General features: G+C 73.7%; 54 protein-coding genes (2 of these 54 only partly in view). 36 read left to right on the top strand and 18 right to left on the bottom strand.

The window, feature by feature from the left end; genetic code table 11:
* On the bottom strand, positions 1-1,141 hold the start of the coding sequence (locus DNK53_RS06550) for a DNA gyrase/topoisomerase IV subunit A (RefSeq protein ID WP_110181527.1). Its footprint begins 1,331 nt before the window's first position; only the first 1,141 of its 2,472 coding nucleotides appear in the window; its start codon is at positions 1,139-1,141; its stop codon lies off the left edge, out of view.
* Positions 1,142-1,219: 78 nt separating this feature from the next.
* Here DNK53_RS06550 and DNK53_RS06545 point away from each other — a divergent pair, with 78 nt between their 5' ends.
* The 4 genes from DNK53_RS06545 to DNK53_RS06530 are packed head-to-tail and all read left to right on the top strand — an operon-like array spanning position 1,220 to position 6,370.
* Entirely contained in the window at positions 1,220-3,928 is a 2,709-nt protein-coding gene (locus DNK53_RS06545; RefSeq protein ID WP_110181526.1) for a bifunctional acetate--CoA ligase family protein/GNAT family N-acetyltransferase, read from the top strand.
* Between the two features lie 49 nt (positions 3,929-3,977).
* Positions 3,978-4,601, top strand: a complete 624-nt coding sequence (locus DNK53_RS06540; RefSeq protein WP_162599820.1) for a sulfotransferase family 2 domain-containing protein — start codon at positions 3,978-3,980, stop codon at positions 4,599-4,601.
* A gap of 34 nt (positions 4,602-4,635) precedes the next feature.
* Positions 4,636-5,235: a DUF5998 family protein gene (locus DNK53_RS06535; RefSeq protein ID WP_110181524.1), complete on the top strand. Its 600-nt coding sequence runs from the start codon at positions 4,636-4,638 to the stop codon at positions 5,233-5,235.
* A gap of 7 nt (positions 5,236-5,242) precedes the next feature.
* Positions 5,243-6,370, top strand: coding sequence for an alkaline phosphatase family protein (locus DNK53_RS06530; protein WP_110181523.1), 1,128 nt, complete (start codon positions 5,243-5,245; stop codon positions 6,368-6,370).
* Between the two features lie 3 nt (positions 6,371-6,373).
* Here DNK53_RS06530 and DNK53_RS06525 read toward each other — a convergent pair whose 3' ends face one another.
* Positions 6,374-7,027, bottom strand: coding sequence for a thymidine kinase (locus DNK53_RS06525; RefSeq protein WP_110181522.1), 654 nt, complete (start codon positions 7,025-7,027; stop codon positions 6,374-6,376).
* A gap of 70 nt (positions 7,028-7,097) precedes the next feature.
* Between DNK53_RS06525 and DNK53_RS06520 the strand changes: the two genes are divergently transcribed.
* Both DNK53_RS06520 and DNK53_RS06515 read left to right on the top strand, forming a co-directional pair.
* Positions 7,098-8,108: an aldo/keto reductase family protein gene (locus DNK53_RS06520; protein ID WP_110181521.1), complete on the top strand. Its 1,011-nt coding sequence runs from the start codon at positions 7,098-7,100 to the stop codon at positions 8,106-8,108.
* Positions 8,105-8,974 carry a sulfurtransferase gene (locus DNK53_RS06515; protein ID WP_204163799.1) on the top strand — a complete coding sequence of 290 codons (870 nt, stop codon included), beginning with the start codon at positions 8,105-8,107 and terminating at the stop codon, positions 8,972-8,974. The genes DNK53_RS06520 and DNK53_RS06515 overlap by 4 nt, the downstream gene beginning before the upstream one ends.
* A gap of 6 nt (positions 8,975-8,980) precedes the next feature.
* Here the strand turns inward: DNK53_RS06515 and DNK53_RS06510 are convergent, their stop codons facing one another.
* From DNK53_RS06510 to DNK53_RS06495, 4 genes are all read right to left on the bottom strand, one after another.
* Positions 8,981-9,880 (bottom strand): MOSC domain-containing protein, encoded by a 900-nt coding sequence (locus tag DNK53_RS06510; protein WP_110181520.1) that lies wholly within the window; start codon positions 9,878-9,880, stop codon positions 8,981-8,983.
* On the bottom strand, positions 9,864-10,862 hold the full coding sequence (gene sepH / locus DNK53_RS06505; RefSeq protein ID WP_162599819.1) for a septation protein SepH: 999 nt from the start codon (positions 10,860-10,862) through the stop codon (positions 9,864-9,866). The genes DNK53_RS06510 and sepH overlap by 17 nt, the downstream gene beginning before the upstream one ends.
* 119 nt (positions 10,863-10,981) lie before the next feature.
* Positions 10,982-12,367, bottom strand: a complete 1,386-nt coding sequence (locus tag DNK53_RS06500) for a D-arabinono-1,4-lactone oxidase (protein ID WP_110181518.1) — start codon at positions 12,365-12,367, stop codon at positions 10,982-10,984.
* A 9-nt stretch (positions 12,368-12,376) separates the two neighbouring features.
* A complete protein-coding gene (locus DNK53_RS06495; RefSeq protein WP_110181517.1) occupies positions 12,377-13,597 on the bottom strand; it encodes an MFS transporter in 1,221 nt (406 codons plus the stop codon).
* 60 nt (positions 13,598-13,657) lie between these two features.
* On the opposite strand from DNK53_RS06495, the gene DNK53_RS06490 reads away from it, so the two are divergent.
* From DNK53_RS06490 to DNK53_RS06480, 3 genes are all read left to right on the top strand, one after another.
* Positions 13,658-14,758: a ferrochelatase gene (locus DNK53_RS06490; protein WP_110182349.1), complete on the top strand. Its 1,101-nt coding sequence runs from the start codon at positions 13,658-13,660 to the stop codon at positions 14,756-14,758.
* A gap of 8 nt (positions 14,759-14,766) precedes the next feature.
* Positions 14,767-15,621, top strand: a complete 855-nt coding sequence (locus DNK53_RS06485) for an inositol monophosphatase family protein (protein ID WP_204163798.1) — start codon at positions 14,767-14,769, stop codon at positions 15,619-15,621.
* A 174-nt stretch (positions 15,622-15,795) separates the two neighbouring features.
* Positions 15,796-16,086, top strand: coding sequence for a DUF4193 domain-containing protein (locus DNK53_RS06480; protein ID WP_110181516.1), 291 nt, complete (start codon positions 15,796-15,798; stop codon positions 16,084-16,086).
* A gap of 128 nt (positions 16,087-16,214) precedes the next feature.
* Here the strand turns inward: DNK53_RS06480 and DNK53_RS06475 are convergent, their stop codons facing one another.
* The gene (locus tag DNK53_RS06475) at positions 16,215-16,520 is read right to left on the bottom strand and encodes a DUF4235 domain-containing protein (RefSeq protein ID WP_110181515.1); all 306 of its coding nucleotides are present in this window, start codon (positions 16,518-16,520) and stop codon (positions 16,215-16,217) included.
* 27 nt (positions 16,521-16,547) lie between these two features.
* The gene (locus DNK53_RS06470; RefSeq protein ID WP_110181514.1) at positions 16,548-17,030 is read right to left on the bottom strand and encodes a DUF3093 domain-containing protein; all 483 of its coding nucleotides are present in this window, start codon (positions 17,028-17,030) and stop codon (positions 16,548-16,550) included.
* A 126-nt stretch (positions 17,031-17,156) separates the two neighbouring features.
* Between DNK53_RS06470 and dut the strand changes: the two genes are divergently transcribed.
* The 4 genes from dut to DNK53_RS06450 are packed head-to-tail and all read left to right on the top strand — an operon-like array spanning position 17,157 to position 19,527.
* Positions 17,157-17,663 carry a dUTP diphosphatase gene (dut, locus tag DNK53_RS06465; RefSeq protein ID WP_110182347.1) on the top strand — a complete coding sequence of 169 codons (507 nt, stop codon included), beginning with the start codon at positions 17,157-17,159 and terminating at the stop codon, positions 17,661-17,663.
* Positions 17,660-18,289: a DUF3710 domain-containing protein gene (locus tag DNK53_RS06460; RefSeq protein ID WP_162599818.1), complete on the top strand. Its 630-nt coding sequence runs from the start codon at positions 17,660-17,662 to the stop codon at positions 18,287-18,289. The genes dut and DNK53_RS06460 overlap by 4 nt, the downstream gene beginning before the upstream one ends.
* Before the next feature lie 48 nt (positions 18,290-18,337).
* Positions 18,338-18,733 (top strand): OB-fold nucleic acid binding domain-containing protein, encoded by a 396-nt coding sequence (locus tag DNK53_RS06455; RefSeq protein WP_239456395.1) that lies wholly within the window; start codon positions 18,338-18,340, stop codon positions 18,731-18,733.
* The gene (locus tag DNK53_RS06450) at positions 18,730-19,527 is read left to right on the top strand and encodes a DUF3159 domain-containing protein (RefSeq protein WP_239456394.1); all 798 of its coding nucleotides are present in this window, start codon (positions 18,730-18,732) and stop codon (positions 19,525-19,527) included. Before DNK53_RS06455 ends, DNK53_RS06450 begins: the two co-directional genes overlap by 4 nt.
* Positions 19,528-19,533: 6 nt before the next feature.
* On the opposite strand, the gene DNK53_RS06445 is transcribed toward DNK53_RS06450, so the two are convergent.
* Positions 19,534-20,199, bottom strand: coding sequence for a potassium channel family protein (locus tag DNK53_RS06445; RefSeq protein WP_110181513.1), 666 nt, complete (start codon positions 20,197-20,199; stop codon positions 19,534-19,536).
* 1 nt (position 20,200) lies between these two features.
* Entirely contained in the window at positions 20,201-20,848 is a 648-nt protein-coding gene (locus DNK53_RS06440) for a potassium channel family protein (protein ID WP_420846497.1), read from the bottom strand.
* Positions 20,849-20,946: 98 nt separating this feature from the next.
* Between DNK53_RS06440 and DNK53_RS06435 the strand changes: the two genes are divergently transcribed.
* From DNK53_RS06435 to DNK53_RS06420, 4 genes are all read left to right on the top strand, one after another.
* Positions 20,947-23,004 (top strand): APC family permease, encoded by a 2,058-nt coding sequence (locus DNK53_RS06435; RefSeq protein ID WP_110181511.1) that lies wholly within the window; start codon positions 20,947-20,949, stop codon positions 23,002-23,004.
* Positions 23,001-24,185 (top strand): class I SAM-dependent RNA methyltransferase, encoded by a 1,185-nt coding sequence (locus DNK53_RS06430; protein WP_110181510.1) that lies wholly within the window; start codon positions 23,001-23,003, stop codon positions 24,183-24,185. Before DNK53_RS06435 ends, DNK53_RS06430 begins: the two co-directional genes overlap by 4 nt.
* A gap of 9 nt (positions 24,186-24,194) precedes the next feature.
* Positions 24,195-24,818 carry a hypothetical protein gene (locus tag DNK53_RS06425; RefSeq protein ID WP_110181509.1) on the top strand — a complete coding sequence of 208 codons (624 nt, stop codon included), beginning with the start codon at positions 24,195-24,197 and terminating at the stop codon, positions 24,816-24,818.
* Between the two features lie 124 nt (positions 24,819-24,942).
* Positions 24,943-27,816: an aconitate hydratase gene (locus tag DNK53_RS06420; RefSeq protein WP_110181508.1), complete on the top strand. Its 2,874-nt coding sequence runs from the start codon at positions 24,943-24,945 to the stop codon at positions 27,814-27,816.
* 56 nt (positions 27,817-27,872) lie between these two features.
* On the opposite strand, the gene DNK53_RS06415 is transcribed toward DNK53_RS06420, so the two are convergent.
* A complete protein-coding gene (locus DNK53_RS06415; protein ID WP_110181507.1) occupies positions 27,873-29,159 on the bottom strand; it encodes an FAD/NAD(P)-binding protein in 1,287 nt (428 codons plus the stop codon).
* Between the two features lie 102 nt (positions 29,160-29,261).
* Here DNK53_RS06415 and DNK53_RS06410 point away from each other — a divergent pair, with 102 nt between their 5' ends.
* The 8 genes from DNK53_RS06410 (at position 29,262) to DNK53_RS06375 (ending at position 35,981) form a co-directional block, all read left to right on the top strand.
* Positions 29,262-29,567 carry a thiamine-binding protein gene (locus DNK53_RS06410; RefSeq protein WP_110181506.1) on the top strand — a complete coding sequence of 102 codons (306 nt, stop codon included), beginning with the start codon at positions 29,262-29,264 and terminating at the stop codon, positions 29,565-29,567.
* A gap of 2 nt (positions 29,568-29,569) precedes the next feature.
* A complete protein-coding gene (locus DNK53_RS06405; protein ID WP_110181505.1) occupies positions 29,570-29,971 on the top strand; it encodes a YjbQ family protein in 402 nt (133 codons plus the stop codon).
* A gap of 59 nt (positions 29,972-30,030) precedes the next feature.
* On the top strand, positions 30,031-30,402 hold the full coding sequence (locus DNK53_RS06400) for a hypothetical protein (protein ID WP_110181504.1): 372 nt from the start codon (positions 30,031-30,033) through the stop codon (positions 30,400-30,402).
* A 23-nt stretch (positions 30,403-30,425) separates the two neighbouring features.
* Entirely contained in the window at positions 30,426-30,866 is a 441-nt protein-coding gene (locus DNK53_RS06395; protein WP_110181503.1) for an NUDIX domain-containing protein, read from the top strand.
* Positions 30,863-31,795 (top strand): SMP-30/gluconolactonase/LRE family protein, encoded by a 933-nt coding sequence (locus DNK53_RS06390; RefSeq protein WP_110181502.1) that lies wholly within the window; start codon positions 30,863-30,865, stop codon positions 31,793-31,795. Before DNK53_RS06395 ends, DNK53_RS06390 begins: the two co-directional genes overlap by 4 nt.
* A 3-nt stretch (positions 31,796-31,798) precedes the next feature.
* The gene (locus tag DNK53_RS06385) at positions 31,799-32,455 is read left to right on the top strand and encodes a 4a-hydroxytetrahydrobiopterin dehydratase (RefSeq protein ID WP_110181501.1); all 657 of its coding nucleotides are present in this window, start codon (positions 31,799-31,801) and stop codon (positions 32,453-32,455) included.
* 118 nt (positions 32,456-32,573) lie between these two features.
* The gene (gene dxs / locus DNK53_RS06380) at positions 32,574-34,484 is read left to right on the top strand and encodes a 1-deoxy-D-xylulose-5-phosphate synthase (protein ID WP_110181500.1); all 1,911 of its coding nucleotides are present in this window, start codon (positions 32,574-32,576) and stop codon (positions 34,482-34,484) included.
* Between the two features lie 18 nt (positions 34,485-34,502).
* Positions 34,503-35,981 carry an amino acid permease gene (locus DNK53_RS06375; RefSeq protein WP_110182343.1) on the top strand — a complete coding sequence of 493 codons (1,479 nt, stop codon included), beginning with the start codon at positions 34,503-34,505 and terminating at the stop codon, positions 35,979-35,981.
* Positions 35,982-36,030: 49 nt separating this feature from the next.
* On the opposite strand, the gene DNK53_RS17420 is transcribed toward DNK53_RS06375, so the two are convergent.
* From DNK53_RS17420 to DNK53_RS06355, 4 genes are all read right to left on the bottom strand, one after another.
* Positions 36,031-37,164, bottom strand: a complete 1,134-nt coding sequence (locus DNK53_RS17420) for a hypothetical protein (protein WP_162599817.1) — start codon at positions 37,162-37,164, stop codon at positions 36,031-36,033.
* Positions 37,161-37,700: a SigE family RNA polymerase sigma factor gene (locus tag DNK53_RS06365; RefSeq protein ID WP_110181499.1), complete on the bottom strand. Its 540-nt coding sequence runs from the start codon at positions 37,698-37,700 to the stop codon at positions 37,161-37,163. Before DNK53_RS06365 ends, DNK53_RS17420 begins: the two co-directional genes overlap by 4 nt.
* Before the next feature lie 162 nt (positions 37,701-37,862).
* Positions 37,863-39,950 (bottom strand): 3-hydroxyacyl-CoA dehydrogenase NAD-binding domain-containing protein, encoded by a 2,088-nt coding sequence (locus tag DNK53_RS06360; protein ID WP_110181498.1) that lies wholly within the window; start codon positions 39,948-39,950, stop codon positions 37,863-37,865.
* Positions 39,950-41,149: a thiolase family protein gene (locus DNK53_RS06355; RefSeq protein ID WP_110181497.1), complete on the bottom strand. Its 1,200-nt coding sequence runs from the start codon at positions 41,147-41,149 to the stop codon at positions 39,950-39,952. Before DNK53_RS06355 ends, DNK53_RS06360 begins: the two co-directional genes overlap by 1 nt.
* 134 nt (positions 41,150-41,283) lie before the next feature.
* On the opposite strand from DNK53_RS06355, the gene DNK53_RS06350 reads away from it, so the two are divergent.
* From DNK53_RS06350 to DNK53_RS06340, 3 genes are all read left to right on the top strand, one after another.
* Positions 41,284-42,219 carry a proteasome assembly chaperone family protein gene (locus tag DNK53_RS06350; protein ID WP_110181496.1) on the top strand — a complete coding sequence of 312 codons (936 nt, stop codon included), beginning with the start codon at positions 41,284-41,286 and terminating at the stop codon, positions 42,217-42,219.
* Entirely contained in the window at positions 42,219-43,076 is an 858-nt protein-coding gene (locus tag DNK53_RS06345) for an acyl-CoA thioesterase (RefSeq protein ID WP_110181495.1), read from the top strand. Before DNK53_RS06350 ends, DNK53_RS06345 begins: the two co-directional genes overlap by 1 nt.
* A gap of 192 nt (positions 43,077-43,268) precedes the next feature.
* Positions 43,269-44,519 (top strand): M23 family metallopeptidase, encoded by a 1,251-nt coding sequence (locus DNK53_RS06340; RefSeq protein ID WP_110181494.1) that lies wholly within the window; start codon positions 43,269-43,271, stop codon positions 44,517-44,519.
* A gap of 69 nt (positions 44,520-44,588) precedes the next feature.
* Here DNK53_RS06340 and DNK53_RS06335 read toward each other — a convergent pair whose 3' ends face one another.
* Positions 44,589-45,446, bottom strand: coding sequence for a MaoC/PaaZ C-terminal domain-containing protein (locus DNK53_RS06335; protein ID WP_110181493.1), 858 nt, complete (start codon positions 45,444-45,446; stop codon positions 44,589-44,591).
* Positions 45,439-46,773: a 3-oxoacyl-ACP reductase gene (locus DNK53_RS06330; protein WP_110181492.1), complete on the bottom strand. Its 1,335-nt coding sequence runs from the start codon at positions 46,771-46,773 to the stop codon at positions 45,439-45,441. The genes DNK53_RS06335 and DNK53_RS06330 overlap by 8 nt, the downstream gene beginning before the upstream one ends.
* Positions 46,774-47,015: 242 nt before the next feature.
* Here DNK53_RS06330 and DNK53_RS06325 point away from each other — a divergent pair, with 242 nt between their 5' ends.
* The 5 genes from DNK53_RS06325 (at position 47,016) to DNK53_RS06305 (ending at position 52,033) form a co-directional block, all read left to right on the top strand.
* Positions 47,016-48,296, top strand: coding sequence for an acetyl-CoA C-acetyltransferase (locus DNK53_RS06325; RefSeq protein WP_110181491.1), 1,281 nt, complete (start codon positions 47,016-47,018; stop codon positions 48,294-48,296).
* 52 nt (positions 48,297-48,348) lie between these two features.
* The gene (locus DNK53_RS06320) at positions 48,349-49,164 is read left to right on the top strand and encodes a DUF1206 domain-containing protein (RefSeq protein ID WP_162599816.1); all 816 of its coding nucleotides are present in this window, start codon (positions 48,349-48,351) and stop codon (positions 49,162-49,164) included.
* A gap of 123 nt (positions 49,165-49,287) precedes the next feature.
* Positions 49,288-49,827: a bifunctional pyr operon transcriptional regulator/uracil phosphoribosyltransferase PyrR gene (gene pyrR / locus DNK53_RS06315; RefSeq protein WP_110181489.1), complete on the top strand. Its 540-nt coding sequence runs from the start codon at positions 49,288-49,290 to the stop codon at positions 49,825-49,827.
* Positions 49,824-50,750, top strand: a complete 927-nt coding sequence (locus DNK53_RS06310; protein WP_110181488.1) for an aspartate carbamoyltransferase catalytic subunit — start codon at positions 49,824-49,826, stop codon at positions 50,748-50,750. The genes pyrR and DNK53_RS06310 overlap by 4 nt, the downstream gene beginning before the upstream one ends.
* On the top strand, positions 50,750-52,033 hold the full coding sequence (locus DNK53_RS06305) for a dihydroorotase (RefSeq protein ID WP_110181487.1): 1,284 nt from the start codon (positions 50,750-50,752) through the stop codon (positions 52,031-52,033). Before DNK53_RS06310 ends, DNK53_RS06305 begins: the two co-directional genes overlap by 1 nt.
* 24 nt (positions 52,034-52,057) lie before the next feature.
* Here DNK53_RS06305 and DNK53_RS06300 read toward each other — a convergent pair whose 3' ends face one another.
* Complete coding sequence (locus DNK53_RS06300) at positions 52,058-53,140, bottom strand: hypothetical protein (RefSeq protein ID WP_110181486.1); 1,083 nt, start codon at positions 53,138-53,140, stop codon at positions 52,058-52,060.
* Between the two features lie 253 nt (positions 53,141-53,393).
* On the opposite strand from DNK53_RS06300, the gene DNK53_RS18310 reads away from it, so the two are divergent.
* The 3 genes from DNK53_RS18310 to carB all read left to right on the top strand — a co-directional run.
* Positions 53,394-55,094, top strand: coding sequence for an ABC-F family ATP-binding cassette domain-containing protein (locus DNK53_RS18310; RefSeq protein ID WP_110181485.1), 1,701 nt, complete (start codon positions 53,394-53,396; stop codon positions 55,092-55,094).
* Between the two features lie 108 nt (positions 55,095-55,202).
* On the top strand, positions 55,203-56,330 hold the full coding sequence (gene carA / locus DNK53_RS06290) for a glutamine-hydrolyzing carbamoyl-phosphate synthase small subunit (RefSeq protein WP_110181484.1): 1,128 nt from the start codon (positions 55,203-55,205) through the stop codon (positions 56,328-56,330).
* Positions 56,330-56,390 carry the start of a carbamoyl-phosphate synthase large subunit gene (gene carB, locus DNK53_RS06285; RefSeq protein ID WP_110181483.1) on the top strand. It continues 3,245 nt past the right edge of the window, so the window shows 61 of its 3,306 coding nt (coding positions 1-61); the start codon lies at positions 56,330-56,332; its stop codon lies off the right edge, out of view. The genes carA and carB overlap by 1 nt, the downstream gene beginning before the upstream one ends.

Raw genomic sequence — 56,390 nt, 5'->3', positions numbered from 1 at the left:
TGCCGCGCCGGAAGGTGGAGCGGCGCCGCACGACGTCGACCCGGTGGCCCAGGAAGACCTCGAGCATCTCCTTCAGGCCCAGGGTGCGGGGCTGGCCGTCGACGAGGGCGACCGCGTTGATGCCGAAGGACTCCTCGAGCGGGGTGAGCTTGTAGAGCTGCTCGAGCAGCGCCTCGGGCACGAAGCCGTTCTTGACCTCGATCACCAGTCGCAGTCCGTTGGTGCGGTCGGTGAGGTCCTTGATGTCGGAGATGCCCTGCACCTTCTTGGACTGGACCAGGACCTTGATCCGCTCCACCACCCGCTCCGTGCCCACGCCGTAGGGCAGCTCGGTGATGACGATCCCCTTCTTGCGGGGGGTCACGGACTCGATCCGCGCGGTGGCCCGCATCTTGAAGCTGCCGCGCCCCGAGGCGTAGGCGTCGCGCACGCCCTCGAGCCCGACGATCTTGCCGCCCGTCGGCAGGTCGGGGCCGGGGACGAACCGCATGAGGTCCTCGAGCGACGCCTTCGGGTGCTTGAGCAGGTGGCGCAGGGCCTGGACGACCTCGACGAGGTTGTGCGGGGGGATGTTGGTCGCCATGCCGACCGCGATCCCGGTGGCGCCGTTCACGAGGAGGTGGGGGATGGCCGCGGGCAGCACCGACGGCTCGAGCTCGCGGGAGTCGTAGTTGGCCTTGAAGTCGACCGTGTCCTCGTCGAGCGACTGCGTCATCGCGACGGCGGCGGGAGCCATCCGGCACTCGGTGTAGCGCATCGCGGCGGGGGAGTCGTCGGGGGAGCCGAAGTTGCCGTGGCCGTCGACCATCGGCAACCGCATCGACCAGGGCTGGGCCATCCGCACCAGGGCGTCGTAGATCGCGCTGTCGCCGTGCGGGTGCAGCTTGCCCATCACCTCGCCGACGACGCGGGCGCTCTTCACGTGGCCCCGGTCGGGGCGCAGGGACATGTCGTCCATCGTGTAGAGGATCCGCCGCTGCACCGGCTTGAGACCGTCGCGGGCGTCGGGCAGGGCCCGGGAGTAGATGACGGAGTACGCGTACTCCAGGAAGGAGCTCTTGATCTCGTCGCCCACGTCGATGTCGAGGATGTGCTCCTCGAAGTCGTCGGGGAGCGGGGGCTTGGTGCCACGTCGTGCCATGGCCCGCATTCTCCCGGTGCGGCCCCTGGTTGCCGACGCAGGGCACGCCGGGCGGGGCGGACCGGTTAGATTCAGCACGTGACCGACGCGGACACCGCCCCCTCCAGCCACGAGCCCCCCAGGCACTGGGAGGCCGACGTCCTGCTGCGGGACGGCCGGACCGCCCACATCAGGCCGATCCGGCCCGCCGACGCCGACCTGCTCGTCGAGTTCTACAGCCGGGTCTCCGACGAGTCGAAGTACTACCGCTTCTTCGCGCCGATGCCGAAGCTCTCGGACCGCGACGTCGCCCGGTTCACCCAGGTCGACTACCGCGACCGCGTCGCCTTCGTGCTCCTCGTGGGCGGGAAGATGATCGCGGTGGGCCGCTACGACACGGTCGCCCCGGCCGAGGCCGAGGTCGCGTTCCTGGTCGAGGACGCCCACCAGGGACGGGGCATCGGCCAGCTCCTGCTGGAGCACCTGGCCCAGGCGGGCCGGGAGTGCGGCATCGAGCGGTTCGTCGCCGAGGTGCTCCCCGACAACCACCCGATGATCCGCACCTTCAAGGACGCGGGCTACCAGGTGGCCAGCCAGTACGACGACGGCGTCGTCAGCCTCGAGTTCTCCATCGACCCGACCGACACGGCGCTCGGGGTGATGGAGCAGCGGGAGCACCGGGCCGAGGCCGCCTCCATCGAGAAGTTCTTCAACCCGCGCTCCGTCGCCGTGATCGGCGCCAGCCGTCGCCAGGACACGATCGGCCAGGCGCTGGTGCGCAACCTGGTGCTGGGCGACTTCACGGGTCGGGTCTACGCGGTCAACCCGACCGCCGAGGCCGTCTCGGGCCTGCCCACGTACGCCTCGGTCACCGACATCCCCGACGAGGTCGACGTGGCGGTCGTCGCCGTCCCGGCCGACGCGGTCCAGGACGTGGTCCTGGACTGCGCCGCCAAGGGGGTGCACGGCCTCGTGGTGATCTCGTCGGGCTTCGCCGAGACCGGCGAGGAGGGGCGGATGCGGCAGCGCCAGCTGGTCGGCCTGTCGCGCTCCTACGGGCTGCGCCTGATCGGCCCGAACTGCCTCGGGGTGATCAACACCGCCCCCGAGGTCTCGCTCAACGCCTCGCTGTCCTCGCTGATGCCGCCGCGCGGTCGCGCCGGCTTCTTCTGCCAGTCCGGCGCCCTGGGGTCCGCGATCCTCGAGAAGGTCAACAACCGCGGCCTGGGCCTCACGACCTTCGTCAGCGCCGGCAACCGCGCCGACGTCTCCGGCAACGACCTCCTGCAGTACTGGGAGGAGGACGACTCCACCGAGGTGGTCCTGCTCTACCTCGAGTCCATCGGCAACCCGCGCAAGTTCTCCCGGATCGCCCGCCGGGTCTCCCGGCGCAAGCCCATCATCGCCGTCCGCTCGGGCCGCACCACCCAGGGCGTCCCGATGGGCCACGCGGTCCGCAAGATCGCGGCGCCCTCGCAGTCGGTCGACGCGATGTTCCGGCAGGCCGGGGTGGTCCAGGTCGACACGCTCGAGGAGATGTTCGACGTCGCCCAGCTGCTCGCGCACCAGCCGCTCCCGCGCGGCCGGCGGGTCGCCGTGGTGGGCAACTCCGACGCGCTGGGCCTGCTCGCCGCCGACGCCGCGGCCGGAGCCGGCCTCGTCGTCAACAAGCAGGTGGCCCTCGGCGCCGACGCCGGCGCGGAGGACTTCGAGGACGCCCTCGACGCGGCGATCGACGACCCCGAGGTGGACGCGGTGGCCGCCATCTACATCCCGCCGCTCAACATCTCCGGCGAGGACGTCGCCAACGTGCTCGCCGCGATCGGCGAGCAGTCGGACAAGCCGCTGGTCACGACGTTCCTCGGCGCCGAGGGCGTCCCCGAGCTGCTGCGGGTGCCCGACGTCGCGGGCTCCACCGCGGGTCGCGGCTCGGTGCCGTCCTACCCCGCCGTGGAGTCCGCCGTCCGGGCCCTGGCCCGGGTGGTCGAGTACGCGATGTGGCTGCGCAGCCCCGACAAGCCCCCGGCCGACGCCGAGCTGGTCGACCGGGCCGCGGCCAAGAAGCTGGTGGGCGAGCTGCTGGTCGGCCACCCCGACGGCCACGACCTCGACGACGAGTCGCTGTCGCGGCTGCTGGCGGCCTACGGCATCGAGATGTGGCGCAGCATCCCCGTGGCCGACCTCCCGGCGGCGCTCGCCGCGGCGGAGGAGCTGGGCTGGGACGTCGTGCTCAAGGCGACCGCCCTGCACCTGCGCGACCGGCCCGACCTGGCCCACGTCTGGCGCAACATCGACTCCGCGGCCGAGATGGAGGACGCCTGGCTCACCCTGCACCAGGTGATCACCGACCCGAGCGCGGCCGGCTTCGTGGTGCAGCGCAACGCGCCGCCCGGCGTCCCGGTCGCGGTCGCCAGCATCGAGGACCCGCTCTTCGGCCCCGTGGTCTCCTTCGGCGTGGGCGGCCCGATGACCGAGCTGCTGCAGGACCGCTCCTTCCGGATCCCGCCGCTGGCCGAGCACGACGCCCAGGACATGGTGCGCGAGATCAAGGCCTCCCCGCTGCTCTTCGGCTACCGGGGCAGCGAGATCGTCGACGTGGAGGAGGTCGAGCGGATCGTGCGCCGGGTGGCCCAGCTCCAGAACGACCTGCCGCAGGTCCGCTCGCTCTCCCTGCCGCTCGTCCTCGCCGGGCGCGACGGCTGCGCGGTGCTCGGGGGCTCCTGCCGGATCGAGCCGGTGCTTGACCCGCGCTCCGACTGGTTCGTCCGACGGCTCAGCATGATGCCGGGGGACACGCTGCCCGACTGAGCCGCGCCGCCTCACCGCTCGGCCCCGCCGGCGCACTAGGATCGCCGCCGTGCTGGTCTCCGACTCCCACCGCTTCCTCTTCGTCCACGTGCAGAAGACGGGCGGGGTCAGCGTGGAGCACCTGCTGCGGCCGCTGATCCCCGACGTCCGCGGGCTGGAGGGCCTGACCCGGCACGCCAGGCTGCGCCAGGTGCTCAAGGCGGAGCCGGCCCTGGCGTCGTACTGGACCGTCGGCTTCGTCCGCAACCCGTGGGCCCGGCTGCTCTCCTGGTACGGCATGGTCCAGCGGTTCCGGGAGCTGGCCGAGAAGGGCTCCCCGAAGGCCCAGCGCTTCCTCGGGGGCGGCGGCTTCATGGCCGGGGTCGCGCGCGACTACCCCGACTTCGAGCAGTTCGTGCTGCGGGGCCCCGACGACTGGCCCCGGCTGCGCACGCCCCAGGTGGCCTACCTGCGCGCGCCCGGGCGGGAGGCCGACTTCGTCGGCCGCACCGAGTCCTTCGAGGCCGACGTGCGACGGGTGATGCTCCACCTCGGGCTGCCGACGCCCGACAGCGTCCCGCGCGACAACGCGGCGCCGCCGCGCGACTACCGCACCGAGTACACCCCCGCGATGCGGGACCGGGTGGCCGAGGTCTTCGCCCCCGACCTCGAGGCGTTCGGCTACTCCTTCTGAGGGACGGCCCCGGCCTGCATGACAGACTGCCCCCATGCGGAGCAGGACCCCCGGCCACCCGACCGACTCGAAGGACCACTCCCGGCGGCTGCGGGGGGCGATCGAGCGCACCGGCTACTACCCCGAGGTGGTCATCGACGGGGTCTTCGCCGCGCTCGGGGGCGAGCAGGTGGTGGCCTTCTACGTGCACCACGAGCCCACCTTCGAGCGGGACGAGGTCCGCCGGCACCTCACCGTCGCGGTGCTCACCCCCTCCCGGCTCGTGCTGGCGCACACCGACGAGCACCCCGGGGACGACCTGCTCCCCGAGCCGCACACGTCGACCTCGACGGAGGCGGTCACGCTCTCCTCGGTGCGGTCGGTGGTCGTCACCCGGATGGTCACCAACCCGACCTCCGGGCCGGCCCCCGCGGCGGAGGCCGTGCTGACCATCGGCTGGGGCGGCGTCTCCAGGATCGACCTCGAGCCCGCTTCGTGCGCCGACCCGGAGTGCGACGCCGACCACGGCTACACCGGCGTGCTCGCGGGCGACGACTTCTCGCTGCGCGTCTCGGCGGCCGCCGAGGGGCGCGAGGCCGTCACGGGCCTGCTGGAGTTCGCCGAGGCGCTCTCGGCCCGGACCCGCGGGGACTGAGGGACCCGTGACGGGGACGCAGGGCTTCGTCGAGCCGGCGTACGGCGCCCGCGCGCTGACCGACGTGCTGCCGGCGGTGGCGGCGTCCCTGGGCGTCCCGCTGCCCGGGAGCAGCACGACGCTCGAGCTCCCCGACGCCCCGGCGTGGGTGGTCCTGCTGGTCGACGGCCTCGGGGCCGAGCTGCTGCGGCGCTACGCGCACGCCGCGCCGTTCCTCGCCTCGTCGCTGCGCGACTCGACGACCGGGACCGCCGGGGTCCCGTCCACCACCGCGACCAGCCTGACCTCCCTCGGCACGGCGCTGCCGCCCGGCGCCCACGGACTGGTGGGGTTCACCTCGCGCATCCCCGGCACCGACCGGCTGCTCAACGCCCTGGCCTGGGACAAGGAGGTCGACCCGCTCGAGTGGCAGCCGCACCCCACGGCGTTCGCCCGGCTGGCCGCGGCGGGCGTCCCCGCGACGGTGGTCAACAAGCGGGACTTCGCGGGCAGCGGCCTCACCCTCGTGGGCCAGCGGGGCGCGGAGTACGTGGGCGCCGACCGCGTGGGCGAGCGGATCGCCGCGGTCCTCGCCGCGTCCGTCCCGCGGCCCTCGCTGACCTACGTCTACGACGCCGACCTCGACTGGACGGGCCACAAGTTCGGGGTCGCCTCGACCCAGTGGCTGCAGCAGCTCTCGATGGTCGACGCCGAGGCCGAGCAGCTGCGCGACGCGCTGCCGCCGGCGACGAGACTGCTCGTCGTGGCCGACCACGGCATGGTGGACAGCCCCCCGGAGGCGCGGGTCGACGTCGACGAGCACCTCCACCTGCGCGACGGGGTGACCCTGCTGGGTGGCGAGGCGAGGTTCCGCCACCTCTACTGCGCGCGCGGCGCCGTCGCCGACGTGGCCGCGACCTGGCGCGAGACGCTGGGCGACCGGGCCGAGGTGCTGCTGCGCGAGGAGGCGGTGCGGCGCGGGTGGTTCGGCGGGGTGGACGCCGCCGTGCTGCCGCGGCTCGGCGACGTCGTCGTCGCCTGCACGGGGGAGACGGCGGTCGTCTCGACGCACGACTTCCCCTACGAGAACACCCTGGTGGGGCTGCACGGCTCGCTCACGCCGGCCGAGATGCTGATCCCGATGCTGGTGGTCTGAGCCTCACCCGAAGGGCAGCGGCTCGGGGGCGAGGCTGACCGCCTTGGCCCGGGCCGCGGTCAGCCGGCGGCGGTGGTGCTGGCGGCAGAGCACCTCGTAGGCGACGTCGGCCGGCGGCTCGTCGGGGGCCTCCACGTCGCCGACCACCACGACCTCTCCCTCCACCACCATGGCGCCGTTCTCTGTGCGCGCGTTGTGGGTGGCGCGCTTGCCGCACCAGCACAGCGCCTCCACCTGCAGCACGTTCATCCGGTCCGCCAGCTCGACGAGGCGGGCGGAGCCCGGGAACAGCACGGTCCGGAAGTCGGTGAGGATGCCGAAGGCGAAGACGTCGACCTGGAGCTCGTCGACCACCTTGGCCAGCTGGTCGACCTGCGCGGGGGAGTAGAACTGGGCCTCGTCGCAGATCAGGTAGTCGATCCGGCCGCCGCGGGTCAGGGTCTCCACGACGTAGCGCCAGAAGTCGAAGTCGGGGGTGACCTCGAGCGCCTCGTGGGTCAGGCCGAGCCGGCTCGACAGCACCGCCTGGCCGCCGCGGTCGTGGGCGGTGAAGATCCGGCCGACGCGGCCCCGCGCCGCGTGGTTGTGGTTGGTCTGGAGCGCCAGGGTGCTCTTGCCCGAGTCCATCGTCCCGGTGAAGAAGTGCAGTTCGGCCACGGTCGACGATCCTTCCACGGGTGCGCGGGGACCCGCCATCCGGGTTGGCGCCGGGCGATAGCGTCGCGGCATGGAATTCCGACACCTCGGCAACAGCGGTCTCAAGATCTCCGAGATCACCTACGGCAACTGGCTCACCCACGGCTCCCAGGTCGAGAACGACGTCGCGACGCAGTGCGTCCGGGCCGCGCTCGACGCCGGGATCTCCACCTTCGACACCGCCGACGTGTACGCCAACACGGCGGCCGAGACGGTGCTCGGCGAGGTGCTCAAGGGGGAGCGCCGCGAGTCGCTCGAGATCTTCACCAAGGTCTACTGGCCCACCGGCCCCAAGGGGCACAACGACTCGGGCCTCTCCCGCAAGCACGTGATGGAGTCCATCGACGGCTCGCTGCGCCGGCTCCAGACCGACTACGTCGACCTCTACCAGGCCCACCGGTTCGACACCGCCACCCCGCTGGAGGAGACGATGCAGGCGTTCGCCGACATCGTCCGGGCCGGCAAGGCGCTCTACATCGGGGTCAGCGAGTGGACGGCCGAGCAGCTGCGCGACGGCGTCGCCCTGGCCCGCGAGCTCGGCTTCCAGCTCATCTCGAGCCAGCCCCAGTACTCGATGCTGTGGCGCGTCATCGAGGACGAGGTCGTCCCGGCCTCCCGCGAGCTGGGCGTCTCGCAGATCGTCTGGTCGCCGATCGCCCAGGGCGTGCTGACCGGGAAGTACCAGCCCGGCCAGGCCCCGCCGCCCGGCTCCCGTGCCACCGACGAGAAGGGCGGCGCGCAGATGATCGGTCGTTTCATGGACGAGCGCACGCTCGAGGCGGTCCAGGGTCTTCGGCCCGTCGCCGAGTCGGTCGACCTCACCATGTCCCAGCTGGCCGTGGCGTGGGTGCTGCAGAACGACAACGTCGCCTCCGCCCTCGTGGGGGCCTCCCGGCCCGAGCAGGTGCACGAGAACGTCGCCGCGGCCGGCGTCCGCCTCCCCGACGAGGTGATGACCCGGATCGACGAGGTGCTGGGCGACGTCGTGGTCCGGGATCCCGCGATGACGGCGAAGAACGCCCCGGCGCAGCGTCCGTCGTGACTCGGGGCGTCGGCGGTCCGCTGGTCGCCCCCGAGGAGCTCGTCGGGCTGCTCGGTGCGGTGACGGTGCTGGACGTCCGCTACCGCACGGGCGCCACCGACGGACAGACCGGGCGGCCGGCCTGGCTGGCGGGGCACGTGCCGGGGTCGGCGTACGTCGACCTCGACACCGCCCTCGCCGGCCCGGCCGGGGCCAGTGGTCGGCACCCCCTGCCCGATCCGGAGGTCTTCGCGGCCGCCATGCGCGCGGCCGGCGTGCACGCCGAGCGGCCGGTCGTGGTGCTCGACGACTGGCAGGGCCGGGCCGCGGCACGCGCGTGGTGGCTGCTCCGCCTGCACGGCCACCGTGACGTCCAGGTGCTGGACGGCGGCCTCGCCGCGTGGCGCCGGGCCGGCGGCCCGCTGGTGGCGGGCGAGACCGACCCCGAGGACCTGGCCGCACGCCCGCCGCTCCCGGGCGACTTCACCCCGGGGCCCGGCGACGGCATGCCGTGGGTCGAGGCCGGGGAGGTGCCGGGGGTCGGCGTCCTGGTCGACGCCCGGGCGCCCGAGCGCTACCGGGGCGACGTGGAGCCGATCGACCCGGTCGCCGGCCACGTCCCGGGGGCGCGGAACGTCCCCACGGACGCGAACCTCGGTCCGGACGGGCGGTTCCGTCCTGGCGAGGAGCTGGCGGCGCTCTACGCGGACATCGGCGCCGTGCCGGGCGCCGACGTCGCCGCCTACTGTGGCAGCGGGGTCACCGCGACGCACGACGTGCTGGCGATGGAGCTGGCGGGAGTGCGGGCCGCGCTCTACCCCGGCAGCTGGAGCGGGTGGGTCAGCGACCCCTCGCGCCCCGTGGAGCGCTCCGTCCCGTCGGCCTGAGCCCGGTCACGCCCGGCCGGCGTCGCCGGCCCGGACGGTGACCTCGTCGCCGACCCGGAGGGTGCCGGGGTTCTCGGGCACGAGGTTGACCGCGAAACGGGCCTTGCCGTCGATCCGGTGGTGCCGCGCCAGGCTGCGCAGCGGCTCCTTGCCACCCTGCAGGGTGGTCGGGTCGAGCGTGGTGATGACACAGCGGCCCACCGGCTTGGTGACCCGGAACAGCACCTCGCCGACCTGGACGTGGGTCCACCGGTCCTCGGCGAACGGCTCGGTCCCCTCGACCAGGAGGTTGGGCCGGAACCGCTCGATCCGCAGCGGCTCCGCGAAGGGCTCGCCACGGGCCGCCCGCTCGGCGCGGACCCACGCGTCCACCTGCTCGAGCGAGGAGCGTGAGGCCAGGGTCACCGGGAAGTCGTCGGCGAAGGCCGTGTGGTCCCCCGCGAGCGAGTGGTCGGGGTCGAGCCGGCGGCGGGTGGGGTCGTCGCACCAGACGAGGTGGAGGTCCGGACGCCCGAGGGCCCGGGCCAGCCAGGCGTCGGCGTCGGCGCCCACGGGGACCCCGCGCAGCTCGTGGCCGAAGAGGCGGACGCGGGTGGTCGGCCCCGACGGCGTCGGCAGCAGCAGGTCGGGGACGTCCGCGTGGCGCAGCCGCAGGGCGGCGCCGAGCCCGGGGTCCGTGGCGGGCGTGTCGGTGACGACGTGCAGCAGGCCGGGCAGCTCGCGGGCGGAGACCAGGACGCCTGCGTCGTCGACCACCACCCAGGAGCGGTCGTCGACGAGCCCGCGGGGCAGCACCTCGGCCTGCTCGACCGGGCGCACGGCGGTGCTCTTGACCGGGTGGACGTGCAGGTGGGTGAGCCGGAGGAGGTCCCCCGGCCCCGGTCCCGCCTCAGTCGCCGGACCCACCGCCGAACATGATCTCGTCCCAGCTGGGCACGGACGCGCGGCCGCGGCTCTTGCGCACGGGTCGGCGCGGGGTCGGCCGCTCGTCCGCCTGCTCCCGGGCCGCCGGCTCCTCGGCAGGCGCCTCCTCGGCGGCCGCGGTGGACCGCGCGGGCTCGTCGGTGAGGAAGGCCTCGACCGGGAGGCTCTCGGAGAGGTCCGCGGTCTCGTCGTGCGGCCCGGCGGGCGCCGTGGCGGCGGGCGAGCCCTGGCCGCCGGCCAGCATCTCGATCGCGTCGTCGCCGAGCGGCAGCTCCTCGGCCGGCACGGCCGAGAGCCGGCGGCGCGGGGTCCCGGTGGGCGCCTCGTGCGCCTCGGGCTCGGGGGCCGGCGGGGCCTCGGGAGCCGCGGGACGGGCTGGGGTCTCGCCGACCAGCCAGCGGGCGTCGTCGTCCTCGACGGTCACGTAGTTGCCCGGCACGTCGAAGGTGAACGTGGCGGTGCCGCGGCGGGCGGGGGAGGCGAACGCGCCGGTGAGGGTCCAGCGGCCGTCCTCACGCCGGAAGGCGTCCCACTCCACCGAGCCGGGGTCCACGTTCTCGCTGCGCAGGTGCGCCGAGACGGTCTCCTCCAGGGTCCGACCCCCTCCCAACGACCCGGACCCCTCCGAGGAGCGGCGACGGACCGAGGAGCGCTGCGCCCGCTCGGCGACGTGCGCGCGCTCGGCGAGCACCGGCGTGGCGTACGGCATGATCTTCTCGACGGTGGATCCTGCGGCGTCGGCCACGGCCTCGGGCGTCTCGCCGGCCCGGATGCGGGCCTGGATGTCGCGGGGGCGGAGTGCGCTGTCCATTCGGTTCTCCAAGTGGCCGGGGCGGGGGTCCTCACCGCGCAGGGCGGCGCGGAGCGTGGCGTCGGCAGCGAGGGTGTGCTCCACACCTGCGTCGTCGACCAGGCGCAACCGCGTACGGTCCTCGCTCAGTCCCACGAGCGTGAGGTGTGCCATCGCGTGCACTGCTCCTGCCCCTGTCGGGCCCCGGCGGTGACCGAGGCATGTCATGCGGTGGGGCGAGCCTACGCCAGTGGTCCCGCCGTGCGGGCGGTCACACGCGCAGCCGACGCCGATCAGGGACCCAGCACGTGGCGCAGGTGGGCGTTGACCAGCACGCGGTCGGGGTCGAGCCGGTCCCGCAGGGCCCGGAACTCCTCGAACCGCGGGTGCACCCGGGCCAGGTCGGGCGCACCCAGGCCGTGCAGCTTGCCCCAGTGCGGGCGCCCGTCGTGGGCCCTCAGCACCCGTTCGACGGCGTCGAAGTAGGGGCGGTGGTCGACGGTGTGCGGCACGTGGAAGGCGAGGTAGCACACGTCGCGCCCGTACGCCGTGGAGAGCGGCACGTCGTCGGCCGGGGCCGTGCGGACCTCCACCGGGAAGCCGATCCGCCAGTCGTGGGCGTCGATCACCCGGCGCGCCTCCCGCAGGACGGCGAGCCCGGCCTCGCGCGGGACGGCGTACTCCATCTCGCGGAAGCGGACCTGGCGGCTGGAGACGAAGACGCGGTGGGCCACGTCGGAGTAGCTGCGCGCCGAGAGCGCGCGGGAGGCGACCCGGTTGACCGTCGGCACGACCGCGGGCACCCGGCTGCCCAGGGCGGTGAGGACGCCGAAGAGCCGGTTGGAGAGCAGGTCGTCGTCCAGGCGGCGCTGCCACGCCGCGAGCGGCCGGCGCTCGGCGACGTCGTCGGCCAGCCGGGTGTTGGCCTTGAGCAGGGCTCCGTCGGTGTGGGGGAACCAGTGCACGTCGACGTGGTGGTGGGTGGCCACGAGCTCGTCGTGGGTGGCCAGCAGCTCGTCCCAGCCGATCGGCCGCTCCTCGGCCTGGAGGAGGAAGAGCGGCTCCACCCGGAACGTCACCGTGGTGAGGACGCCGAGGGCGCCGAGGCCGATCCGGCCGAGGTCGAGGAGGTCGGGGTGCGAGGTCCGGTCGGCGACGAGCACCTCGCCCGTGCCGGCCACCATCTCGAACCCCTCCAGCTGGGCCGCCAGGCCCGCGGCGAGGCCGCCGCTGCCGTGGGTGCCGGTGGAGACGGCACCGGCCAGCGTCTGCTCGGCGATGTCGCCCATGTTGTGCAGCGAGAGCCCCAGCCGCTCCAGCTCGAGGTTGAGGTCGGCGAGCCGGGTCCCGGCGTACGCCGTCACGGTCATCGCGTCGCGGTCGACCGACAGGACGCCGCGGAGCCGGTCGGGACGCAGCATCGTGCGGCCGGGCACGCCGATCCCGGTGAAGCTGTGGCCGGTGCCCACCATCTTGACGGTGCTGCCGGCCTCGCGCGCCGCGAGCACCGCCGCCACCACGTCCTCGGTGCTCTCCGGGGCCAGGACCCGGTCGGGGCGGGCCGCCTCGAGGCCGGACCAGCTGGTCCAGGTCGCGGGCGCGTTGTCCGACCCGCTGCCCCCCGTGCTGCCGGTGCTGCCCGTGCTGCCGGTCCCGGTGTCGCTCCTCGCCGCTGGCATGGCTGCAGGCTAGTGCCCCCCGCCCGCGACGGCGCCCGTGCGCGGGGTGGGCCGCTCCGCCGTGTCGTGCCGGACCAGCAGCGAGGCGACCATCCCCACCGCCCCGGCGGCCACGGCGACCCAGAACGCGGGGGACGCGGAGTGGTGGTCGACGACGAAGCCGGCGGCGGCCGCACCCGGCGCCACCCCCGCGACGAGCCCGGTGTGCAGGACGGCCATCCCCTCGGTGAGCCGGCCCGGGGGCACGGCCCGCTCCACGGCGGTGAGGGTCGCGATCAGGGTGGGGGCGATGGCCAGGCCGCCCACCACCATCACCACGGTCATCGACGGCACCGAGGTGACGAGGACGGGCGGCACCATCGCGCAGGCCAGGGCCGCCATCCCCACCCGTACCCGGAACGCGGGGGACCTGCGCCAGACCACCGCGCCCGTGGCGAGGCCCGCCACCAGGCTGCCCAGCGCCCAGCAGGCCAGCAGCACCCCGGCGGCACCGGGGGAGCCCTGCTCGTCGGCGAAGGCGATCACCACCACCTCGGCCGCCCCGAAGAGCGCGCCCTGGGCGAGGCTGACGACGGCCAGCGGCCCGACGACGGCCCAGGGCATGGGGGGTCGGGGCCCCTTCGTGCGTCGACCCCGAGGCGGGGGCTGGGTGGTCCGCTGGGCGGCGTAGAGCAGCGTGCCCAGCAGCCCCGTCGCGACGGCGACGGCGAGACCGGCCACGGGGTGCCAGGTGGTCGCCAGGGCCGTGACCAGCACCGGTCCGGCCATGAAGACCACCTCGTCGAGCACCGACTCGAGCGCGAAGGCGGTCTGCACCTCGCGGGGGTCCGCGAGCAGGTGGGCCCACCGGGTCCGCACGCTCGCCCCCACCTGGGGGAGGCTGGCCCCGGCCAGCGCGGCCAGGAGGTAGGCCGCGGCCAGCGACCAGTCGAGCTGGAGCGAGAGCATCATCAGCGACAGCGACGCGGAGAAGGCCGAGATCGCCGCGGGCAGCACGACGTCCTGCCCCAGGGTGTCGAGCAGCCGGCCGTGGAGCAGGGCCGCGGCCGCCTGGGCCAGGACGTAGGCCGCGGAGACCGTGCCGGCCAGGCCGTAGGAGCCCGTCCGGGCCTCCACGAGCAGCACGATGCCGAGGCTGACCATGGAGATGGGCAGGCGGGCGACCACGGCGGCCGAGCTGAAGCGCACCGCGCCGGGCCGCCGCAGCACGCGGCGGTAGGAGTCCAACATCGTGGGCGCAGCCTAGGTCTCCGGGTCCCGGGGTGGGACATCCTGCCTACGATGACCGGCATGACCCAGGCTGCCGGTCCCGACGTCACCCCCTACGACGCCTTGCTGCTGCTCTCCTTCGGGGGACCCGAGAAGCCCGAGGACGTGGTGCCGTTCCTGGAGAACGTCACGCGCGGGCGGGGGATCCCCCGGGAGCGGCTCGAGGAGGTCGGCGAGCACTACTTCCTCTTCGGGGGCCGCTCGCCGATCAACGACCAGAACAGGGCCCTCCTCGCGGCCCTCCGCGAGGACCTCGCCGGGGCGGGGATCGACCTTCCCGTCTACTGGGGGAACCGGAACTGGGACCCCTACCTGGCCGACACGCTGCGCCAGATGGCCGACGACGGCGTGACCCGCGCCGCGGTGCTGCCCACCTCGGCGTACTCCTCCTACTCCTCCTGCCGGCAGTACCGGGAGAACCTCGCCGACGCCGTGGCGGAGGTCGAGGGCGCGCCGCGGCTGGACCGGCTGCGGCAGTACTTCAACCATCCCGGCTTCGTCGAGCCCGTCGTGGACGCCACGCTCGCCGCGCTCGCCGAGCTGGGGGAGTCCGCGCGGGAGGACGCCGAGCTGGTCTTCGTCACGCACTCGATCCCGACCGAGATGGCGCGCACCAGCGGGCCCGAGGGCGACGCCTACGTCGCGCAGCACCGCAGCGTGATGGCCGAGGTCGTCGAGCGGGTCCGGCTGGAGACCGGCCGGCGGCCCGCCCACGAGCTCGTCTACTGCTCCCGGTCGGGCTCCCCGCACGTGCCGTGGCTGGAGCCCGACGTCAACGACCACCTGGAGACGCTCGCCGGCCGGGGCGTGGGCTCGGTCGTGATGGTGCCGATCGGCTTCGTCTCCGACCACATGGAGGTGATCTACGACCTCGACACCGAGGCGATGGCGACGGCCGAGCGCCTGGGGATCCGCGCGGCCCGGGCCGCGACCCCCGGCGTCGACCCGCGGTTCGTGGCGATGGTCCGCGACCTGCTGGTGGAGCGGGCGGCCGCCGAGCGCGGCGAGGACCCGGAGCAGGCGGCCGTGGGCTCGATCGGTCCGTGGCGGGCGCTCTGCGCGCCCGGGTGCTGCCCCAACCCCCGCGGGCCGCGCCCGGCGCTCTGCGGCATGCCGGAGTGAGGCCGGGGGTGACCGGGGAGGCGGGGACGGACGCCCCGACCCGCCTGGCGGCGTCGCTGCGCGACGTCGCCGTGACGGTCGCCCGGGAGGCCGCGGAGCTGGTCCGGACGACGACCGCGACCCGCGGCGTCGAGGTGGCGGCGACCAAGTCCAGCGCCGTCGACGTGGTGACCGAGGCCGACCGGGCCAGCGAGCGGCTGCTGCGCCGCCGCCTCGCCGAGCTGCGCCCGGGCGACGGGGTGCTCGGCGAGGAGGAGGGCGACGTCGCGGGCACCACCGGCGTGCGCTGGGTGGTCGACCCCGTCGACGGCACGGTGAACCTGCTCTACGGGATCCCGGAGTACGCCGTCTCCGTGGCCGCCGAGGTCGACGGCGTCGTGGTCGCGGGAGCGGTCGTGGACGTCCCGCACGGGCACACCCACGCCGCGGCCAGGGGCCTGGGCGCCACCCGCGACGGCGTCCCGCTCCGGGTGCGGCCGACCGTGCCGGTCCCGCAGCGGCTGGTCCTCACCGGCTTCGGCTACCTGGCCGAGGTGCGCGCCCACCAGGGCGCGTGCGTGGCGCGGCTGCTGCCCCGGGTGCGCGACGTCCGTCGCCTGGGCTCCTGCGCCCTCGACCTCTGCCACGTGGCGGCGGGGCTCGCCGACGCGTACGTGGAGCAGGGGCCCCGGCCCTGGGACTGGGCGGCGGGCTCGCTGGTGGTCGAGGAGGCGGGCGGCCGGTTCGCGAGGCTGCCCGGGCTAGGTCCGGAGGAGCCCGGGACGGGTGCGCCCTCCCCGGTCCTGGTGGCCGGGCCCGCCGACGGTTTCGACGAGCTGGTCGGACTGCTGGCCGAGACGGGGTTCCTCGCTGTTGTCGAGTGATCCACGACGCGGGAATACCCGCGTGCAGGGCGTGGTTGGGCCGGTCGCGTGGTCGATTCTCCGACACCCGGACGGGGCACTGGTGCTCCGGACGGGTCCATGGTGCACAATCGGCCCGCGCACGAGGACTAGGCCGGCGGCACGGCCAGCGGACCGGTAACTGGAAGAGGGCACATGGCGACCGACTACGACGCACCACGCAAGACCGAGGAAGACCAGAGCGAAGAGAGCATCGAAGAGCTCAAGGCGCGGCGTCACGACAAGAACTCCGGCAAGGTCGACGAGGACGAGACGGAGGCCGCGGAGTCCTTCGAGCTCCCGGGCGCCGACCTGTCCCACGAGGAGCTGGCGGTCGAGGTGAAGCCCAAGCAGGAGGACGAGTTCACCTGCATGAGCTGCTTCCTCGTGCACCACCGCAGCCAGCTCGCGGACGAGAAGACGATGACCTGCCGCGACTGCGTCTGAGCGCCTCCGGCTCCCCGCGAGCCGCGCCGGCACGACGAAAGGCCGCGACCCCCTCGGGGGGTCGCGGCCTTCGTGCGTCCGGTCCCGGCCACGGGTGGGACGGGCGACGCGTGGGTCGGGCGGGCGGCTCAGCCGGTGGCGTCCGCCCGCTGGTCGTCCTTCTGCAGGTCGGGCGGCAGGTGCCCGGTGGACTTCGCGTAGTAGTTCGCGGCCTTGCGGGTGGCCAGCATCCGGGCCACCTGCATCGCGATGCCGCTCACCGCGGCCCACGCGACCGCCTCCCAGATGTCGACGTCGGGGTCGGCCGGGTTCTCCGGGGGGTTCTTGCCCGTGGCCGCGCGCCACGACGTGGTCAGGGTCTTCCTCGCCACGGCCGCGGCGGTGAGCGCCGAGCCGAGGGAGAAGACGGTCCAGAACTTGGAGCTCGATGCCATGTGTCCTCCTGGGGTGTCTGGGTGACCCTACCCAGCGGCGCGGTCGGTCATGCGGCGGGCGACGGCCTGCTCGAGGGCGGCCGCCAGGCGCCCGGGGTGCCGGCTGTGCAGCAACCAGTAGGGGGCTGGGTCGCGGGGGTCGGTGATCTCCACGCGGACCGACCGCTTGAGGTAGGGACGGATGAGCAGGAACGCCCGGGCGTCCGCCTCCACGCCGGTCACGGCGCGGGTGCGCGCGGCGTCCAGGACCTCCACGGCTCCGAGGTGGTGGACCTCGATGTGGGCGCGTCCGGCTCGCAGCACCCCGTCGGCGACGACGACGCGCGCCGCCAGGGAGAGGAAGAGGCACGCCATCAGGGCCGTCGCGACCCCTGCCACGGCGAGCGAGGCGAGGAGGCCGCCGGTGGTCTCGGGCACCGCCACCAGGACGGCCAGCCACAGGCTGGCGACCAGCATGGTCCCCTGCACCCACCAGCGCAGCGGGACGTGCAGGCGTTCGGCGTACTCCACGGACCAAGGATAGGCGGGGGAGTCCGCGGCCGCCCGGCGGGGCGGGCCGGGCCGGGCCCGCCGGTAGGCTGCTCGGTCGTGACCGACCCCGCCCCGACCCCGCCCGTCGCCGCGCCGCCAGGCGGTCTGCTCGACGTCCCGGTGGTCCGGATCGACCCCGGGCTGCCGCTGCCCTCCTACGCCCACCCGGGCGACGCGGGGGCCGACCTGTGCTCGACCGTCGACCTCCTGCTGGCCCCCGGGGAACGGGCGCTGGTCCCCACCGGGATCGCCCTCGCGCTGCCCGAGGGGTACGTCGCGCTCGTCCACCCGCGCTCCGGGCTGGCCGCCCGGCACGGCGTCTCGATCGTCAACACCCCCGGCACCGTCGACTCCGGCTACCGCGGCGAGGTGAAGGTGCTCCTCGTCAACCACGACCGCACCGAGCCCGTGGAGCTGCGGCGCGGCGACCGGATCGCCCAGCTGGTCGTCCAGCGGTTCGAGACGGCGCGGTTCGTGGAGGTGGGGGAACTCCCGGGATCCAGCCGTGGCCCCGGGGGCTACGGTTCTACCGGGGGATTCGGCGGGTCCGGACCCGCCCCGGCCGCGGACCGCAGCGGCGGGGACCCCGAGACCAGGAGGCATCAGCAGTGAAGTTCCGTCGCAAGGCCGACCAGTCGTCGAACCCCGCGCCGACCGCCGACCCGGCGGACGCGGCGCAGGACGCGGGCGCGACCACGGTGGGGCCCCACGACGCGGAGACGCTCGCCGACGGCGTCGACCGCATCGACATCGGCGCCCTGCAGATCGCGCCCTCCCCGGGTCGGGAGCTGCGGCTCCAGGTCAACGAGGAGAGCGGCGAGGTCGCCAGCGCGCTCCTGGTCGGCGAGGACGGCGCGATGGAGCTCCAGGTCTTCTCCGCCCCGCGGCACGGCGACCTGTGGAGCGAGGTGCGTCCCCAGATCGCCGAGGACGTCGTCCGCCGCGGCGGCACCGTCGCGGAGCGCGAGGGCCGCTGGGGCACCGAGCTGGAGTGCCGGATGCCCGTCCGCCGTCAGGACGGCACCGAGGCGGTCCAGCCCTCACGGGTGATCGGCATCAACGGCTCGCGCTGGATGCTGCGCGCCTCCCTGCTGGGCCGGCCGGCGATGGAGCCGGAGTCGGCGGGGGAGTGGGAGGACGCCCTCGCCTCCGTGGCGGTGCGCCGCGGCGACCAGGCCATGCCGGTCGGACGCCCGCTGGGCTTCCGGCTGCCGCCCGACGCGCGCCGGGCCGAGTGAGCCGGACCCAGTGAGCGGCGACGAGTGAGCGCAGACGAGGAGCGGGCCGTGGGTGACGAGCAGGGTGGCGGGAACGGCGCCATGGGCGTGCGCCGGCGCCTGCGGCAGAGCCTGTCGCGCTGGGCCGACAGCGGCGACCAGCAGGCGCGGGACCTCCGCCAGGTCCACGGCGGCGACGGCGTGCAGACCATCCGGGACGCCCCCGAGCGCGAGCCCGTGCTGCTCCGCGGGAGCCTGCGCACCGTGACGCTCCGTCCCCGGGGCGGCGTGCCGGCCCTGGAGGCCGACCTGGAGGACGGCACCGACGTGGTGACCCTGGTGTGGCTGGGCCGGCGCCGGATCATCGGCATCGAGCCCGGGCGCTCCCTGTCGGCGGCCGGCCGGATCGGCGTCCACGAGGGTCGCCGGATCATGTACAACCCTCGCTACGAGCTGGTCCCGTGAGCGTCGAGGACCACGAGGACCACGAGGACCGTCGGCACCCCGACCAGCCCGACCGCCCCGGGGCCCCCGAGGGACGCGAGGGACGCGAGGGACGCGAGGACGCGGCCGTCGAGACGGTGGAGGCGCTGGTCCGGCGGCAGCTGGCCCAGGCGCTGGGCGGACGCCGGGGCATGGTCGAGGCGGCGGTGCCCACCATCCTCTTCACCCTGACCTGGCTGCTCGGGAAGGACCTGCGCCTCGCGCTCACCGTCAGCATCGCCGCGGCGGTCCTGCTCCTCGTCGTGCGCCTGGTGCAACGCTCCACCGTGCAGTTCTGCGTCAACGCCCTCGTCGGCATCGGGATCGGTTGGTTCTTCGTCCAGCGGGCCGCGGCGGCCGGGGGGTCGGAGCAGGAGCAGGCGCTGGCCTACTTCCTCCCGGGGATCCTCTACAACGGCGGGTACGCCGTCGTGCTGGCGCTCAGCTGCCTGGTCGGGTGGCCGCTGGTCGGCTTCATGGTGGGCAGCGTGACCGGGGACCCCACCGCGTGGCACGACGACCGGCAGGTGGTACGGCTGAGCAGCCTGCTCACCTGGGTGCTCGCGGCCCCCTGCGTGCTCCGGGTCGCGGTGCAGGCGCCGATCTGGCTCGCGGGCGACTCGGGCGCCCTCGACCCCGACACGGCGATCGCGGCGCTCGGGCTGCTCAAGATCGGCTTGGGCTGGCCCCTCCAGCTCGCGGCGCTGGCCGCGATGGTGTGGCTGCTGGCGCGCAACCACACCCCGCTGCGACCGGCCGCGGAGGACCCGGCCTGATCCGCGTCAGTGCTGGTGCGGGGCGAGCGTCCGCTCGAGCTCGACCTCGGACTCGGCGGAGACGACGAAGAGGAGCTCGTCGCCCGACTCCAGCGGCTGCTCGTCGCTGGGCGGGTAGACCTGTCCGTCGCGCAGGATCGTGACCAGCGAGCAGTTCTCGGGGAAGGGCACCAGGCCCGCGGGCTTGCCGACGTAGGGGGAGTCGTCGGGCAGCGTCATCTCCACGAGGTTGGCGTTGCCCTGGCGGAACGTGAAGAGCCGCACGAGGTCGCCGACCGAGACCGCCTCCTCCACCAGCGCGGACATGATCCGCGGGGTCGAGACGTTGACGTCGACCCCCCAGGCCTCCGTGAAGAGCCACTCGTTGTCGGGGTGGTTGACCCGCCCCACCGTGCGGGGCACGCCGAACTCGGTCTTGGCCAGCAGCGAGGTGACGAGGTTGGCCTTGTCGTCGCCGGTGGCGGCGATCACCACGTCGCAGCGGTCGAGCCGGGCCTCCTCCAGCGAGGAGAGCTCGCACGAGTCGGCGAGCAGCCACTCCGCGTGCGGCACCCGCTCCTGCTTGACGGCCTCGGGGTTGCGGTCGATCAGCAGCACCTGGTGGCCGTTCTCGATCAGCTCGCGGGCGATGGACCGGCCGACGGCCCCGGCCCCGGCGATGGCGACGCGCATCTCAGTCCTCCTCGGGTCCCCGGTTGAGGACGCGGTAGGCGTCCGCCGCGTGCTCCTCGCGGATCACCAGGTGGAGCACGTCCCCCTCCTGGATCACGCTCTCGCGCTTGGGGAGCATGCCCTCGCCGAGCCGGTCGATCCACGCGATCCGGCTGCGGGTCTGCTCCTGGAAGTGCACGGTGCGGTGGCCGATCCACGCGTCGGGCACCGGCACCTGGTCCAGCCGGATGGTGCCCGAGGGGTCGCGGAAGGTGGGCTCGGCGCCCGCCGGCAGGATCCGTCGCAGCACCTGGTCGGAGGTCCACTTCACCGTGGCGACCGTGGTGATCCCCAGGCGCTGGTAGACCTCCGCGCGCCCCGGGTCGTAGATCCGGGCGACGACCTGCTGGATCCCGAAGGTCTCGCGGGCCACCCGGGCGGCGATGATGTTGGAGTTGTCGCCGCTGGAGACGGCCGCGAAGGCGTCCGCGCGGCGGATCCCCGCCTTCTCCAGCACCGCCTGGTCGAAGCCGTAGCCGGTCACCTTGTCGCCGTTGAACCCCGGCCCGAGGCGGCGGAACGAGTCGGGCTCGCTGTCGATCACCGAGACGGTGTGGTTCCGGTCCTCGAGGCTGCGCGCGAGCGTGGAGCCGACCCGGCCGCAACCCATGATGACGACGTGCACGGGTGAACCGTATCCCAGCCCCGCCCCGCCCGGGTGGGGTCGTCGCGCGGTGTCGGGGCCCGGGTGCGACTAGCCTTCCGCTCGTGGGTGTCGGCGATGTCTCGAAGCGGATCCTGCTGGGCCGCAAGCTGCGGAGCTCCCAGCTGGGCGAGTCGCTGCTGCGCAAGCGGGTGGCGCTGCCCATCTTCGCCAGCGACGCGCTCTCGTCCGTGGCCTACGCCCCCGACGAGGTCTTCATCATGCTCTCCCTCGCCGGCGCTTCGGCCTACGCGTGGTCCTGGAAGGTCGGGCTCGCGGTCGCGCTGGTGATGCTCACCGTCGTGACGTCGTACCGGCAGACCGTCCACGCCTACCCCGGCGGGGGCGGCGACTACGAGGTCGCCTCGGTCAACCTCGGGCGGACGGCGGGGGTGACCGTGGCCAGCGCGCTGCTGGTCGACTACGTGCTCACCGTCGCGGTCTCGATCAGCGCCGCCGCGCAGTACGCGTCCTCGGGCCTGGAGGCGCTCAACGGCCACGAGGTCGTCGTGGCCAGCGGGCTGGTGCTGCTGCTCGCCGCCGTCAACCTGCGCGGCGTCCGGGAGTCGGCGACCTGGTTCGCCCTGCCGACCTACTTCTTCATCGCCGCCGTCCTGGGGATGTGCGGCTACGGCCTGCTGCGCTGGTGGCGCGACGACCTGCCGCTGGTGGAGAGCGCCTCGCTCGAGATCCAGCAGGCGCCGGGCTACGAGGGGCCGCTGACCACCCTGGCGCTGATGCTGCTGCTCGCCCGCGCCTTCTCCTCGGGCTGTGCCGCCCTGACCGGGGTGGAGACGATCTCCAACGGGGTCCCCGCCTTCCGCCGGCCCAAGAGCCGCAACGCGGCCACCACGCTGCTCCTGCTCGGGCTGATCTCGATCTCGATGATGATGTCGGTCATCCTGCTCGCCCGCGAGATGGGCCTGAAGTACGTCGACCCCGACGACCTCGAGCGGCTCACCGCCCAGGGGGTGCCGGTGGAGGGCTACGACCAGCACTCGGTGATCGCGCAGATCGCCCGCGGCGTCTTCACCGACTTCCCGCCCGGCTTCTACTTCGTGGTCACGGTGACGTCGCTGATCCTCGTGCTGGCGGCCAACACCGCGTTCAACGGCTTCCCCGTCCTGGGGTCGATCCTCGCCGAGGACGGCTTCCTGCCCAAGGCGCTCGGCGCCCGGGGCGACCGGCTCGCCTACAGCAACGGCATCGTCTTCCTCGCCGCGGTCTCCATCGCGCTGGTGGTCGCCTTCGACGCCGAGACGACCCGGCTGATCCAGCTCTACATCGTCGGCGTCTTCGTCTCCTTCACGCTCAGCCAGCTCGGCATGGTCCGGCACTGGACCCGCGCGCTGGGCGTCGAGCGGGTGGCCGCGAACCGTCGCCGGATGCACCGCGCCCGCGCGACCGCCACCGTGGGGCTCGTCCTCACCGCGCTGGTCCTCGTGGTGGTCCTGGTGACCAAGTTCATGCACGGCGCGTGGATCACCCTGCTGGCGATGGGCGCCTTCTTCGTGGTCATGCAGGCGATCCGGCGGCACTACGACCAGGTGTCCAGCGAGCTGGCCGCGGAGGAGCAGGACAAGGTGCTGCCCACGCGGGTGCACGCCATCGTGCTGGTCTCGCGGCTGCACAAGCCCACCCTGCGGGCCCTGGCCTTCGCCAAGGCGACCCGCCCCAACGTGCTCGAGGCGGTCTACGTCGACACCGACGCGGCGGCCACCAACCGCCTCCTGGCTGAGTGGGACGAGCGGCGCCTGGACGTGCCCCTCAAGGTCCTCCACTCGCCGTACCGCGAGGTCTCCCGGCCGATCGTCGAGTACGCGCAGGAGATCCGGCGAGCCAGCCCGCGCGGCGTCGTCGCCGTCTACATCCCGGAGTACGTCGTCGGCCGCTGGTGGGAGCAGCTGCTCCACAACCAGAGCGCGCTGCGGCTCAAGGGCAGGCTGCTCTTCTCGCCCGGCGTGATGGTGACCTCGGTGCCCTACCAGCTGCAGTCCTCCCAGGCCGCCCGCGAGCGCGGCGCCCGCGACGAGCAGCGGGTGAAGGCGGGCGACCTGCGCCGTGGCCGGGTCGCCGGCACCCCCGACGACCACCGCGACGGCGGGACGGGCGGGGCCTGGTGAGCCGGCCGGTCCGGGAGCGCCGGTCGCGTGGACGGTCGCGGGTCGGGGAGAGGTTCGAGGCCGAGGTCGGCCCCGTCGCCCACGGCGGGCACTGCGTCGTGCGGGTCGCCGCCGACCCCGCGGAGCCGGAGCGGACGCGGGTGGTCTTCACGCGCCACGCCGTGCCGGGGGAGCGGGTGGTCGTCGAGGTGACCGAGGGCTCCGACGGCGACCGGTTCTGGCGCGGCGACGCGGTCGAGGTGCTGCGGGCCTCGGAGCACCGCGTGGCTCCGCCGTGCCCGTACGCCGGACCGGGCCTCTGCGGGGGCTGCGACTTCCAGCACGTCGCGCTGGGGCACCAGCGCGACCTCAAGGCCTCGGTGGTCCGCGAGCAGCTGGTCCGCGTGGCCCGGATGGACGCGGCGGACCCCCTGGTGGCCGGACTGGTCGTCGAGGCGGTGCCCGGCGACCTCGACGGCCTGCGGTGGCGGACCCGCAGCCGCTTCGTGCCGCTCCCCGGTGGTGGCCGCGGCATGCGCCAGCACCGCTCCCACGAGGTCGTGGAGATCGACGACTGCCTGATCGAGTCGCTGGAGCCGCAGGTCGGCCACGCGGTGCACGGTCGCGAGTTCTCGGTGGCCTCTGGCGGCTTCTGGCAGGTCCACCCCGGGGCGCCCGAGGCGCTGGTCGACGCGGTCCTCGCGATGCTGGACCCGCAGCCCGGGGAGTCCGTGCTCGACCTCTACGCGGGGGTCGGGCTCTTCGCCCGGTTCCTGGCCGAGCGCGTGGGTCCCGGCGCGCGCGTGGTGGCGGTCGAGGGCGACCGCGAGGCGGCGACCCAGGCTCGCGCCAACCTGTCCGGGGCCGCGAAGGTGCGGGTCAGCGCCGGCGGCGTCGCCGAGGTGCTCGAACACGAGTACGACGAGCCCTTCGACCTCGTCGTCCTCGACCCCCCGCGCACCGGGGCCAAGCGGGAGGTGGTGGCGCAGGTCGCCGACCGGGCGCCGCGCGCGGTGGCCTACGTCGCCTGCGACCCGTCGGCGCTCGCCCGCGACCTCGCGCTCTTCGCCGAGGCCGGCTACCGCACCACCGCGCTGCGGGCCTTCGACCTCTTCCCCATGACGCACCACGTCGAGTGCGTCGCGCTGCTGGAGAGGTCCGCTCCCGGAGACGTCGCGGGGACCGGGGGCAGGCCCCACTAGGTTGCCGCCGTGTGCGCTCGTGACCGGCTGCCCGTCTCCTCCAGGCTCGCGCTCGTCGTCGCGCCGGTCGTCCTCGTGCTGGCCGGGTGCGGGGACGGCGGCGACGCAGGGGGCGGCGGAGGATCGGCCGGCGACGAGCCGATCACCCCGGGTGCCGTCGCGGCGCTCGCGGCCGAGAGGTTCGCGGAGACGGCGGGGGAGCCGACGTCGGGAGAGGGAAGGTCCGCCCCGGAAGGTGTGCTGGCCTCGCTCCGGTACGACTCCGAGGAGCAGCACTACGTGCGGGTGGGGACCAGCACCGAGTCCGTCGACCCGCAGTGCGAGGAGCTGCTCGAGGACTACGACGGCTGCGCCGAGCACGAGGGCGGGGTGCTGGCCTGGGACGAGGTCGAGCCCGAGGAGGACCCGGGCGTCTACACGTTCATGAAGCAGAAGGGCGACCTGTGGGTCGTCGTGTACTACGCCGGCGACCTCATCGAGGACGACCCCCGCACGAGCGACCTCGGCGTGCCGGTCGAGGCCGCGGTCGCCCTGGTCGACGACCCGGCCCTCGACCGGACGACGACGCAGGAGTGGGTCGAGCGCGGCGAGGACCTGCCTTGGTTCGAGGCGCCCGACGATCGTGTATCTTGATATCGAGAGATATGCCGACAGGTCCCGCTCGTCCGGTTAGGTGAGCCTTGCTTGCCGTGCCTCACCGGCGCGGCGGCAAGATGGACGCGGTGACACCCACGAACCCCGGTAGGAGACGCGACTGATGGCCAGTCAGGACAGCTTCGGTGCCAAGGGCACCCTGGACGTGGACGGGAAGTCCTACGAGATCTTCCGTCTGGGCGCGGTGGAGGGCGACGGCCTCGACGTCGACTCGCTCCCCTTCAGCCTGAAGGTCCTCCTCGAGAACCTGCTGCGCACCGAGGACGGCGCCGACATCACCGCGGACGACATCCGCGCGCTCGCCGGCTGGGACGCCGACGCGCATCCCGACAAGGAGATCCAGTTCACCCCCGCCCGGGTGATCATGCAGGACTTCACCGGCGTGCCGTGCGTGGTCGACCTCGCCACGATGCGCGAGGCGATGGCCGAGCTCGGCGGCGACCCGTCGAAGATCAACCCCCTCGCGCCCGCCGAGATGGTGATCGACCACTCCGTGATCGCCGACGTCTTCGGCACCCCCGAGGCGTTCGAGCGCAACGTCGAGATCGAGTACGAGCGCAACCGCGAGCGCTACCAGTTCCTGCGCTGGGGCCAGGGCGCCTTCGACGACTTCAAGGTCGTCCCGCCCGGCACCGGCATCGTCCACCAGGTCAACATCGAGCACCTCGCCCGCACCGTCTTCACCCGCGAGGTGGACGGCGAGCTGCAGGCCTACCCCGACACCTGCGTCGGCACCGACTCCCACACCACGATGGTCAACGGCATCGGCGTGGTCGGCTGGGGCGTCGGCGGCATCGAGGCCGAGGCCGCGATGCTCGGCCAGCCGGTCTCGATGCTCATCCCGCGGGTCGTGGGCTTCAAGCTCTCCGGCGACCTGCCTGAGGGCTCCACCGCGACCGACCTGGTCCTCACCATCACCGAGATGCTGCGCCAGCACGGCGTGGTCGGGAAGTTCGTCGAGTTCTACGGTCCCGGCGTCTCCGCGCTGCCGCTGGCCAACCGCGCCACGATCGGCAACATGAGCCCCGAGTTCGGCTCCACGATCGCCGTCTTCCCGATCGACGACGAGACCGTCAACTACCTGCGGCTCACCGGCCGCTCCGACGAGCAGCTCGCGCTGGTCGAGGCCTACGCCAAGGAGCAGGGCCTCTGGCACGACCCGTCGGCCGAGCCCCGCTACTCCGAGAAGCTCGAGCTCGACCTCGCCACCGTGGTGCCCTCCATCGCCGGCCCCAAGCGCCCGCAGGACCGCATCGAGGTCACCGAGGCCAAGCCGGCCTTCCGCACCGCGCTCGCCGACTACGTCTCGGCCGACGAGACCGGCGGCGAGGACCGCAAGCCCGGCGTCCCCGGCCAGGAGAAGCCGTACGGCGTGGAGACCGGCGCCGACGAGGCCTCGGCCGAGTCGTTCCCGGCCAGCGACGCCCCGGCCACCAACGGGTCGGGCAACGGGCACGACGACTCGCCCGCCCCGCACGACTGGCACTCCGCCGCGGCCACCGACGGCGGCCGGCCGAGCAGCCCCGTCGAGGTCACCCTCGAGGACGGCACGAAGTTCACCCTCGACCACGGCGCGGTCACCATCGCGGCCATCACGTCGTGCACCAACACGTCCAACCCGTCGGTGATGATCGCCGCGGCCCTGCTCGCCAAGAAGGCGGTGGAGAAGGGCCTGCAGCGCAAGCCGTGGGTCAAGACCACCCTGGCGCCGGGCTCGAAGGTCGTGTCGGACTACTACGAGAAGTCCGGTCTCACGCCGTACCTCGACAAGCTCGGCTTCAACCTGGTCGGCTACGGCTGCACCACCTGCATCGGCAACTCCGGGCCGCTCATCCCCGAGGTCTCGGCCGCGGTGAACGAGGCCGACCTCGCGGTCACCTCGGTCCTCTCCGGCAACCGGAACTTCGAGGGGCGGATCAACCCCGACGTGAAGATGAACTACCTGGCCTCGCCGCCGCTGGTGGTCGCCTACGCGCTGGCCGGCTCCATGGACGTCGACCTGTTCGAGGACCCGCTGGGCCAGGACTCCGAGGGCAACGACGTCTTCCTCAAGGACATCTGGCCCTCGCCGGCCGAGGTGGAGGAGACGATCGCGGCCGCGATCAACGCCGAGATGTTCGCCGACTCCTACCAGGACGTCTTCGCGGGCGACGAGCAGTGGCAGTCGCTGCCCACGCCCGAGGGCGACACCTTCGCGTGGGACGCCGAGTCCACCTACGTCCGGAAGCCTCCGTACTTCGACGGGATGCCGGCGCAGCCGGAGCCCGTCACCGACATCGAGGGTGCCCGGGTCCTGCTCAAGCTGGGTGACTCGGTCACGACCGACCACATCAGCCCGGCCGGTGCGATCAAGAAGGACTCGCCCGCCGGTCGCTACCTCGCCGAGCACGGCGTGGAGCAGCGCGACTTCAACTCCTACGGCTCGCGCCGCGGCAACCACGAGGTCATGATCCGCGGCACCTTCGCCAACATCCGGCTGCGCAACCAGCTGGCGCCGGGCACCGAGGGTGGCGTGACCAAGGACTTCACCCGCGAGGGCGAGGTCACCTCGGTCTTCGAGGCGTCGGAGAACTACCAGGCCGCGGGCACGCCGCTGGTCGTGCTGGCCGGCAAGGAGTACGGCTCCGGCTCCTCGCGCGACTGGGCCGCGAAGGGCACCGCGCTGCTCGGGGTCAAGGCGGTCATCGCCGAGTCCTACGAGCGGATCCACCGCTCCAACCTCATCGGCATGGGCGTGATCCCGCTGCAGTTCCCCGAGGGCGAGACCGCCGAGTCGCTGGGCCTCACGGGCGAGGAGACCTTCTCCATCACGGGGATCACCGAGCTCAACGACGGCACCACGCCGCGCACGGTCAAGGTCAAGACCGGCGACACGGAGTTCGACGCGGTCGTCCGGATCGACACCCCGGGCGAGGCGAACTACTACCGCAACGGCGGCATCATGCAGTACGTGCTGCGCAACCTGCTGCGCGCCTGACACAGGGTTCCACGCCACGAGGCCGGTCCGGGTTCCCCGGGCCGGCCTCGTGGCGCTCAGCGCAGGAGGGGAGCGCGCTCGTCGGCGGCGACCTCGGCCGCTTCCGCGACGACGTCGGCGAGGGCGAGGGCCTGGGCCCGGAGGTCCGGGACGGCGCCGACCTCCCACTCCAGCCCCTTGCGGGCCGCACCCATCCAGAAGAGCCCGGGCAGCACGCGCCCGCGGTCGTCGACCGGGTGGCCGGGCTGCACGAGGTCGACGCCCAGGCCGAGGCCGTTCGCGCGGACGAGCCCGCGCTCGAGCATGGCGTCCACCAACCGGTTCCACCCGGGGGTGGGCACCGGTCGGGGGCCGGTGCAGCTGACCACGAGGTCGAAGGCTTCGGGGTCGACCTGGTCGAGCGTGCGGACCACCAGGGTCCCGGTGTCCCGCAACCGGGAGAGGTGGTGGGCCATCGCCGGCGACATCCGGTGCCGGTGCAGGTCCCACTCGTGGGCGTAGACCTCGGCGAACCGGGCCCGGTCGGCGGGTGAGAGGGTCGCCCAGAGCTGGTTGGCGAACCCGCGGACGGCGTCCACCGCGTCGCGCCAGTCGGAACCGTCCGTGGGCTCGACCACGTGCGCGCGCGGGAGGCGGCCGCGTCGGGAGGCCGCGACGATCTCGGCCCGCGGCAGCAGGTGCTCCAGCTCCACGGCGGTGTCCAGCATGGTGAGTCCGGTGCCGAGCAGCAGGACCCGGCGCACGTCGGTGAGCCCGCGACCCGGCAGGCGCTGGTGCCACCCCGGCGCCCAGGGGTCGGGGACGAACCGGGCCCCGAGCCGCTCGGCCAGGCGCGGCTGGGCCCGCGGGGGCGGGTTGCCCAGGGCCAGCACCACGCGGTCGGCCCCGAGCGCGGCGCCCGAGGCGAGGACGACGGACCAGTGGTCCGCCTCGGGCACCAGGTCGACGGCCTCGTCGCGCCGGCGCAGGAGCGAGGAACCCGCCGGGACGTCGACCCCGTCCAGGACCGCGGCCAGGTAGTCGCCGTACACCTTGCGGGACGGGAAGGAGCGTGCCCCCAGGTCCAGGCCCAGGCCCGCGCACCAGCGGATGAGGTGGCCGGGGTCCCCGTCGACGGCGCTGAGCCGCTCGGCGAAGTTGTTGACCGTGTGCCTGGGGTGCTCGGTCCGGTAGGCGAGCCCGGGCCCGACCCGGGCGGCGGGCTCGATGACGTGGACGTCGACCGGGGCGTCGGGCGACGTGCGACGGAAGAGGTGGACCACCGCGATGACGGCGGCCGCGCCGCCCCCGACGACGACCACCTGCAAGGGTCTCGGACGGGTGGTGGTGCGCAGGACGGACATGGCTTCCCCGTGGGCTCGACGACGAACTGGTGTTTAATGTCGATCAACTTACTACAGTTATGCGGCCGGCAGGCTCGGGTCCGCCCCGGGTAGCGTGTCGCCATGATCGTGGCACTCAGCATCAGTCCCTCGGCGGCCGACGAGACCGGCAGCGTCTCGGCGGCGGTGGCCGAGGCCGTCCGGGTGATCCGGGAGTCCGGGCTCCCCTGCGAGACCAATGCGATGTTCACCAACGTCGAGGGGGAGTGGGACGAGGTGATGGCGGTGGTCAAGAAGGCGGTCTTCACGGTCGCCGAGGCGTCCCCGCGGGTGGGCCTGGTGCTCAAGGCGGACATCCGCTCGGGCCACGACGCCGGCGAGCTGGGTGGCAAGGTCGAGCGCCTCGAGCGCCACCTCGAGGAGTCCTGACCGTGCGGACGCTCACCCGCTCGTACACCACCGGCGGCCACGAGCGCGTGCTCGACCTGACCCGGGACTGTGCCGAATTCGTCCACGGCCTGGGCGACGGGCTGCTGCACGTCTTCGTGCCGCACGCCACGGCCGGTCTCGCGATCCTCGAGACCGGCTCGGGCTCCGACGACGACCTGCTCGCCGCGCTGGGCGAGCTGCTGCCGGCCGACGACCGGTGGCGGCACCGGCACGGCTCCCCGGGGCACGGCCGCTCGCACGTCATGCCGGCGTTCGTGCCGCCGTACGCGACGGTCCCCGTCGACGGCGGCCGGCTCGCGCTCGGCACCTGGCAGAGCATCTGCCTGGTCGACCTCAACGTCGACAACGCCGAGCGGCAGGTTCGGATGGACTTCCTCGGCTGACGCCGCGCATCCTGCACCTGCCCCTCCGGTCGAACAGGTGTTCGACGTACGATCGCAGCATGCCCACCCACGTCGCCCCGCCCGGTTGGCCGCCGGCCGTCCGGCCGCCGGACGCACCCGACTGGGAGCGCACGGCGGTCAACTGGCTCTTCGACATCTGCCCCCCGGAGTACCGCGCCCACACGACGCTGCGCCGGCACGTCGTGGTGCTGGCCAGGTTCGCGGTGCTGCACGTCGAGGCGCAGCAGGCCGCCTGCCGCCGCGGGTTGAGCGAGGCCCGTGCCGAGCTGCGCGACGTCGCGGACCTCGACACGGTCGAGGCGGCGGTGACGACGTGGCAGGCGGAGGAGGCACGGCTGCTCGGGGTGCGGCGCGCCGTCGGCCTGGTCGAGGAGGCGCTGCGCGGCCGCCGGTTCGTGGCTCGGCTCTGAGCGACGGGGGTAGGTTCGGCGCCATGCCGTCCCCCCGCCGCTTCGCCGGCGTCCTCCTCGTCGACGACCGCGGCTGGCTGCTGCTCCAGGAGCGCGACGAGCATCCCGTGATCGACCCGGAGAGGTGGGGCCTGCCGGGCGGGCACGTGGAGCCGGGGGAGGAGTACGCCGCCGCGGCGCGCCGCGAGCTCGTCGAGGAGACCGGCGTCGAGCTGCCCGACGGCGCGCTCACGCTGTGGCGCGAGCTCGAGGTCGACCACCGGCGGGCGTACGGCACCTTCGACCCCATGCAGGTCTTCGTCGCCGCCACCGCGTTGACCGACGACGACGTCGAGTGCCGGGAGGGCCGTCGGATCGTCTTCGTCGAGCCCGGGCACGCCCTGGGGCTGCCGCTCACCGCGGCGGCGTCGGTGATCCTCCCGGCCTTCCTCTCCTCGCCGCTCTACGCCAGCATGAGGGGATGACCGCAGCCGACCCCCGTCTCACCGTCCACCCCGTCCCCGGGCAGGGCGCCGAGGACGTCCTGGTCACCCCCGAGGGCGACGTGCTGACCGGCACCGAGGACGGCGCGATCTGGCGCCTCTCGCCGGACGGCGCCCGCCTCACCCGCGTGGCCACCACCGGCGGACGTCCGCTCGGCCTCGAGCTGCTCCCCGAGGGGGACCTCCTGGTCTGCGACGCCCACCGCGGGCTGCTCGCCGTACGCCGCGACGGCAGCGTCGAGGAGCTCGTCGCCGACGTCGACGGCCGGCCGATGCGGTTCTGCAACAACGCGGCGGTGGCCGCCGACGGCACGGTCTGGTTCAGCGACTCCTCCCGGCACCACGGCATCGAGCACTGGAAGGACGACTTCGTCCAGGACACCCGCAGCGGGCGGCTCCTGCGGCGCGACCCCGACGGCACGGTGAGCGTCGTGCTCGACGGGCTCGCCTTCGCCAACGGCGTCGCCCTGTCGGCCGGGGAGGAGGTCGTCGTGGTCGCCGAGACCGCCGCCCGTCGGGTGGTGCGCCTCCGCCTCACGGGTGACCGGGCGGGAGAGCGGGACCTGCTCTGCGACGACCTTCCGGGCTATCCCGACAACGTCTCCCGCGGCACCGACGGCCTCCTCTGGGTGACCGTCGCCAGCCCCCGGGACGCCCTCGTCGAGCGGCTGCAACGGGCCCCGGTGCCGGTGCGCCGCGCCGTGACCCGGATCCCCGAGGCGCTCCAGCCGAAGCCCCGCCGGACGATCCGGGTGCAGGCGTTCGACGACGAGGGCCGGCTCGTCCACGACCTCGACGTCGTCCACCCCGGCTTCCACATGGTGACCGGGGTGCGCGAGCACCACGGGCGGGTCTGGATGGGCAGCCTGCACGAGCCGGCCGTCGCCGTCCTCGACCTGACCGAGGCCTGAGCCGTGGGGACCCTCACCGAGCGCGACGTGGTCGCCGCCGGCCTGCCCGACTGGCGCCTGCTGCAGCACGCGCTGCACGCGCGGTTCCTCACCCCCGACTACGCGACGGGGCTGGCGCTGGTTGCCGAGGTCGGGGCGGTGGCCGAGGAGCAGGACCACCACCCCGACCTGGACCTGAGGTACGGGCACCTCGACGTGCGGACCCACAGCCACGACGCGGGCGGGGTGACCGAGCGCGACCTACGGCTCGCCCGGAGGACCAGCGAGCTCGCCGCCGCTCGCGGGGCGCGGCCCGTCCCCGAGCGGCTCTCGGTCCTCGAGCTGGCCCTCGACACCCCCGACCGGGACGCCGTGCGGCCGTTCTGGCAGGCGGTGCTGGCCCCCGGCGACGCCGGGGCGGGCGGGGCCGACGACGAGGTCCGCGACGACTCCGGACGCCTGCCCGTGCTCTGGTTCCAGAGCAGCGGCGCCGAGGAGCCGCGGCAGCGCTTCCACCTCGACGTCGTCGTCCCGCCGGAGCAGGCGGGGGCCCGCGTCGAAGCCGCCCTCGCCGCCGGCGGCACGCTGGTCGGCGACGACGAGGCGCCGGCGTACGTCGTGCTCGCCGACCCCGACGGCAACCGGGTCTGCGTGTGCACCATGCGCCGACGCGAGGGGTGAGCGGGCGCCGAGGACCGGCTGGGGCGATCGCCTAGACTCGTCCGCTGGACCTCGCACGGCCCCGGGAGACCGTGGCCGACGGGGTGCGGACCCGACACCCACCAGGAAGCGGAGGACCATGGGACACCTGGAGTCGATCTCCACACCGCGTGACCTCCGCGGTCTCGACGACGCCCAGCTCACCGAGCTGGCCTCCGAGATCCGGGACTTCCTCGTCGCCACCTGCTCCCGGACGGGAGGCCACCTCGGGCCCAACCTCGGGGTCGTGGAGCTGACGATGGCGATCCATCGCGTCTTCGATTCCCCCCGCGACCGGGTCGTCTTCGACACCGGCCACCAGACCTACGTGCACAAGCTGCTCACCGGCCGGGCCGCGGGCTTCGACCGGCTCCGCCAGGAGGGCGGGGTCAGCGGCTACCCGAGCCAGGCGGAGTCCGAGCACGACATCGTCGAGAACTCCCACGCCTCCACCGCCCTGAGCTATGCCGACGGCCTGGCCAAGGCCTACCGGGTCCGCGGCGAGGACCGCCACGTCGTGGCCGTGATCGGCGACGGCGCGCTCACCGGCGGGATGGCCTGGGAGGCGCTGAACAACATCGCGATCGCCCAGGACAGCCGCCTGGTGATCGTGGTCAACGACAACGAGCGGTCCTACACCCCGACCATCGGCGGGCTGGCCACGGCGCTGACGACCCTGCGCACCAGCCCCCGCTACGAGCAGGTCCTCGACCTCGTCAAGCGCCGCCTCACGGCGGTCAAGGGCGTCGGGCCCGCGGCGTACGACGCCCTGCACGCGATGAAGAAGGGGATGAAGGACGCGCTCGCGCCCCAGGGGCTCTTCGAGGACCTCGGCCTCAAGTACGTCGGCCCCATCGACGGCCACGACCGGGCCGCGGTCGAGCACGCCCTGACCCAGGCCAAGAAGTTCAACGGACCCGTCATCGTGCACGCTCTCACCAAGAAGGGCTTCGGCTACCAGGCCGCGATGGCGCACGAGGCCGACCAGTTCCACGCGCCGCGGCCCTTCGACGTCGAGACCGGCGAGGAGCACCCGACCGGCCGGATCTGGACCGACCACTTCGCCGAGGAGATGGTGCGGATCGGCGAGCGGCGCAGCGACGTCGTCGCGATCACCGCGGCGATGATGCACCCGGTCGGGCTCGACCACTTCGAGCGGCGCTTCCCCGAGCGCACCTTCGACGTCGGGATCGCCGAGCAGCACGCCGTCACGTCGGCCGCCGGGCTGGCGATGGGCGGGCTGCACCCCGTCTTCGCGGTCTACGCCACCTTCCTCAACCGGGCCTTCGACCAGGTCCTGATGGACGTCGCCCTGCACCGCTGCGGGGTCACCTTCGCCCTCGACCGCAGCGGCGTGACCGGCGACGACGGCGCCAGCCACAACGGCATGTGGGACATGTCGATCCTCCAGGTCGTGCCGGGCCTGCGGCTGGCCGCCCCGCGCGACGCCGCCCGGCTCCGCGAGCTGCTCAACGAGGCGATCGACGTCAAGGACGCGCCCACGGTGGTGCGCTTCCCCAAGGGGCCGCCGCCGGCCGACCTCGAGGCGGTCGGCAGGGCCGGGGGTGCGGACGTGATGGTCCGCAGGGGCACCAAGGACGTCCTCGTGGTCGCGGTCGGGTCGATGGTGGAGGTCGCCGTCGACGTCGCCGACCGGCTGGTCGCCCAGGGCATCGGCGTCACCGTGGTGGACCCGCGCTGGGTCAAGCCCGTCGACCCGGCGATCGTCGAGCTCGCGCGCGAGCACCGGCTGGTCGTGAGCGTGGAGGACAACGGCGTCGTCGGGGGCTGCGGGTCGATGCTGCTGCAGACGCTCAACGAGCAGGGCGTCACCACGCCCGTGCGCCTGCACGGCATACCGCAGGAGTTCCTCGACCACGCCAAGCGCGCGGCGATCCTCTCCCGGATCGGGCTCGACGCGCAGTCGCTGGCCCGCTCGATCGTCGAGCAGGTCACGGCGACCGGCGCCGACCACGAGACGTCACTGGCCGAGGCAGAGCGCAAGCCGTAGCGTCGTGCCGTGGGCGTGATGCGGACGAAGTCGGTGGAGCAGTCCATCGCGGAGACGGACGAGCCCGAGCACCGGCTGAGGAAGAGCCTCGGTGCCCTCGACCTCATGGTCTTCGGCGTCGGCGTGATCATCGGCGCCGGGATCTTCGTGGTCACCGGGACCGTGGCGAAGACCAACAGCGGGCCCGCGATCACCCTCTCCTTCGCCATCGCGGGGCTCGCCTGCGGCCTGGCCGCGCTGTGCTACGCGGAGTTCGCCTCCACGGTCCCGGTGGCCGGCAGTGCCTACACCTTCAGCTACGCCACCTTCGGCGAGCTGGTCGCCTGGGTCATCGGGTGGGACCTGGCCCTGGAGTTCACCATCGGGGCCGCCGCGCTGGCCACCAGCTTCTCCGGCTACTTCCAGGAGGTCTTCGACGGGACCTTCCTGGAGGTGCCGGCCTCGCTCTCGTCGGCCGCGGAGGGGTACGTCGACCTGCCGGCCGTGGTGATCGCCCTGCTGGTCACCGCGGTGCTGATCGCGGGCATCAAGTTCTCCAGCCGCCTCAACCAGGTCATCGTGGCGATCAAGCTGCTCGTCATCGCGGCCGTGATCGTCTTCGGCGTCGCGCACATCGACCCCGACAACTACTCGCCGTTCATCCCGGAGTCGCAGCCCGCCCCTGAGGGCGACGGCGGCTTCCTGCACAGCACCCTCATCAGCACCCTCCTGGGGATCGACCCGGCCGTCTACGGGCTGGCCGGGGTGATCGCCGGCGCCTCGATCGTCTTCTTCGCCTTCCTCGGCTTCGACATCGTCGCGACCACCGCCGAGGAGACCCGAAACCCCCAGCGTGACGTGCCGCGCGGCATCCTCGGCTCGCTGGCCGTCGTGACCGTCCTGTACGTCGCGGTCAGCCTGGTGATCACGGGGATGCGCCCCTACACCGACATCGACGAGAACGACGCGGCCCCGCTCGCCACCGCCTTCGACGCGGTCGGCATGGAGTGGATGGGCCGGCTCATCGCGATCGGGGCCTGCATCGGTCTCGTCGTGGTGGTGATGATCCTCGTGCTGGGCCAGACCCGGGTCGCCTTCGCGATGGCCCGCGACGGCCTGCTCCCGCGGCCGCTGGCCAAGGTGCACCCCCGCTTCGGGACGCCCTACGTCATCACCGCGATCACCGGGGTGGCGGTCGCGGCGATCGGTGGCTTCGTCGACCTCGCCACCCTGGTCAACCTGGTGAGCATCGGGGCCCTCTTCGCCTTCGTGCTCGTCAGCCTCGGCGTCGCGGTGCTGCGCCGGCAGCGCCCCGACCTGCACCGGTCGTTCCGCACGCCCGTGGTCGACGTCGTCTCGGCCTGCTCGGTGCTGCTCTGCGGCTACCTGATGCTCAACCTCACCGGGGAGACGTGGATCCGGTTCCTGGTGTGGATGGCGATCGGCCTCGTCGTGTACGCCGCCTACGGCCGCCGGCACTCCCGCCTCGCGGAGTCGGCCCCGGGCGACGCCTCCTGAGGCGGCGCCGGGGGAGACCGCAGGACGCGAAGCCCGGGCCCGTCGGCCCTCAGCCGTGGCCGAAGGGCAGCAGCAGGGCGCCGTCCGAGACGAGCTCCTGGTCCGCGACCGCGACCTCGCAGGCCCCGGTGGGGGCGTCGCAGCGCAGCAGGTCCACCTGCTCGGACTCGAGGCGCCGCATGGCGAGGGCCGCGTAGGTGTCGTCGTCGAGCCAGCGGTAGCCCGCGAGGAACGCGTACTCCCCGAGGTCGAAGGGGAGCCGTCGGCCGGTGGTCGTGTCGGAGACGATGCTCTCGTCGGCGGTCTCCGAGACCAGGAAGCGGCCGTCGGGGGAGAGGATCCCGTCCCAGCTTTTCACCTCCACGCCGGTGCGCAGGTCTGGCCCGACGACGTAGGCCTCCTCCTTGGCCGCCGGGGTCCCTCCGGTGCGCTGGTAGTGCAGGACGCCGTTCTTGGCGTCCTCCAGCACGACCCGAGTCCCCGGAGCGACCTCGAGGGGCGTGAGCGTGTGGTCCCCGCTGAAGGGCTCCCAGGCGGTCGCGCCGCTGGCGGTCCGCAGGTAGACCGTGCGCCCGTCCACCGCCGCCACGGCCGCGGTCATGTCGCGCTCGCGCTCCAGCGGGGTGGCCGTCCCGTCCGTCACCGGGAGCCGGGTGACGCCGGGTCCCTCGGACAGGTCCATCACGGCGTACGACGGCTCGCCCTCGTCGGCGTCGACCCAGGCGACGACGTCGCCGTCCGACGCGAACGCTGCAGCGTCGGAGGCCTCGAGCTGCCCCACCGGCAGCAACAGGTCCCGGTCGGCGAGGACGACGTGCACGCCGCCCTCGGCGTCGGAGAAGACGAACCCCGACTGGCCCTGGACGAGCGCCACCGGCTGGCGGTCGAGCTCCACCTCCGGCCCGTCGGGCGAGGTGTGCAGGACCGTGCCGCGCACCCAGGCGACCGGGTCCTCTCGGTCCGCCGGGACGTCGGCCACGAGGGAGCCGTCACCGTCCCCGCCGAGCACGGCGGGGACCGCGACGGCCGCGGCGACCGCGAGCACCGCGGCGCCGGCGATGCCGGCGTACCGGCGTCGGCGGACGCGTCCGCTTCCATCGGCCATGATCGCGGCAGTGTCGAGCGCCGGCGGGGCGAGGTGGTCTGCCCGCTCGGACATCAGGTCACGCAGGTCGGTGGTCATCGCCGTGCCTCCATCAGCTCGTGCTCCAGGGACGTGGTGTCGAGATCGCGGTCGGCCACCGCCGCGCGCAGCTTGGCCAGCCCGGCCGAGACCTGGCTCTTCACGGTGCCGGGCGCGCAGCCCATGACCTCTGCGGTCTGGGCCTCGCTGAGGTCGTCGTAGAACCGGCAGACCAGGGCGGCCCGCTGTCGCGGTGGCAGCGCGAGGAGCGCCTGCCAGAGCCAGTCGCGCTCGGTCACCTGCGCCTCGTGGCCCGCCCGGCCCACGTCGGGCACCTCAGGGCCCGGTCGCTCCGCGCTCCAGCCCTTGCGCCGGTACCAGCCGATCGCCGTGGTGGTGATCGCCCTGCGGGTGTAAGCCTCGGCCTTCGAGGGGTCCCGCAGCCGCGGCCACGCGACGTACGTCTTGGTCAGCGCCTCCTGCAGCAGGTCCTGGGCCAGTCCGCGCTCGCCGACCAGCAGGTACGCCGACCGGTGCAGCGCGGCGGAACGCGCGGCGACGAACTCGGTGAACGCGTCGGGATCACGCCTGCGCATCTGGTCTCCGCGAGGTCTGTCGCTCCACACCCTGCCTGACGCGGCGGGCACGCGTTCCGGTTCGGCCTCCCGGGCAGCAGTTCTCGGGGTGCACCGGCCGGAACGGCGACGAGGGCGCCCGACCTGCCGGTCGGACGCCCTCGTCGTGGTGGTGCGGGTGGCTCAGTGGAACCGCTTGCCGTTCACCTTCTCCGCGACGCCGGAGGAGTCGAGCAGCATGGTGAGGCCGCCGTTCCAGAACGAGAAGCCGGCCCCGGTGATCATCGCCAGGTCGAGGTCCTCGGGAGCCGCCACGACGCCCTCGTCGAGCATGAGGCGCGCCTCCTCGGCCAGCCCGGAGAGCGCCGCCTCGCGGAGCTCCTCCTTCGTCAGCACGACCGGGTCGGCCGGCGTCTCCTGCAGGGCCTTGATCTCCGGGTCGATGGAGAGGTCGGGCAGGTAGAACGAGGACTTCTTCTCCGCCACGACCCGCTCGAGGAGCGGGGAGACGTAGAAGCGCTCGGGGAACGCCTTCACCAGGGTCTCGTTGTTGTGCAGTGCGATCGCCGGGCCGACCAGGCCGAGCAGCATGAACGGCGGCATCGGGGCGATGCCGGCGAACGCCGCGTCCGCGGTCTCGATCGGGGTGCCGGCGTCGACCGCCTTGGCGACCTCGCCGAGGAAGCGGCCGAGCAGGCGGTTGACGATGAACGAAGGGCTGTCCTTGACCAGGATGCAGGTCTTCTTCAGGCCCTTGCCGGTGGCGAACGCCGTGGCGAGCGTCGCGTCGTCGGTGGCGTCGCCCCTGACGATCTCGAGCAGCGGCATCACCGCGACGGGGTTGAAGAAGTGGAAGCCCACGACCCGCTCGGGGTGCTGCAGGTCGGCCGCCATCTCGGTGATGGAGAGCGACGAGGTGTTCGTCGCCAGCACGCACTCGGGGGAGACGACCTTCTCGACGTCTGCGAAGACCGACTTCTTGACCGACATCTCCTCGAAGACGGCCTCGATGACGAAGTCGGCGCCGGCGAAGGCGGTCTCCTTGTCGGCCGAGCCGGAGACCAGGGACTTGAGGCGGTTGGCCTTGTCCTGGCTGATCCGGCCCTTGCCGAGCAGCTTGTCGATCTCGGCGGTGACGTAGGAGACGCCCTTCTGGGCACGCTCCTCGTCGAGGTCGGTGAGGACGACGGGAACCTCGAGACGCCGCGCGAAGAGGAGCGCCATCTGCGAGGCCATGAGGCCCGCGCCGACGATGCCGACCTTGGTCACCTTGCGGGCCAGGGACTTGTCGGGGGCGCCGGCCGGCCGCTTGGCCCGCTTCTGCACCAGGTCGAAGGAGTAGAGGCTGGCGAGCAGCTCCGGGGTCCTCGACATGTCCTCGAGCGACTGGTCCTCGGCCGCGAAGCCCTCGTCGCGCGAGGAGGTGCGGGCGGCCTCGAGCAGCTCCACCACCCGGGCGGCGGCGGGGGAGGCCCCACCGGTCTTCGCCAGCACGATGCCCCGCGCCCGCTCGACCGCGGCGTCCCAGCCGGCGCCCTTGTCGACCTCGGGACGGTCGACGCTCACCTTGCCGGTGAGCACGTCGGCGGCCCAGAGCAGCGACTGCTCCAGGTAGTCGGCGCCGGAGAAGACGGCGTCGGCGATGCCGAGCTCGAAGGCCTTCCGGCCCTGGACGACCTTGCCGTTGTTGAGCGGGTTCTCGACCATCACCGTGACGGCGCCGTCGGCACCGATGAGGTTCGGCAGCAGCCAGGCGCCGCCCCAGCCGGGGACCAGGCCGAGCATGACCTCGGGCAGGCCCAGGGCCGGCGCGGAGTCCATCACGGTCCGGTAGGTGCAGTGCAGCGCGACCTCGAGCCCGCCGCCCAGCGCGAGGCCGTTGATGAAGCCGAACGAGGGCTTGCCGCCCTCGCCCAGCTTGCGGAAGACGCCGTGGCCGAGCTCGGCGATCAGCCGGACGCCGTCGGGGCCGCCCCCGGAGATCCCGGAGAGGTCGGCGCCCGCGGCGAGGATGAACGGCTTGCCGGTGACGCCGAGGGCGGTGACCTCGTCGTCGGCCAGCGCGGCGTCGATCGCCTCGTTGAGGGAGATCAGGCCCTGGAAGCCGAACGTGTTGGGACGGGTGTGGTCCAGCCCGTTGTCGAGGGTGATGAGGCCCAGGACGCCGGCGTCGCCGGGCAGGGTCACCTTGCGGAGCTTGGCCCGGGTGACGACCTCGCCCTCCGGGGCGAGCGCCGTGGCCTTCTCGATGAGGGTGCTCAGGTCGGACATCAGGCGGCCTCTCCGTTCCAGTGCGGGTTCTCCCAGACGATGGTGCCGCCCATGCCGATCCCCACGCACATGGTGGTGATCCCGTAGCGGACCTCGGGGCGCTCCTCGAACTGTCGAGCGAGCTGGTTCATCAGGCGCACGCCGGAGGAGGCGAGCGGGTGGCCCATGGCGATGGCGCCGCCGTAGGGGTTGACGCGCGGGTCGTCGTCGGCGATGCCGTAGTGGTCGAGCAGGGCGAGCACCTGGACGGCGAACGCCTCGTTGATCTCGAAGGCTCCGATGTCGTCGATGCTGAGGCCGGCCTGCTTGAGCGCCTTCTCCGTCGACGGGATCGGCCCGGCGCCCATCACCTCGGGCTCGACACCCACGAAGGAGTAGGAGACCAGGCGCATCTTGACCGGGAGGCCGAGCTCCTTGGCGGTCTCCTCGTCGGCGAGCAGCGCCGCGGTGGCTCCGTCGTTGATGCCCGACGCGTTGCCGGCGGTCACGTTGCCGTGGGCGCGGAACGGGGTCTTGAGGCCCGCCAGCGACTCCATGGTGGTCTGCGGGCGGGGCGCCTCGTCGGTCAGGGCCAGGCCCCAGCCCTCGTCGGCCGAGCGGGTGGCGACGGGGACCAGGTCGGGCTGGATCTTGCCGGCGGCGTAGGCGGCGGCCGTCCGCTCCTGGCTGCGCACGGCGAAGGCGTCGGCGCGCTCCTTGGTGATCGCGGGGTAGCGGTCGTGGAGGTTCTCGGCGGTCTTGCCCATCACCAGCGCGTCGGGGTCGACGATCTTCTCGGAGATGATCCGCGGGTTGGGGTCGACGCCCTCGCCCATCGGGTGGCGGCCCATGTGCTCGACGCCACCGGCGATCACGACGTCGTAGGAGCCGAAGGCGATGCCGCCGGCGGTGGTGGTGACCGCGGTCATGGCCCCGGCGCACATCCGGTCGATCGAGTAGCCCGGCGTCGTGTTCGGCAGGCCGGCGAGCAGCGCGGCGGTGCGACCCATGGTCAGGCCCTGGTCGCCGATCTGGGTGGTGGCCGCGATTGCGACCTCGTCCACGCGCTCCGGGGGGAGCGAGGGGTTGCGTCGCATGAGCTCGCGGATGCACTTGATGACGAGGTCGTCGGCGCGGGTCTCGGCGTACTGGCCCTTGGCCTTGCCGAACGGCGTGCGCACGCCGTCGACGAAGACGACCTCTCGCAACTGTCGGGGCACGAAGTCTCCTGGTGTGTGTGGGTGTCCCGGGCTGGAAGGCCGGGCAGACCAAGGTTACCTGTAAGTAACAATCTGGGGAGGGGATGGGGGTGTGCCCGTCGTCACGTCATCCTGGGGCCGCATAGGCTGGCCCCATGCCTGATGCCTCGAACCGCCTGGTGCACATCGTCGACGAGGTGCCGGAGCTGGAGGGGGTGGACGAGCTGACCATGGTCGTGGTGCTCTCGGGCTTCCTCGACGCCGGACAGTCCGCCGAGGTGGCCGTCCAGCACCTGCGCGAGCTGGCCGAGGGGCCCGTGGTGGCGACCTTCGACGTCGACCAGCTCCACGACTACCGCGCCCGTCGGCCCCCGATCGCGTTCGTCCAGGACCACTACGAGGGGTTCGAGGCCCCGCGCCTGTCCGTGCGCCTGCTCACCGACTCGGGCGGGACGCCGTTCCTGCTGCTGGCGGGTCCGGAGCCCGACATCCGCTGGGAGGGGTTCGCGCTGGCGGTCCGCGAGGTCGTGGAGCGCCTGGGGGTGACCCGGGTGGTCAACCTCGGGGCGGTCCCGATGGCCGTGCCGCACACGCGTCCGATCGCCGTGACCCACCACGCCAACGACACCGCGCTGCTGACGGGGGAGAGCCCCTGGCGGGGCGAGCTGCGGGTCCCGAGCAGCGCGCAGGCGCTGCTGGAGGTCCGGCTGGGGGAGTGGGGCCATCCCGCCCTCGGCTACGTCGCGCACGTGCCGCACTACCTCGCCCAGATGGCCTACCCGCCCGCCTCGCTCAGCCTGCTGGAGAACCTGGAGATCGGCGGCCGACTGACGATCGACCTCACCTCGGTCCGCCGGGCCGCGGAGGAGTGCGAGCAGGAGGTGGCCCGCTACCTGAGCAGCCACGACGAGGTGCGCGACGTCGTGGTCGCCCTCGAGCAGCAGTACGACGCCTTCCAGCGGGCCGAGGAGTCGGGAGCGTCGCTGCTGGCCAGCGACGAGCCGCTGCCCACCGGCGAGGACCTGGGCCGCCAGTTCGAGCAGTTCCTGGCCGGCCTCGACCGCCCCGACAACGAGCAGGGCCAGGGCTGATGCCCGGCTCCGCCGCCGAGCTGCTCGACCTGCTCGACCTGGAGCACCTCGACGTCGACCTCTTCCGCGGTCGCCAGCCCGACACCCGCCGTCAGCGGGTCTTCGGCGGCCAGGTCGCCGCCCAGGCGCTCCTGGCGGGAGCCCGCAGCGTGGAGGAGCCCTTCGAGCTCCACTCGCTCCACTCCTACTTCCTCCGCCCCGGGGACACCGCCATCCCGATCCTCTACGACGTGGAGCGGATCCGGGACGGGCGCAGCTTCGTCTCGCGCCGGGTGGTGGCGAGGCAGCACGGCCGACCGATCTACTACCAGACCTGCAGCTTCCAGCGCCCCGAGGAGGGGTTCGAGCACCAGGCCGGCCTCCCCGACGTCCCGTCCCCCGAGCAGGGGGTCGCCCTGGTCGACCTGATCAGCCGGCGGGGCGAGGCCCACGCGGAGGAGTGGCGCCGCGAGTGGGCCGCGCTGGACATCCGCTACGTCGGCACGTCGCAGATCGGCCTCGAGCCCGACCCGCTCAACCCCGCCCGGGCTCGCGCCTGGGTGCGGATCTCCGGCGAGCTGCCCGACGACCGCTGGATCCAGCAGGCCGCGCTGCTCTACGCCACGGACCTCACGCTCCTGGGCGTCACGCTCGTGCCGCACGGGGTCAGGATCGACTCGCCCGCGGTGCAGCCGGCGTCGCTGGACCACACGGTCTGGTTCCACCGCCCCGCGCGGGCCGACGAGTGGTGGCTCTACGACCAGCACTCGCCGTCCGCGTCCGGCGGGCGGGGCCTCGCGCTGGCCAACGTCTTCGCGCCCGACGGCCGGCTGGTCGCCACCGTGGCGCAGGAGGGCTTGATCCGCCGCCTGAAGTGAGTGGGTCGTATACCACTACAACGGTGTAATTCGCGGGATTGCGCGACAGACACGCCGGACGCGTGTTTACCTGTGTGCGCTTCCGTGGCTGTTGTGATCTCGCGTGGTGCCTGCGTCCCCTGTGACTCGGGAGGCGTGCGGGGTCGCCGGCCGGGGGCACTCCGCGTCCCTGCTCTCCCCGGGTGGTCCTCCGTGCTCCTCTCCTCGCGCCGCAGCGTCCGTTCCCTGCGCTCCGGCCTCGCCCTCGCCGGCCTCGGCGCGCTCGTGCTCGCCTCCTCGGGGACCATGACGACGACCCAGACGGCGAGCAAGCGGCTCCCGGTGCCCACGACGTCGTACCAGGTGCCCTTCACGTGCGCGCAGGAGTGGACGGGCGGCACCCGCTCCCGGCACTCGCCCAGCCGCCTCGCCGTCGACTTCAACCGCAGCAACGACCTGGGCAAGGCCGTGGTCGCCGCGGCCGCGGGGCGTGTGGTGACCGCCGACCAGCGGAGCAAGCGGGGCTACGGCAAGCACGTCGTCCTCGACCACGGCAACGGCGAGAGCACCGTCTACGCGCACCTGCGCAACGTCTTCGTCGCCGCCGGGTCCAGCGTCGACCAGGGGACCTTGATCGGCGCCGTCGGCAGCACCGGCAACAGCACGGGTGCCCACCTGCACTTCGAGCAGAAGGTCGGCCGGGACGTCGTCCCGGTCCACTTCGCCCGTCTCCCGTACCCGAACGGCGCGGTGGCCTCGGGCAACTGCGTCGACGTGCCGATGGCGGCCAACCTGGTCGGGGAGGGGGCCGCCGAGGTGGCGGTCTTCCGACGGACGGCGCGCAGCGACTTCCTCGTGCACCAGCCCGACGGCCAGGCGCCGACGGCGCTCCACTTCGGCACCGGCACCGACGAGCCGCTGCTGGGCGACTGGGACGGGGACGGCCTCGCGGAGCCGGGTGTCTGGAACCCGCGCGGCCGGATGTTCAAGCTGAGCGGCGCCGCTGCCACCCAGCTGCGGTTCGGCGCCCGCGGCGACCGCCCCGTCGTCGGGGACTGGGACGGCGACGGGCGTGACGACCTGGGCGTCTTCCGGCCCCGCTTCGCGACCTTCCACCTGCGGATGCCCTCGGGGGTGGTGGAGAGCGTCCGGCTGGGTGACGTCGACGACCTGCCGGTCACCGGCGACTGGAACGGGGACGGGCGCACCGACGTGGGCGTCTTCGACCGGACCCTGCTCACCTACACGCTGCGCCACGTGGACCCGGCGGGGGTGCCGGTCGTCTCGACGGTCCCGTTCGGCCTCCCCGGGGACCTCCCGGTGACGGGGGACTGGGACGGCAACGGCACGACCGACCTCGGGACGTGGACCCCGGCGAGCGCCGTGTTCACGCTGGGCCAGGGCACCCTGGACAACGCGGCCGCCCGCACCGTCGCGACGGTGCAGTTCGGCACGCCCCGCTGACCCGCGCCGACCCAGCCCGCCCCCGGCCGGGCGCGGTGCCGGGCGGGGGGCGGGCGGGGGTCGGGCGGGTCAGAGCGCCGTCGTCCGACCCACCAGGTGGGTGGAGGCGTCCCGCGGGCTGGAGAGCGAGAAGGCCCAGGAGCTCCGGTCGCCCTCGAGCCCGAAGGCCACCCGGCCCGGCAGGAGGATCGGCTTGCGGAACGACACCTCGACGCGGACCGCGTCGGGCAGCCTGTTCTCGATCGCGGCCAGGCAGCGGGCCTTGGACCACATCCCGTGCGCGATCTGCCGGGGGAACCCCAGCGCCCTGGCGGTCACCGGGTAGAGGTGGATCGGGTTGAGGTCGCCCGAGACCGCGCCGTACCGGCGGCCGAGGTCGCCCGGCAGGTCCCAGGTGGCGCGGCCCTCGGGCACCACCGGCAGGTCGAGGCCGCGTGGCGCGTCCTCGGTGCCGCGGCCGCGGCGCAAATAGGTCGAGGTCGCCTCCCACACGACCTCGTCGCCCGAGCTGACCGTGGTCACGAAGTCGAGCAGGGTGCCCTTGGGGTGCGGCCGCGGGGAGCGCACCGACGTGGTGGCGCCCAGCTCCTCCTCCAGCCCGATGGGCCGGTGGGAGGTGAGGGTGTTCTCGACGTGGACCGTCCCGATGGCCGGCCAGGGGAACTCCGTGCTGGCCATGATCTCCATGTGGAGGCCGAAGGCCAGGAGGTGCGGGTAGGTCACCGGCACCGCGTCGCGCCGGGGGAAGCCGCAGACCTCCGCGTACGCCGCGACGTGGGCGGGGTCGATCCGGGTCACCGGTCCGGTGCGCGCCATCCCCTCGAACCCGGCAGCGGGCGCCTTGCGCACGCCGGGCACCCGGTTGAGGACGGGCACGGCGGGCAGGGCGGCGCGGGCGAGCGTGACGACGGCCGACACGTCAGGCACCCAGCATCATCTGGCCGCAGACCCGCACCACGTTGCCGTTGACGGCGGTCGACCCGGGGGAGGCGAACCAGGCGATGGTCTCGGCCACGTCGACGGGGAGGCCGCCCTGGCTCATGGCGTTGAGGCGCTGGCCGACCTCGCGGGTGGCGAAGGGCACGGCGGCGGTCATCTGCGTGACGATGAAGCCGGGGGCCACCGCGTTGACGGTCACGCCGTCGGTGAGCTCGTCGGCCAGGCTGTCGACCAGCCCGATCACGCCGGCCTTGGAGGCCGCGTAGTTGGTCTGGCCGACGTTGCCGGCGATCCCGGCGATCGAGGCGACCCCGACGATGCGCCCGTTGGGGTTCACCACCCCCTGGTCGAGCAGCTCGCGGGTGATCCGCTCGGGGGCGGTGAGGTTGACCGCGATGACGCTGTCCCAGCGGTCGGCGCCCATGTTGGCCAGCTTCTTGTCGCGGGTGATGCCGGCGTTGTGCACGACGACGTCGACGCCGCCGTGCTGCTCGCGCAGGTGGTGGGCGATCCGCTGCGGGGCGTCGGAGTGGGTGATGTCGAGACTGAGGTGGTCGCCCCCGAGCTCGGCCATCAGGGTCTGCAGGTCGCTGGCCGCCTGCGGCACGTCGACGCCGACCACGGTGGCGCCGTCGCGGTGCAGGACGCGGGCGATCTGCTCGCCGATGCCGCGGCTGGCACCCGTCACGAGCGCCACCTTGCCGGCCAGCGGCTTCTCGCGGTCGGCGACGGGCTCGGCGTCGAGCACGCCGTGGGCGCCGATCCGCACCACCTGGCCCGAGACGTAGGCGGACTTGGGGGAGAGCAGGAAGGCGAGCGTGGACTCGGTCGCGGCCTCGGCGCCCTCGGCGACGTAGACCAGCTGGGAGGTGCCGCCCCGGCCGATCTCCTTGCCCAGCGACCGGGTGAAGCCCTCCAGCGCGCGCTGCGCGACCCGCTCGCTGCCCGAGGCCTGCTCGGGCGGGGTCCCGAGCACGACCACCCGCGGGCAGGTGCCGAGCCGGCGCATCAGCGGGGTGAAGAAGTCGCGCAGGGCGCCCAGCTGGCCGGGATCGGTGAGGCCGGTGGCGTCGAAGACCAGGCCCTTGTACGTCGTCCCCTCCGCGTCGTGGTCGAGCGCGGTGACGCCCAGCCCGTCGAGCAGCTTGGGCAGCTGGTCGGCCAGGCGGCCGCGACCGCCGACGAGCACGGTGCCGTCGACCAGGGGGGCGCCCTCGGTCCACCGCTCCAGCCGGGCGGGATCGGGCAGGCCGAGGTTCTTGACGAGCAGCCTGCCGACGGGGGTGGAGACGAAGCCCTGGTAACGGTCGCTCATGGCGCACGAGCCTTTCGGTGCGGGGACGCGGGTCGGTGCGGGACGCGGGCGCCGCGAGCGGCGGCCCGGGGATAGACTGCCGGACATGTAACTCGAGGTGTAACTCGGCGTCCACATTTCGTGACCTTGCCCTCACCCGGTTCCCCGCACGCACGCCGGGAGCGAGGATGGGGGACCGCGGAGACACCTCTGCCGACCATGATCCCGCCCCTGTCCAGGGCGCACGACCCCAGGAGCACCAGATGCAGGCCCAGACCCGCCGCGTCGCCGTCATCGGCGGCAACCGGATCCCCTTCGCGCGTTCCAACGGCGTCTACGCCGACGTCTCCAACCAGGAGATGCTGACGGCCGCCATCGACGGCCTGGTCACCCGGTTCGGCCTCGAGGGCCAGCGGCTCGGGGAGGTCGTGGCCGGCGCCGTCCTCAAGCACGCGCGCGACTTCAACCTGACCCGTGAGTGCGTCCTCGGCTCGCGGCTCGACCCGGGGACGCCGGCCACCGACATCCAGCAGGCCTGCGGCACCGGGCTGCAGGCCGTGATCCAGGTCGCCAACAAGATCGCCCTGGGGCAGATCGAGGTCGGCATCGCCGGTGGCTCCGACACCACCTCCGACGCGCCCGTGGCGATCAGCGACAAGCTGCGCAAGAAGCTGATGAAGGTCAACGCCGCCAAGGACACCAAGGCCAAGCTGACCGCTCTCGGACAGATCCGGCCCGGCGACATCGGGCTCGAGATCCCGCAGAACGGCGAGCCCCGCACCGGCAAGTCCATGGGCGAGCACGCCGCCCTCACCGCGCTGGAGTGGCGGGTGGGCCGCGAGGAGCAGGACGAGCTCGCGGCGCGCTCCCACCAGAACCTGGCCCGCTCCTACGAGGAGGGCTTCCACGACGACCTCGTCACGCCGTTCCGCGGGGTCGAGCGCGACACCAACCTGCGCCCCGACTCCACCGCGGAGAAGCTCGGCACGCTGAAGCCCGTCTTCGGCAAGGGCGCCGCGGCCACGATGACGGCGGGCAACTCCACCCCGCTCAGCGACGGCGCCTCGGCGGTGCTGCTGGCCTCCGAGGAGTGGGCCGAGGAGCACGGCCTGCCGGTGCTGGCCTACCTCACGGCGTACGAGACCGCCGCGGTCGACTACGTGCACGGCCACGAGGGCCTGCTCATGGCGCCCGCCTACGCCGTGGCCCGGATGCTCGAGCGCGAGGGCCTGACGCTGCAGGACTTCGACTACTACGAGATCCACGAGGCGTTCGCCTCGCAGGTGCTCTCCACGCTGAAGGCGTGGGAGGACCCGGTCTTCTGCAAGGAGCGCCTGGGCCTCGACGCCCCCCTGGGGTCGATCGACCGCAGCAGGCTCAACGTCAACGGCTCGTCGCTGGCCGCCGCGCACCCGTTCGCCGCGACCGGCGGCCGGATCGTCCCGGTGCTCGCCAAGCTGCTCGCCGCGAAGGGCTCCGGCCGCGGGCTGATCTCGATCTGTGCCGCCGGCGGCCAGGGGGTCGTGGCCATCCTCGAGCGCTGAGGTCGCGGGGCCCGACGAAGGGGTCCGGCCCGTCGGGGGGAACGCTGCGACCGTGCCCGACATCAGCAGCAGGACCCGCAGCGCAGGCTCGCGGGCCGAGGACAGTCCCTGGCTCGACCACGCGGTACGGGCCGGCCTCGTCGCCTACGGCCTCACCCACCTCCTGATCGCCTGGGTCGCCCTCCAGCTGGCCTGGGGCGGTGCCTCCTCCGACCAGGCCTCGAGCGAGGGGGCGTTCCAGCAGCTCACCTCCTCGGCCCTCGGGACCGCCGTGCTCTGGGCGGTGGCGGTCGGTCTGCTGCTCCTGGTGCTGTGGCGCCTCCTCGAGGCCGCCTTCGGCCACGACGACGAGGAGGGGGCCGCGCGCTGGGTCAAGGCCGGCGGCTCGCTGCTGAAGGCGGGCCTGTACGCCGCGCTCGCGGTCACCGCGATCCGCACGCTCACCGGCAGCAGCGGGGGCGGCGGGAAGCCGCTCACCGCCCAGGTCCTCTCGTGGCCCGCCGGCCAGGTGCTGGTGGTGCTCGCCGGGATCTGCGTCATCGGGTACGGCGGGTGGACGGCCTACCGCGGCGTCTCCGAGAAGTTCCTCGAGCACCTCGACTCCTCCGGTCGGACCGGGGAGGTAGGCACGGCGTACCGCTGGGCGGGCAAGGCGGGCTACGTCGCGAAGGGCGTCTCGATCGGCATCGTCGGCCTGCTGGTGGCACACGCCGGATGGACCCACGAGGGCAAGGACAAGGGGCTCGACGACGCGCTCCGCGAGGTGCTCCAGCAGCCGTTCGGCCCCTGGGTCCTCTCCGCGATCGCGCTCGGCATCGCCTGCTACGGCCTCTTCTGCTTCGCGCGCGCCCGGCACCTCGACCGGTGACGCCCGTGCGCCCGCGTCCGCCGTCGCCCGACGGGGGTGGGGCGCGACGCTGGTAGGGTCGCGGCCGCACGACATCCTTTAACGAGCCGTCCCGTGAGGCGGAGAAGGAGGTCCAGGCCACCGATGCCTGCCACCGCACCAGGACGCACCGTCCTCGACGGCCGGGACATCGCCCGCGCGATGACCCGCATCTCCCACGAGATCCTCGAGCGCAACAAGGGCGCGACCGACCTCATCCTCCTCGGGCTGCACACCCGCGGCGTGCCCCTCGCCCGGCGGATCGCCGACGGGATCGCCGGCGTCGAGGGGGTCCCGGTCGCGGTGGGCGAGCTCGACGTGACGATGTACCGCGACGACCTCCGCAGCCAGCCGACGAGGCGCGCCCACAAGACCCAGCTGCCGGCCGGCGGCATCGACGGCAAGGTCGTCGTGCTAGTCGACGACGTGCTCTTCTCGGGCCGCACCATCCGCGCCGCCCTCGACGCGCTGGCCGACCTCGGGCGGCCCGCCGCGGTGCGGCTCGCCGTGCTGGTCGACCGGGGCCACCGCGAGCTGCCGATCCGCGCCGACCACGTCGGCAAGAACCTCCCGAGCGCCCGCTCCGAGCGGGTCAGCGTCCGGCTGGCCGAGGTCGACGGGACCGACGAGGTGACGATCTCGTGAGGCACCTGCTCTCCGTCGACGACCTGTCGGTCGACCAGGTCGAGGCGATCTTCGAGACCGCCGCCGAGATGCACGACGTCCAGCACCGCGACGTCAAGAAGCTGCCCGCCCTGCGCGGCCGGACCGTGGTCAACATGTTCTTCGAGGACTCCACCCGCACGCGCTCGTCGTTCGAGATCGCCGGGAAGTGGCTCTCGGCCGACGTGATCAACATCAGCGCCAAGGGCTCGAGCGCCTCGAAGGGCGAGAGCCTGCGCGACACCGTGCTCACCGTCTGCGCCATGGGCGTCGACGGCCTGGTGGTCCGGCACCCCGCCAGCGGGTCGGCCCGCCAGGTCAGCGAGTGGGTCGACGCGGCGGTCGTCAACGCCGGCGACGGCACCCACGAGCACCCCACCCAGGCGCTGCTCGACGCCTACACGCTGCAGCGCCGCCTCGGCTCGCTCGAGGGCCGCCACGTCGCGATCGTCGGCGACCTCACCCACAGCCGGGTCTTCCGCTCCAACGTGCTCTGCCTGACGAAGCTCGGCGCCCGGGTCACGGTCGTCGCGCCGCCCACCCTGATGCCCGCGGGCGTCGCGGCCTGGTCGGCGGCCGCCGGGTTCGAGACCTCCTACGACCTCGACGCCGTGCTGCCCCACGCCGACGCCGTGATGATGCTGCGCGTCCAGCGCGAACGGATGAGCGGGGCGTTCTTCCCGAGCGCGCGGGAGTACACGGTGGGCTACGGCCTCACCCGGGACCGGCTGCGCCTGCTGCGCCCCGACGTCCCGATCTGCCACCCCGGGCCGATGAACCGCGGGCTCGAGATCGCCGCGGACGCCGCGGACGCCGCCCAGTCGGCGGTGCTGGAGCAGGTCTCCAGCGGGCTCGCCGTCCGCATGTCCGTGCTCTACCACCTGCTCGCCGGAGAGGAAGCCTGATGGCGCTCGTGATCAGGGGGGCGTCGCTGCTGGGCGAGACCCCCGCCGACCTGCTCGTGGAGGACGGGACCCTCACCCGCGTGGGCGAGGTCGACGCCTCCGGCCACGAGGTGCTCGACGCCGACGGGCTGGTCGCGCTGCCGGGCCTCGTCGACCTGCACACCCACCTGCGCGAGCCGGGGCGGGAGGACGCGGAGACCGTCCTGACCGGCTCGCGGGCCGCCGCGCTGGGCGGCTTCACCGCCGTCCTGGCGATGGCGAACACCTCCCCGGTCACCGACACCGCCGAGGCCGCCGTCCGCGTCTGGGAGCTGGGCCGCGAGGCCGGGCTCGTCGACGTGCAGCCGGTGGGCGCGGTCACCCGCGGCCTGGCCGGCGAGGAGCTCGCCGAGCTGGGGCTGATGGCCCGCTCGCGCGCCCGCGTCCGGGTCTTCTCCGACGACGGTCGCTGCGTCCACGACGCGCGGGTGATGCGTCGGGCGCTGGAGTACGTCAAGGCGTTCGGCGGCGTCGTGTCGCAGCACTCCCAGGACCCCACGCTCGCGGGCCCGAGCGCCTGCTGCCACGAGGGCGAGCTCTCCGGCCGGCTGGGGCTGCCCGGGTGGCCCGGGATCGCGGAGGAGGTGGTCGTGGCGCGTGACGTGATGCTGGCCCGGCACACCGGTTCCCGCGTCCACGTCGCCCACGTCTCGACCGCCGGCTCGGTCGAGGTCCTCCGCTGGGCCAAGGCGCAGGGGATCGCGGTCACCGCCGAGGTCACGCCGCACCACCTGCTCCTCACCACCGACCTGCTGGCCGGCTACGACCCGACGTACAAGGTCAACCCGCCGCTGCGTCCCGCCGAGGACGTCGAGGCGCTGCGCGCCGCGCTGCTGGACGGGACGATCGACGCGGTGGCCACCGACCACGCTCCTCACGCCCGCCACGACAAGGAGCACGCGTTCGTCGACGCGGCGTTCGGGATGCTCGGCCTGGAGACCGCCCTCGGGGTCGTCCGGACCGCCCTGCCCGAGATGTCGTGGACCCAGGTGGCCCGCGTGATGTCGCAGAACCCGGCCCGGATCGCGGGCCTGGAGACGCAGGGCCGCGCGCTGGAGGTGGGTTCCCCCGGGCACGTCGTCCTGGTGGACCCCGACGCGACGGTGGCCGTCGACCGCGCCGCCTCGGCGTCCCTGTCGCAGAACAACCCCTGGCACGGCCGGGAGCTCGCGTCGCGCGTCGTGCACACCGTGTACGGCGGCCGGGTCACGGTGCGCGACGGGGCGCTGGCCGACGCAGGCTAGGGGCGCCGTGGTGGCGGCCGGCCGCTAGCCGAGGTCGCACGTCGCGGTGCCAGCCAGCAGCGCGCGTCGGTCCAGGCGGAGCAGCCCGGGCACCCGGGCGTCGTCCCCGAGGTGCGCGTACGGCGCCGCACTGGCTTCGCTGACGGTCCACACGTCCGGCCCCACGACCTCGAGGTCCTCGGCCCCCGGGACGAAGTCCACCGGGCCCGCCGGACCCGGGGGGTGGAGCAGCCCGCACGAGATCCGCGAGCCGACCTCCCACCGCCCCCGCGGGGTGAGGCTCAGCCCCTGGAGCCGGGTGGCGACCCGTCCTCGGCGTCCGGGGGTCACCTGGCCCCCCGTGGTGGCGTCCAGCCCCAGCGCCGAGACGCCGCGAGCCAGCACCTCGTCCAGGTCGTAGCCGAACCACCGGCCCCGGCCGCCGGCCCGGTACGTGCCGATCACCAGGGCTCCGTCGTGGATGGCCAGGGTGGAGCCCATGAGCCCGTCCTCCAGCCTCCAGGCCCGGAGCACCGGCGGCCTGCCGTCGCGGACGCGCGCGGGATCCAGCAGCCACAGGACCTGGCCGCCGGCGATCCACAGCCCCTCGTCGGTGAGCTCGTTGCCTCCGCCGTGGCGGCAGTACGTGGGGTCCGCGCCGTAGATCGGGGCCTCGAAGCGCCGCACGAACGCCACCTGACGCCCGGTGTCGAGGTCCAGCACCACCACCTGGCAGGCGCGACGGCCGAGCGCGGCGACGCGGTACCCGGAGACGTAGGCGAGGTCGCCGTCCACCTCGAGGCCCTGGGGGACGAACGTGCCGGCCATCGCCGGGATCCACCACGCCTCGCAGACCGCGGAGGCAGTGGGGTAGTCGCGCAACGGGAGGTCGGGGGACGGGGGCGACCCCTGCACCCGGGCGGGACCGACGCCGGTGCAGCGGCCCGGCGACGTCCCGCGGGCTCCACCGGTCCCCACGCCGTCCTCCGCGCCGTCCGCCGTGCCGTCCGCCGTGCCGTCCGCACCGGAGGGTGCCGGCGGTGCCGGCTGGCACGCCGCGAGGAGGAGGGCGAGCAGCCCGGCGAGCGCGGTCGCCAGCCACCGGCTGACGGCTGTGGTCGCCTCCACGGGACCTCGGGACGGTGGCGGTGGCATGACACCGGATCAAACCAGCCGTCCTGCCTTCTCGGGCACGGCCTCGTCCCGTGGCGAGTCGGGGGGACGACGACCCGGAGGGGCCCGAGCCGGCCAGGGGGAAAAGGAGGTGCGGAGTGGCGGGTCAGGGCCTACCGTGGTCGGCATCATGTGGATGCACGCCTGACCTGACTCGCGCCCGTGGCGCCCGCCCCGCGAGTCGTCGACCTCGCCGTCAGGACCTCCCGTGCCACGCGTTCCCTCCAGCACCGCCTCCGCCCTCGCGCCCGTCGTGGTGCGCGACCTCTCGGTCTCCTTCCCCGACCGCGAGGTCCTGCGCGACGTCGACCTCGTCGCCCAGCCCGGTCGCCGCCTCGGCCTCGTCGGCGAGAACGGCGCCGGCAAGTCCACGCTCCTGCGTGCGGTCGCCGGGCGGCTGCCGGCCCGCGCCGCCGTCCGCGGCACCGTCGAGTCGCCCTCGGGCCTCGTGCTCCTCGGTCAGGAGCCACCGTTCCCGGACGCCGCCACCGTCGACGAGGTGCTCGCCTCCGCGCTGCGCCCCCTGCACGAGGCCGTCGCCGCGGTCGAGACCCTCGCCGCGCGGCTCGACGACGAGCGGACGGCAGACCGGTACGCCCTCGCGCTGGAGCACGCGACGGCCCACGACGCCTGGGACGCCGACCGACGGGCCCGGCTCGCCGCCGAGCGGCTCGGTCTCGGCTCCGTGGCCGGGCACCGGCGGGTGGGGTCGCTCTCCGGCGGGGAGCGCACGCGGCTCGCTCTCGCGGCCGTGATGACCACCCGACCGACCGCGCTGCTGCTCGACGAGCCCACCAACCACCTCGACGACGACGCGACGAGCGTGCTCACGGCGTTCCTGCGGGACCTGCCCGGACCCGTCCTGCTGGCCTCGCACGACCGCGTGCTGCTCGACGACGTCTGCACCGACCTGGTCGACCTCGACCCGACCGCGTCCACGGCCGGTGCGCCGGGGGAGGGCGGCACGTCCGTCCGCCGGTTCGGCGGGGGCTGGAGCGCCTACGTCGAGCACCGCCTGGCCGAGCGCCGACGGTGGGAGGAGACGTGGATCGCGCAGACCGAGGAGGTCGCCCGGCTGCGCGCCGCCGCGCAGGTCGGCACGGGGGCGGTCGCCCACGGTCGGGGTCCGCGCGACAACGACAAGTTCGTCCACGCCTTCAAGGGCGCCCGGGTCGAGCAGACCGTCGCCCGGCGCCGCCGCGACGCCGAGCGACGGCTGGCGGTCGCCCTGCGCGAGCAGGTGCCGAAGCCGCCCCGGCCCCTCACCTTCGCCGGACTCGCCCCGTCGGGCGGGGGCGGGGGAGGCGTGGTCCGGGTCCGCGCCCTCGCCGTCCAGGGACGGCTCCGCCTGGACGGCCTCGACGTCGAAGCGGGGGAGCACCTCCTGGTGACCGGGAGCAACGGGGCGGGCAAGTCGACGCTGCTCGGGGTGCTCGCAGGACGGCTGACGCCCACGTCCGGGGAGGTCGCCGTCCGGGCCCGGCGGGTGGCCGAGCTGCCGCAGGACGTCGTCCTGCCCGACCCGCGCCTGTCGGTGCAGGCGACGTACGCCCGCGGGACCCGGCACCTGCCTCCCGCCTCCGTGCCGCCGCTGGCCGACCTCGGGCTGCTGCATCCTCGCGACCACGCCCGCCCGGCCGGCGCGCTCTCGGTCGGGCAGCGCCGTCGGCTCGGCCTGGCGCTCGTGGTGGCGGCCGCGCCGGACCTGCTCCTGCTCGACGAGCCCACCAACCACCTCTCGCTCGCCCTCGCCGGCGAGCTCGAGGAGGCCCTCGAGTCATCCGGGGGCACGGTCCTGGTCGCCAGCCACGACCGCTGGCTCCGCCGCCGCTGGACCGGTCGCGAGGTGCGCCTCCAGTCCTGGGCGACGCCCGACGACCGGCCCGGCAGGCGGGTGCCGGAGGACTGACCACGGGACGGTGCCGGTCGCGGGAGCGCGAGGTTCCGCTGGTAGGGTCGGCGTCGGTTCGAACATCCTTTAACGGTCCGTCCTGTGAGGCGGAGAAGGAGGTGCGGCATGGCTCTGCCTGCCCCTGCGCTCATGGTCCTCGAGGACGGGCGCACCTTTCGCGGTGACTCCTTCGGTGCCGAGGGCGAGACCTTCGGCGAGATCGTCTTCTCGACCGGCATGTCCGGCTACCAGGAGACGCTGACCGATCCCAGCTACCACCGCCAGGTCGTCGTGATGACGGCCCCGCACGTGGGCAACACCGGCATGAACGACGAGGACACCGAGTCCCGTCGGATCTGGGTGGCCGGCTACGTCGTGCGCGACCCCGCACGGGTGCCGTCGAGCTGGCGCAGCACCCGGACCCTGGACGACGACCTGCGCGAGCAGGGCGTCGTCGGGATCTCCGGGGTGGACACCCGGGCCCTGACCCGGCACCTGCGCGAGCGCGGTGCGATGCGGGTGGGGATCTCCACGACCGAGACCGACCCCGAGGCGCTGCTGGGGCGGGTGCGCGAGAGCGCCGGGATGGCCGGTGCCCAGCTGAGCGACGCGGTGACGACGGCGGAGCCGTACGTCGTCCCGGCGGTGGGGGAGAAGCGGTTCACCGTCGCGGCCCTCGACCTCGGCATCAAGTCCAACACCCCCCGCATGATGAGCGAGCGGGGCATCGAGGTCCACGTCCTCCCCGCCACCTCCACGCTGGAGGAGGTCGACGCGGTGGCCCCCGACGGCCTGTTCTTCTCCAACGGCCCCGGCGACCCGGCCGCGACGACCGCCCAGGTCGAGCTGCTCCGGGGCGCGCTGGCCCAGGACCTGCCCTACTTCGGCATCTGCTTCGGCAACCAGCTCTTCGGCCGGGCCCTCGGCTTCGGCACCTACAAGCTCAAGTACGGCCACCGCGGCATCAACCAGCCCGTGATGGACCGCACCACCGGCAAGGTGGAGGTGACCGCCCACAACCACGGCTTCGCCGTGGACGCCCCGCTCGAGGGGAGCACCGAGACCCCGTACGGCGTCGCCTCGGTCTCGCACGTCTGCCTCAACGACGACGTCGTCGAGGGGCTCGAGCTGCGGACCGCCGACGGCGCCCTCAAGAGCTTCTCCGTCCAGTACCACCCGGAGGCCGCGGCCGGACCGCACGACGCGGCGTACCTCTTCGACCGTTTCTGCGAGCTGATGGAGGCGAGGGCCTGATGCCCAAGCGCGAGGACATCAAGTCGGTCCTGGTGATCGGCTCCGGCCCCATCATCATCG

This window comes from Nocardioides solisilvae (assembly GCF_003194625.1).
In the GTDB taxonomy this organism is placed as follows: Bacteria; Actinomycetota; Actinomycetes; order Propionibacteriales; family Nocardioidaceae; genus Nocardioides; species Nocardioides solisilvae.
Note: the sequence above shows the minus strand (reverse complement) of the source record. Positions and strands in the feature narration are given on the sequence as shown.

Coding starts and splice junctions, on each gene's coding strand:
- DNK53_RS06535 (WP_110181524.1), top strand. CDS start 4,636: ATGCGGAGCAGGACCCCCGGCCACCCGACCGACTCGAAGGACCACTCC.
- DNK53_RS06520 (WP_110181521.1), top strand. CDS start 7,098: ATGGAATTCCGACACCTCGGCAACAGCGGTCTCAAGATCTCCGAGATC.
- sepH (WP_162599819.1), bottom strand. CDS start 10,862: ATGGCACACCTCACGCTCGTGGGACTGAGCGAGGACCGTACGCGGTTG.
- DNK53_RS06500 (WP_110181518.1), bottom strand. CDS start 12,367: ATGCCAGCGGCGAGGAGCGACACCGGGACCGGCAGCACGGGCAGCACC.
- DNK53_RS06495 (WP_110181517.1), bottom strand. CDS start 13,597: ATGTTGGACTCCTACCGCCGCGTGCTGCGGCGGCCCGGCGCGGTGCGC.
- DNK53_RS06490 (WP_110182349.1), top strand. CDS start 13,658: ATGACCCAGGCTGCCGGTCCCGACGTCACCCCCTACGACGCCTTGCTG.
- DNK53_RS06480 (WP_110181516.1), top strand. CDS start 15,796: ATGGCGACCGACTACGACGCACCACGCAAGACCGAGGAAGACCAGAGC.
- DNK53_RS06475 (WP_110181515.1), bottom strand. CDS start 16,520: ATGGCATCGAGCTCCAAGTTCTGGACCGTCTTCTCCCTCGGCTCGGCG.
- DNK53_RS06445 (WP_110181513.1), bottom strand. CDS start 20,199: ATGCGCGTCGCCATCGCCGGGGCCGGGGCCGTCGGCCGGTCCATCGCC.
- DNK53_RS06440 (WP_420846497.1), bottom strand. CDS start 20,848: ATGGGTTGCGGCCGGGTCGGCTCCACGCTCGCGCGCAGCCTCGAGGAC.
- DNK53_RS06420 (WP_110181508.1), top strand. CDS start 24,943: ATGGCCAGTCAGGACAGCTTCGGTGCCAAGGGCACCCTGGACGTGGAC.
- DNK53_RS06415 (WP_110181507.1), bottom strand. CDS start 29,159: ATGTCCGTCCTGCGCACCACCACCCGTCCGAGACCCTTGCAGGTGGTC.
- DNK53_RS06410 (WP_110181506.1), top strand. CDS start 29,262: ATGATCGTGGCACTCAGCATCAGTCCCTCGGCGGCCGACGAGACCGGC.
- DNK53_RS06400 (WP_110181504.1), top strand. CDS start 30,031: ATGCCCACCCACGTCGCCCCGCCCGGTTGGCCGCCGGCCGTCCGGCCG.
- DNK53_RS06395 (WP_110181503.1), top strand. CDS start 30,426: ATGCCGTCCCCCCGCCGCTTCGCCGGCGTCCTCCTCGTCGACGACCGC.
- DNK53_RS06390 (WP_110181502.1), top strand. CDS start 30,863: ATGACCGCAGCCGACCCCCGTCTCACCGTCCACCCCGTCCCCGGGCAG.
- dxs (WP_110181500.1), top strand. CDS start 32,574: ATGGGACACCTGGAGTCGATCTCCACACCGCGTGACCTCCGCGGTCTC.
- DNK53_RS06375 (WP_110182343.1), top strand. CDS start 34,503: ATGCGGACGAAGTCGGTGGAGCAGTCCATCGCGGAGACGGACGAGCCC.
- DNK53_RS17420 (WP_162599817.1), bottom strand. CDS start 37,164: ATGACCACCGACCTGCGTGACCTGATGTCCGAGCGGGCAGACCACCTC.
- DNK53_RS06365 (WP_110181499.1), bottom strand. CDS start 37,700: ATGCGCAGGCGTGATCCCGACGCGTTCACCGAGTTCGTCGCCGCGCGT.
- DNK53_RS06360 (WP_110181498.1), bottom strand. CDS start 39,950: ATGTCCGACCTGAGCACCCTCATCGAGAAGGCCACGGCGCTCGCCCCG.
- DNK53_RS06350 (WP_110181496.1), top strand. CDS start 41,284: ATGCCTGATGCCTCGAACCGCCTGGTGCACATCGTCGACGAGGTGCCG.
- DNK53_RS06345 (WP_110181495.1), top strand. CDS start 42,219: ATGCCCGGCTCCGCCGCCGAGCTGCTCGACCTGCTCGACCTGGAGCAC.
- DNK53_RS06330 (WP_110181492.1), bottom strand. CDS start 46,773: ATGAGCGACCGTTACCAGGGCTTCGTCTCCACCCCCGTCGGCAGGCTG.
- DNK53_RS06325 (WP_110181491.1), top strand. CDS start 47,016: ATGCAGGCCCAGACCCGCCGCGTCGCCGTCATCGGCGGCAACCGGATC.
- pyrR (WP_110181489.1), top strand. CDS start 49,288: ATGCCTGCCACCGCACCAGGACGCACCGTCCTCGACGGCCGGGACATC.
- DNK53_RS06305 (WP_110181487.1), top strand. CDS start 50,750: ATGGCGCTCGTGATCAGGGGGGCGTCGCTGCTGGGCGAGACCCCCGCC.
- carA (WP_110181484.1), top strand. CDS start 55,203: ATGGCTCTGCCTGCCCCTGCGCTCATGGTCCTCGAGGACGGGCGCACC.